This window comes from Roseococcus sp. YIM B11640, from assembly GCF_049727625.1.
Classification (GTDB): Bacteria; Pseudomonadota; Alphaproteobacteria; order Acetobacterales; family Acetobacteraceae; genus Roseococcus.
On sequence record NZ_JBBJOZ010000005.1, the window covers coordinates 222,388 to 276,537 of the forward strand.

55 protein-coding genes (2 of these 55 cut by a window edge) are annotated in these 54,150 nt (G+C 70.7%); 28 read left to right on the top strand and 27 right to left on the bottom strand.

Features of this window, described 5'->3' with window-relative positions; all coding sequences use genetic code 11:
* Positions 1-1,357: the 5' portion of an FAD-dependent oxidoreductase gene (locus WJM96_RS19670; protein WP_424814248.1), read on the bottom strand. 125 nt of this gene lie to the left of the window's left edge; only the first 1,357 of its 1,482 coding nucleotides appear in the window; its start codon is at positions 1,355-1,357; its stop codon lies off the left edge, out of view.
* 9 nt (positions 1,358-1,366) lie between these two features.
* Between WJM96_RS19670 and WJM96_RS19675 the strand changes: the two genes are divergently transcribed.
* The 6 genes from WJM96_RS19675 to WJM96_RS19700 all read left to right on the top strand — a co-directional run bounded on the left by WJM96_RS19675 (position 1,367) and on the right by WJM96_RS19700 (position 7,632).
* Entirely contained in the window at positions 1,367-2,188 is an 822-nt protein-coding gene (locus WJM96_RS19675) for a DUF2272 domain-containing protein (RefSeq protein WP_424814249.1), read from the top strand.
* Positions 2,185-3,303 carry an NADH:flavin oxidoreductase/NADH oxidase gene (locus tag WJM96_RS19680; RefSeq protein WP_424814250.1) on the top strand — a complete coding sequence of 373 codons (1,119 nt, stop codon included), beginning with the start codon at positions 2,185-2,187 and terminating at the stop codon, positions 3,301-3,303. The genes WJM96_RS19675 and WJM96_RS19680 overlap by 4 nt, the downstream gene beginning before the upstream one ends.
* A 131-nt stretch (positions 3,304-3,434) precedes the next feature.
* Positions 3,435-4,670 (top strand): argininosuccinate synthase, encoded by a 1,236-nt coding sequence (locus WJM96_RS19685; protein ID WP_424814251.1) that lies wholly within the window; start codon positions 3,435-3,437, stop codon positions 4,668-4,670.
* Positions 4,671-4,831: 161 nt separating this feature from the next.
* Positions 4,832-5,593: a short-chain dehydrogenase/reductase gene (locus WJM96_RS19690; RefSeq protein WP_424814252.1), complete on the top strand. Its 762-nt coding sequence runs from the start codon at positions 4,832-4,834 to the stop codon at positions 5,591-5,593.
* 95 nt (positions 5,594-5,688) lie between these two features.
* On the top strand, positions 5,689-7,086 hold the full coding sequence (ahcY, locus tag WJM96_RS19695; RefSeq protein WP_424814253.1) for an adenosylhomocysteinase: 1,398 nt from the start codon (positions 5,689-5,691) through the stop codon (positions 7,084-7,086).
* Positions 7,087-7,224: 138 nt separating this feature from the next.
* Positions 7,225-7,632: a DUF4149 domain-containing protein gene (locus tag WJM96_RS19700; protein WP_424814254.1), complete on the top strand. Its 408-nt coding sequence runs from the start codon at positions 7,225-7,227 to the stop codon at positions 7,630-7,632.
* Between the two features lie 139 nt (positions 7,633-7,771).
* On the opposite strand, the gene WJM96_RS19705 is transcribed toward WJM96_RS19700, so the two are convergent.
* On the bottom strand, positions 7,772-9,022 hold the full coding sequence (locus WJM96_RS19705) for an MFS transporter (RefSeq protein WP_424814255.1): 1,251 nt from the start codon (positions 9,020-9,022) through the stop codon (positions 7,772-7,774).
* Between the two features lie 163 nt (positions 9,023-9,185).
* Here WJM96_RS19705 and WJM96_RS19710 point away from each other — a divergent pair, with 163 nt between their 5' ends.
* Positions 9,186-10,079, top strand: coding sequence for a LysR substrate-binding domain-containing protein (locus tag WJM96_RS19710; protein ID WP_424814256.1), 894 nt, complete (start codon positions 9,186-9,188; stop codon positions 10,077-10,079).
* Positions 10,080-10,165: 86 nt separating this feature from the next.
* Positions 10,166-10,837: a YitT family protein gene (locus WJM96_RS19715; RefSeq protein ID WP_424814257.1), complete on the top strand. Its 672-nt coding sequence runs from the start codon at positions 10,166-10,168 to the stop codon at positions 10,835-10,837.
* Here the strand turns inward: WJM96_RS19715 and WJM96_RS19720 are convergent.
* A complete protein-coding gene (locus WJM96_RS19720) occupies positions 10,834-11,568 on the bottom strand; it encodes a glutathione S-transferase family protein (RefSeq protein ID WP_424814258.1) in 735 nt (244 codons plus the stop codon). The genes WJM96_RS19715 and WJM96_RS19720 overlap by 4 nt on opposite strands.
* Positions 11,569-11,650: 82 nt before the next feature.
* Between WJM96_RS19720 and WJM96_RS19725 the strand changes: the two genes are divergently transcribed.
* Complete coding sequence (locus WJM96_RS19725) at positions 11,651-12,343, top strand: helix-turn-helix transcriptional regulator (protein WP_424814259.1); 693 nt, start codon at positions 11,651-11,653, stop codon at positions 12,341-12,343.
* Positions 12,344-12,382: 39 nt separating this feature from the next.
* Here the strand turns inward: WJM96_RS19725 and fabG are convergent, their stop codons facing one another.
* The 3 genes from fabG to fabD are packed head-to-tail and all read right to left on the bottom strand — an operon-like array spanning position 12,383 to position 14,509.
* On the bottom strand, positions 12,383-13,120 hold the full coding sequence (gene fabG / locus WJM96_RS19730; protein ID WP_424814260.1) for a 3-oxoacyl-[acyl-carrier-protein] reductase: 738 nt from the start codon (positions 13,118-13,120) through the stop codon (positions 12,383-12,385).
* Positions 13,121-13,133: 13 nt separating this feature from the next.
* The gene (locus WJM96_RS19735; RefSeq protein WP_424814261.1) at positions 13,134-13,559 is read right to left on the bottom strand and encodes a GNAT family N-acetyltransferase; all 426 of its coding nucleotides are present in this window, start codon (positions 13,557-13,559) and stop codon (positions 13,134-13,136) included.
* Positions 13,556-14,509 carry an ACP S-malonyltransferase gene (gene fabD, locus WJM96_RS19740; protein WP_424814262.1) on the bottom strand — a complete coding sequence of 318 codons (954 nt, stop codon included), beginning with the start codon at positions 14,507-14,509 and terminating at the stop codon, positions 13,556-13,558. Before fabD ends, WJM96_RS19735 begins: the two co-directional genes overlap by 4 nt.
* Before the next feature lie 259 nt (positions 14,510-14,768).
* On the opposite strand from fabD, the gene WJM96_RS19745 reads away from it, so the two are divergent.
* Positions 14,769-15,380: a GNAT family N-acetyltransferase gene (locus WJM96_RS19745; protein WP_424814263.1), complete on the top strand. Its 612-nt coding sequence runs from the start codon at positions 14,769-14,771 to the stop codon at positions 15,378-15,380.
* 12 nt (positions 15,381-15,392) lie between these two features.
* On the opposite strand, the gene WJM96_RS19750 is transcribed toward WJM96_RS19745, so the two are convergent.
* Entirely contained in the window at positions 15,393-16,157 is a 765-nt protein-coding gene (locus tag WJM96_RS19750) for a YbaY family lipoprotein (RefSeq protein ID WP_424814264.1), read from the bottom strand.
* Positions 16,158-16,255: 98 nt separating this feature from the next.
* Between WJM96_RS19750 and WJM96_RS19755 the strand changes: the two genes are divergently transcribed.
* Complete coding sequence (locus WJM96_RS19755) at positions 16,256-17,755, top strand: ABC transporter substrate-binding protein (protein ID WP_424814265.1); 1,500 nt, start codon at positions 16,256-16,258, stop codon at positions 17,753-17,755.
* Between the two features lie 3 nt (positions 17,756-17,758).
* Here the strand turns inward: WJM96_RS19755 and WJM96_RS19760 are convergent, their stop codons facing one another.
* Both WJM96_RS19760 and hrcA read right to left on the bottom strand, forming a co-directional pair.
* Positions 17,759-18,298 carry a nucleotide exchange factor GrpE gene (locus tag WJM96_RS19760; RefSeq protein ID WP_424814266.1) on the bottom strand — a complete coding sequence of 180 codons (540 nt, stop codon included), beginning with the start codon at positions 18,296-18,298 and terminating at the stop codon, positions 17,759-17,761.
* A 32-nt stretch (positions 18,299-18,330) separates the two neighbouring features.
* Entirely contained in the window at positions 18,331-19,413 is a 1,083-nt protein-coding gene (gene hrcA / locus WJM96_RS19765) for a heat-inducible transcriptional repressor HrcA (RefSeq protein ID WP_424814267.1), read from the bottom strand.
* 132 nt (positions 19,414-19,545) lie between these two features.
* Here hrcA and rph point away from each other — a divergent pair, with 132 nt between their 5' ends.
* Together rph and WJM96_RS19775 are read left to right on the top strand one after the other, a co-directional pair.
* Positions 19,546-20,262, top strand: coding sequence for a ribonuclease PH (gene rph, locus WJM96_RS19770; RefSeq protein WP_424814268.1), 717 nt, complete (start codon positions 19,546-19,548; stop codon positions 20,260-20,262).
* Entirely contained in the window at positions 20,259-20,873 is a 615-nt protein-coding gene (locus WJM96_RS19775) for a non-canonical purine NTP pyrophosphatase (RefSeq protein WP_424814269.1), read from the top strand. Before rph ends, WJM96_RS19775 begins: the two co-directional genes overlap by 4 nt.
* 125 nt (positions 20,874-20,998) lie before the next feature.
* On the opposite strand, the gene WJM96_RS19780 is transcribed toward WJM96_RS19775, so the two are convergent.
* The gene (locus WJM96_RS19780) at positions 20,999-21,370 is read right to left on the bottom strand and encodes a MarR family transcriptional regulator (protein ID WP_424814270.1); all 372 of its coding nucleotides are present in this window, start codon (positions 21,368-21,370) and stop codon (positions 20,999-21,001) included.
* A 194-nt stretch (positions 21,371-21,564) separates the two neighbouring features.
* On the bottom strand, positions 21,565-22,902 hold the full coding sequence (locus WJM96_RS19785) for a leucyl aminopeptidase family protein (protein ID WP_424814271.1): 1,338 nt from the start codon (positions 22,900-22,902) through the stop codon (positions 21,565-21,567).
* Positions 22,903-22,993: 91 nt separating this feature from the next.
* Here WJM96_RS19785 and hslV point away from each other — a divergent pair, with 91 nt between their 5' ends.
* Together hslV and hslU are read left to right on the top strand one after the other, a co-directional pair.
* A complete protein-coding gene (gene hslV, locus WJM96_RS19790; protein WP_424814272.1) occupies positions 22,994-23,548 on the top strand; it encodes an ATP-dependent protease subunit HslV in 555 nt (184 codons plus the stop codon).
* 11 nt (positions 23,549-23,559) lie between these two features.
* Entirely contained in the window at positions 23,560-24,885 is a 1,326-nt protein-coding gene (hslU, locus tag WJM96_RS19795; protein WP_424814321.1) for an ATP-dependent protease ATPase subunit HslU, read from the top strand.
* Positions 24,886-24,958: 73 nt separating this feature from the next.
* Here hslU and WJM96_RS19800 read toward each other — a convergent pair whose 3' ends face one another.
* Positions 24,959-26,050 (bottom strand): transporter substrate-binding domain-containing protein, encoded by a 1,092-nt coding sequence (locus WJM96_RS19800; RefSeq protein ID WP_424814273.1) that lies wholly within the window; start codon positions 26,048-26,050, stop codon positions 24,959-24,961.
* Between the two features lie 46 nt (positions 26,051-26,096).
* On the bottom strand, positions 26,097-27,008 hold the full coding sequence (locus WJM96_RS19805) for a hypothetical protein (RefSeq protein WP_424814274.1): 912 nt from the start codon (positions 27,006-27,008) through the stop codon (positions 26,097-26,099).
* Between the two features lie 142 nt (positions 27,009-27,150).
* Between WJM96_RS19805 and WJM96_RS19810 the strand changes: the two genes are divergently transcribed.
* The 6 genes from WJM96_RS19810 to WJM96_RS19835 all read left to right on the top strand — a co-directional run bounded on the left by WJM96_RS19810 (position 27,151) and on the right by WJM96_RS19835 (position 33,138).
* Entirely contained in the window at positions 27,151-28,233 is a 1,083-nt protein-coding gene (locus WJM96_RS19810) for a TRAP transporter substrate-binding protein (protein WP_424814275.1), read from the top strand.
* A 60-nt stretch (positions 28,234-28,293) separates the two neighbouring features.
* On the top strand, positions 28,294-28,818 hold the full coding sequence (locus WJM96_RS19815) for an NUDIX domain-containing protein (RefSeq protein ID WP_424814276.1): 525 nt from the start codon (positions 28,294-28,296) through the stop codon (positions 28,816-28,818).
* Positions 28,819-28,841: 23 nt separating this feature from the next.
* Positions 28,842-29,282 (top strand): hypothetical protein, encoded by a 441-nt coding sequence (locus WJM96_RS19820; protein WP_424814277.1) that lies wholly within the window; start codon positions 28,842-28,844, stop codon positions 29,280-29,282.
* 72 nt (positions 29,283-29,354) lie between these two features.
* On the top strand, positions 29,355-29,966 hold the full coding sequence (locus WJM96_RS19825) for an ankyrin repeat domain-containing protein (protein ID WP_424814278.1): 612 nt from the start codon (positions 29,355-29,357) through the stop codon (positions 29,964-29,966).
* Between the two features lie 269 nt (positions 29,967-30,235).
* Complete coding sequence (locus WJM96_RS19830; RefSeq protein WP_424814279.1) at positions 30,236-31,855, top strand: type I secretion system permease/ATPase; 1,620 nt, start codon at positions 30,236-30,238, stop codon at positions 31,853-31,855.
* On the top strand, positions 31,852-33,138 hold the full coding sequence (locus WJM96_RS19835) for an HlyD family type I secretion periplasmic adaptor subunit (RefSeq protein WP_424814280.1): 1,287 nt from the start codon (positions 31,852-31,854) through the stop codon (positions 33,136-33,138). The genes WJM96_RS19830 and WJM96_RS19835 overlap by 4 nt, the downstream gene beginning before the upstream one ends.
* On the opposite strand, the gene WJM96_RS19840 is transcribed toward WJM96_RS19835, so the two are convergent.
* The 9 genes from WJM96_RS19840 to WJM96_RS19880 form a co-directional block, all read right to left on the bottom strand.
* Positions 33,113-34,264 carry a YbfB/YjiJ family MFS transporter gene (locus tag WJM96_RS19840; protein WP_424814282.1) on the bottom strand — a complete coding sequence of 384 codons (1,152 nt, stop codon included), beginning with the start codon at positions 34,262-34,264 and terminating at the stop codon, positions 33,113-33,115. The genes WJM96_RS19835 and WJM96_RS19840 overlap by 26 nt on opposite strands.
* A 39-nt stretch (positions 34,265-34,303) precedes the next feature.
* A complete protein-coding gene (locus tag WJM96_RS19845; RefSeq protein WP_424814284.1) occupies positions 34,304-34,564 on the bottom strand; it encodes a hypothetical protein in 261 nt (86 codons plus the stop codon).
* Positions 34,565-34,636: 72 nt separating this feature from the next.
* Positions 34,637-36,052, bottom strand: coding sequence for an ATP-binding protein (locus WJM96_RS19850; RefSeq protein ID WP_424814285.1), 1,416 nt, complete (start codon positions 36,050-36,052; stop codon positions 34,637-34,639).
* Positions 36,053-36,149: 97 nt separating this feature from the next.
* On the bottom strand, positions 36,150-36,830 hold the full coding sequence (locus tag WJM96_RS19855) for a winged helix-turn-helix domain-containing protein (protein WP_424814322.1): 681 nt from the start codon (positions 36,828-36,830) through the stop codon (positions 36,150-36,152).
* A 42-nt stretch (positions 36,831-36,872) separates the two neighbouring features.
* Positions 36,873-37,949: a trypsin-like peptidase domain-containing protein gene (locus tag WJM96_RS19860; RefSeq protein ID WP_424814286.1), complete on the bottom strand. Its 1,077-nt coding sequence runs from the start codon at positions 37,947-37,949 to the stop codon at positions 36,873-36,875.
* 94 nt (positions 37,950-38,043) lie between these two features.
* Positions 38,044-39,081 (bottom strand): hypothetical protein, encoded by a 1,038-nt coding sequence (locus WJM96_RS19865; protein ID WP_424814287.1) that lies wholly within the window; start codon positions 39,079-39,081, stop codon positions 38,044-38,046.
* Positions 39,071-40,153, bottom strand: coding sequence for an HlyD family secretion protein (locus WJM96_RS19870; protein WP_424814288.1), 1,083 nt, complete (start codon positions 40,151-40,153; stop codon positions 39,071-39,073). The genes WJM96_RS19865 and WJM96_RS19870 overlap by 11 nt, the downstream gene beginning before the upstream one ends.
* Positions 40,154-40,216: 63 nt before the next feature.
* Complete coding sequence (locus WJM96_RS19875) at positions 40,217-41,392, bottom strand: enolase C-terminal domain-like protein (protein ID WP_424814289.1); 1,176 nt, start codon at positions 41,390-41,392, stop codon at positions 40,217-40,219.
* 2 nt (positions 41,393-41,394) lie between these two features.
* The gene (locus WJM96_RS19880; RefSeq protein ID WP_424814290.1) at positions 41,395-42,567 is read right to left on the bottom strand and encodes a CaiB/BaiF CoA transferase family protein; all 1,173 of its coding nucleotides are present in this window, start codon (positions 42,565-42,567) and stop codon (positions 41,395-41,397) included.
* A gap of 85 nt (positions 42,568-42,652) precedes the next feature.
* Here WJM96_RS19880 and WJM96_RS19885 point away from each other — a divergent pair, with 85 nt between their 5' ends.
* Genes WJM96_RS19885 through WJM96_RS19895 form a run of 3 tightly spaced genes read left to right on the top strand, consistent with a single transcriptional unit; the run spans position 42,653 to position 45,476 of the window.
* Positions 42,653-43,432, top strand: a complete 780-nt coding sequence (locus WJM96_RS19885) for an enoyl-CoA hydratase (protein WP_424814291.1) — start codon at positions 42,653-42,655, stop codon at positions 43,430-43,432.
* A gap of 46 nt (positions 43,433-43,478) precedes the next feature.
* Positions 43,479-44,444, top strand: a complete 966-nt coding sequence (locus WJM96_RS19890; protein WP_424814292.1) for a Bug family tripartite tricarboxylate transporter substrate binding protein — start codon at positions 43,479-43,481, stop codon at positions 44,442-44,444.
* Between the two features lie 57 nt (positions 44,445-44,501).
* Positions 44,502-45,476 carry a tripartite tricarboxylate transporter substrate binding protein gene (locus WJM96_RS19895; RefSeq protein WP_424814293.1) on the top strand — a complete coding sequence of 325 codons (975 nt, stop codon included), beginning with the start codon at positions 44,502-44,504 and terminating at the stop codon, positions 45,474-45,476.
* On the opposite strand, the gene WJM96_RS19900 is transcribed toward WJM96_RS19895, so the two are convergent.
* Entirely contained in the window at positions 45,473-46,366 is an 894-nt protein-coding gene (locus tag WJM96_RS19900) for a LysR family transcriptional regulator (RefSeq protein ID WP_424814294.1), read from the bottom strand. The two genes, WJM96_RS19895 and WJM96_RS19900, sit on opposite strands and share 4 nt — an antisense overlap.
* A 94-nt stretch (positions 46,367-46,460) precedes the next feature.
* Between WJM96_RS19900 and WJM96_RS19905 the strand changes: the two genes are divergently transcribed.
* Positions 46,461-47,048 carry a pyridoxamine 5'-phosphate oxidase family protein gene (locus WJM96_RS19905; RefSeq protein WP_424814295.1) on the top strand — a complete coding sequence of 196 codons (588 nt, stop codon included), beginning with the start codon at positions 46,461-46,463 and terminating at the stop codon, positions 47,046-47,048.
* Between the two features lie 6 nt (positions 47,049-47,054).
* On the opposite strand, the gene WJM96_RS19910 is transcribed toward WJM96_RS19905, so the two are convergent.
* From WJM96_RS19910 to WJM96_RS19920, 3 genes are read right to left on the bottom strand one after another with little or no spacing between them, the layout of a single operon-like run.
* Positions 47,055-48,011, bottom strand: a complete 957-nt coding sequence (locus WJM96_RS19910; protein ID WP_424814296.1) for a tripartite tricarboxylate transporter substrate binding protein — start codon at positions 48,009-48,011, stop codon at positions 47,055-47,057.
* Positions 48,012-48,025: 14 nt separating this feature from the next.
* Entirely contained in the window at positions 48,026-48,301 is a 276-nt protein-coding gene (gene catC, locus WJM96_RS19915; protein ID WP_424814297.1) for a muconolactone Delta-isomerase, read from the bottom strand.
* A gap of 39 nt (positions 48,302-48,340) precedes the next feature.
* The gene (locus tag WJM96_RS19920) at positions 48,341-49,492 is read right to left on the bottom strand and encodes a muconate/chloromuconate family cycloisomerase (protein ID WP_424814298.1); all 1,152 of its coding nucleotides are present in this window, start codon (positions 49,490-49,492) and stop codon (positions 48,341-48,343) included.
* Between the two features lie 95 nt (positions 49,493-49,587).
* Here WJM96_RS19920 and WJM96_RS19925 point away from each other — a divergent pair, with 95 nt between their 5' ends.
* Positions 49,588-50,442 (top strand): LysR substrate-binding domain-containing protein, encoded by an 855-nt coding sequence (locus WJM96_RS19925; RefSeq protein WP_424814299.1) that lies wholly within the window; start codon positions 49,588-49,590, stop codon positions 50,440-50,442.
* Between the two features lie 59 nt (positions 50,443-50,501).
* Here the strand turns inward: WJM96_RS19925 and WJM96_RS19930 are convergent, their stop codons facing one another.
* Positions 50,502-52,118, bottom strand: a complete 1,617-nt coding sequence (locus WJM96_RS19930; protein WP_424814300.1) for an ABC transporter substrate-binding protein — start codon at positions 52,116-52,118, stop codon at positions 50,502-50,504.
* A 128-nt stretch (positions 52,119-52,246) separates the two neighbouring features.
* On the opposite strand from WJM96_RS19930, the gene WJM96_RS19935 reads away from it, so the two are divergent.
* Together WJM96_RS19935 and WJM96_RS19940 are read left to right on the top strand one after the other, a co-directional pair.
* A complete protein-coding gene (locus tag WJM96_RS19935; protein ID WP_424814301.1) occupies positions 52,247-53,371 on the top strand; it encodes an FAD-dependent oxidoreductase in 1,125 nt (374 codons plus the stop codon).
* Positions 53,368-54,150: the beginning of an acyl-CoA dehydrogenase family protein gene (locus WJM96_RS19940; RefSeq protein ID WP_424814302.1), read on the top strand. Its footprint extends 822 nt past the window's final position; the window shows 783 of its 1,605 coding nt (coding positions 1-783); its start codon is at positions 53,368-53,370; its stop codon lies beyond the right edge, outside the window. The genes WJM96_RS19935 and WJM96_RS19940 overlap by 4 nt, the downstream gene beginning before the upstream one ends.

The window sequence follows — 54,150 nt, forward strand, 5'->3', positions numbered from 1 at the left end:
CCGCGCCCGCGGCTTGGCCCGTCAGCCAGCACTGCGGGATCTCCCGCATGAACGAGTGGTTGTTGGTGTCGCAGCTCAGATGCCGGCCGGGCGCCAGCAACCCGTCCAGCCGCTCGGGAACCAGCGAGCCGTAGGGGACGGAGACGTTCGGGAATTTGGGTGAAAGAGCAGGCGAAACCCCGATCTCGTCCGCATGGACGCGCCCGTCCCATTCCGCGCGCCGCATCTGCGCCACGCCGCGCAACCGCCGCGCATGCCGCACGCCGAGCTGCGGCGCCGAGAGCATGAGGAAGGCGTTTTCGAAGCCCGGTGCCTCGGCCCGGTACTGCTCCAGATGCCGCGCCATCAGCCGGTGGCTCTGGATCTCCACGCTCGTGATGTCGTCCACATCCACGGCCGAATAGCCGGAGATGCGCGGCCCCATGAACAGCGCCACATCGTCCCGCCAGGAGGCAAACGCCTTTTCGAAGAGCCGGTGGCGCTCCCGCCCGCGCTGCAGGAAGGCGCTGAACTGCTCGGGCTGCTCGGCGCGCCAGCGCTGGTAGCGGGGCATGTTCACGCCTCCGAACATCCAGCTCGTGTTCATGCAGTGATGGATGTCGTTCTCGTCGATGTCGGCGTCATAGGGCGCGCCGGCGCGGGCGAAGAGGTCACCGTCGCCCGTCGCATCCACCACGCAGCCGGCCAGGATCGCACGGCGGCCCTGCTTGGATTCGAAGATGCAGCCGCGGACAACATTCTCCTCGACGATCGGCTCCGCGCCCCAGGCGTGGAACAGCAGTTCGGCACCCGCCTCCAGCACCATTTCCATGGCGGTGAGCTTCATCACCTCCGGGTCGCAGGTGGGGGAGTTGGTCACGATGCCGTGGAAGGCGGCGGTGCGGGCCTGCCACCAGGCGGCGGTCGCGGCGTCCTTGCTGCCCCAGGCGGAAGCGGGCGGGCCGGCCTTGGCGTCGGCCGGCAGGCGGCCCAGGAACTCCTCGGCGAAGCCACGGATGACGGGCTGGCCTGTCCAGTCCGACATGCGGTCGATCCAGATCACGAGCCCGCCGGTGGAGAGCCCGCCCAGATGATTGTGCCGCTCCAACAGGATGGTGCGCGCGCCGAGGCGCCCGGCCGCGACCGCCGCCGCCACGCCGGCCGGCCCGCCGCCCACCACCAGCACGTCGCAGCGCGCATGGACGGGGATGTCCCGCGCGGCCTCGCGCACCGTCTCGCCCGTGGGTGCGCGGCGGCGGCGCTTGGGGTCCGCGGCGAAGGTCTCGCTGCGGAAGAAGATGCGTCCGCCGTCGGAGTCGGTGTTCGTGCCCATGTCCCAAAGATAGACCGTCTTGCCCGCGAAGAAAGGCTCGGGCACCAATGCACCGTGCCGCGCCTCCTGATCCTGCTGCTCCTGCTGGCCGGTTGCGCGGCCCCGCAGGTCGCGGCCACCCTCCCCCAGCCGCTGAGCTATCCGCCCGCCGCGCGGGAGCGGATGCTGCGCCTGGCCCTGGGCGAGTGGCAGGACTGGGGCTGTCAGCTCCATGGCCTTCCCGGACCCAGCATCGCGCCTTGCGATCGCCCGGGAACTCCCCGCCCCGAGGGCGCTCCGGAAAACTTTCCCCGCGTGCTGGCCTATTGGCGGATCGTCCCCAACGCGGAGGGCGCCATCCCCAACAACCGCCCCCGCTACGAGGCCGCGCTGCGCGGAGAGGCGACGCGCCCCGCCCTCTGGGCGGAGCCCTATTGGTCGGCAGCCTTCATCTCCTGGGTCATGGCCTCGGCCGGGGTGGACGCGCCGGAATTCGCGCCCGACGCATCGCACGCCCGATACCTCGACCATCTGGACGCGCTGGCCGCCGCCTGGCCGGGCGTCGCCCCCTTCCTGCCGGCCTCGCCCGCGGTGGCGGCGCCCGCGCCGGGAGACCTCGTCTGCCGGGACCGCTCGCGTCGGCCGCTGGCCGACTGGTCGGGCCGGGCTCTTGAGCGCGGGCAGTTCCGCCCCATGCATTGCGACATCGTGGTCGCGACGGGGCCGGGCGTGGTGGAAGCGGTGGGCGGGAATGTCTCCGACGCCGTCACCCTCTCCCGCTGGCCGGCGGACGAGGCCGGGCGGCTGCTGCCCGCCGAAGGCCCGCCTGCCGTCGTGATCATGCAGAACCGCCTGGGGCGCACGCCCCCCTGGTCCATGAGGAGCCTAGCCGAATGACCGACCTCTTCAGCCCGCTCACCCTGCGCGGCGTGACCTTCCGCAACCGGATCGGCGTCTCGCCCATGTGCATGTACTCCTGCGCGGAGGACGGGCTGCCGACCGACTGGCACATGATGCATCTCGGCTCGCGCGCCGTGTCCGGCCCCGGCATGACGATGGTCGAGGCCTCCGCCGTGGTGCCCGAGGGCCGCATAACCCCGAGCGATGTCGGCATCTGGAGCGACGCGCATATCGCGCCGCACCAGCGCCTCGCGACGGCGCTGGCCGGTTTCGGCACGGTGCCGGCCATCCAGATCGCGCATGCCGGCCGCAAGGCCAGCCGCGACGTGCCGTGGGAAAAGCCGGCCCCCGCCGCCCATGGCTGGCAGACGCTTGGCCCTAGCGCGGCCGCCTTCGGCGATTTCCTGCCCCCCAAGGCGATGTCGGAGGAGGAGATCCTCTCCACCATCGCGGCCTTCGCGGCGGCGGCGCAGCGCTCGGTCACCGCGGGCTACAAGCTCATCGAGATCCATGGCGCGCATGGCTATCTGATCCATCAGTTCCTCTCGCCGATCTCCAATCAGCGCAATGATCGCTGGGGCGGCGATTTCGCGGGCCGCACGCGGCTGGCCGCCGAGGTGACGAAGGCCGTCCGCGCCGCCATCCCCGACGACATCGCGCTGTCCATCCGCATCTCCCACACCGATTGGGTCGAGGGCGGCTGGGACACGGCGCAGAGCGTGGAGCTCGCCAAGCTGCTCAAGGGGCTGGGCGTCGACATCGTGGACGTCAGCTCCGGCGGGCTGGATGCCGGGCAAAAGATCGCGCTCGGGCCGGGCTACCAGGTGCCGGGCTCGGACGCGGTGAAGAAGGGCGCGGCGATCCCGACCATGGCGGTCGGGCTCATCACCGAGCCGGCCCAGGCACAGGCGATCCTGAGCGAGGGCAAGGCAGACATGATCCTGCTGGCCCGCGCCCTGCTCCGCGACCCGTACTGGACCTTCAACGCCGCCGTGGCGCTGGGCCGGACGTCCGAGGTGAAGATCCCGCCGCAATACGACCGGAGCTGGAGCACGGGCCTCGGCCGCCTCGCCATCGACCGGGCCGTGGCGGAGCCGCTGCGGGCGCTCTGACGTCCCCCGGCGATCCGCCTTCCGCGCCGGCCGGGGCGACATGGCGGGAAGGCGGCGCCCGGGCTTGCGGGCGTGGCGTTCCGCTGGCATCCACCTCCCGTTCTTCGAGGGTTTGCGAAAGGCTCCCGCCCATGCGCGTGAAAGATGTGAAGAAGGTCGTCCTCGCCTATTCTGGCGGGCTGGACACCTCCGTGATCCTCAAATGGCTCCAGACGACCTACCAATGCGAGGTCGTCACCTTCACCGCCGATCTCGGCCAGGGTGAGGAGCTGGGCCCGGCGCGCGAGAAGGCGCTGCTGCTCGGCATCAAGCCGGAGAACATCTTCATCGACGACCTGCGCGAGGAATTCACGCGCGACTTCGTCTTCCCGATGTTCCGCGCCAATGCGCTCTACGAGGGGCTCTATCTGCTGGGCACCTCGATCGCACGGCCGCTGATCTCCAAGCGCCAGATCGAGATCGCCGAGATGGTCGGCGCCGATGCCGTGGCCCATGGCGCCACCGGCAAGGGCAACGACCAGGTGCGCTTCGAGCTCAGCTACTACGCGCTGAAGCCCGACGTGAAGATCATCGCGCCCTGGCGCGAATGGGACCTGACGAGCCGCACGAAGCTCATCGAGTTCGCCGAGCAGAACCAGATCCCCATCGCCAAGGACAAGCGCGGCGAGGCGCCGTTCTCGGTCGACGCGAACCTCCTGCACAGCTCCTCCGAGGGCAAGATCCTGGAAGAGCCCTGGGACGCGCCGGACGAGATGGTGTGGCAGCGCACGGTCAGCCCGATGGACGCGCCGGACAAGCCGACCGAGATCACCATCCAGTTCAAGAACGGCGATGCCGTCGGCATCAATGGCGAGGCGCTGAGCCCCGCCACGCTGCTGACCAAGCTGAACGCGCTCGGCAAGGAAAACGGCATCGGCCGCCTCGACCTCGTCGAGAACCGGTTCGTCGGTATGAAGAGCCGCGGCTGCTACGAGACGCCGGGTGGCACCATCCTGCACCTGGCGCACCGCGCCATGGAGAGCATCACGCTCGACCGCGAGGCCGCGCACCTCAAGGAATCGCTGATGCCTCGCTATGCGGAGGCGATCTACAACGGCTTCTGGTTCTCGCCGGAGCGCCGGATGCTGCAGGCGCTGATCGACACGTCGCAGGCGAGCGTCGAGGGCGACGTGCGGCTGAAGCTCTACAAGGGCAACGTGATCGTGACGGGCCGTCGCTCGCCCAAGAGCCTCTACTCGATGAAGCACGTGACCTTCGACGAGGACCAGGGCGCCTACGACCAGTTCGACGCGCAGGGCTTCATCAAGCTGAACGCGCTGCGCCTGCGGCTGGGCGCGATGGCCGGCCGCAAGGGCGGCGATCTCTAGGTTTAGTGCCCCCGGACGCCGGGCGCGCTGAACCGGCGGGCTATGGGCGGCGCCAGCCGCCGGGGGCCGAGAGTTCCGAACCCGTCGCCCGTTTGGGCGGCGGGTTTTTTGTTGGCTGGTTCTGGCGCAAGCTGCCCCCGAAACGAGGGGGAGCGTCTCGCATGGACATGGAACTGACGGGCAAGCGCGTGGTGATCACCGGCGCATCCAAGGGCATCGGCTACGCCTGCGCCGAGGCCTTCGCGGCCGAGGGCTGCGACGTCGTCATCGCCGCCCGCACCCCCGATGACGCGGCCGCCGCGCTGCGCGCCAAGTACCAGGTCCGCGTCGAGGCCGTGACGGCCGATCTCTCCAAGCCCGCCGACCGCGTCCGCCTGCACGAGGCCACGCGCGGAGCCGACATCCTGGTCAACAATGCCGGCGCCATCCCCTCGGGCAGCCTGGACGTCCTGAGCATGGAAACCTGGGAGCAGGCCTGGGCACTGAAGGTCTTCGGCTACATCCACCTCACCAAGCTCTTTCTCGCCGACATGCGGGCGCGGAAGGACGGCGTGATCGTGAACGTCATCGGCATGGCGGGGCGCGCCTGGAAGCACAACTACATCGCCGGCACGGCCGGCAACGCGGCGCTCATCGCCTTCACCTCGGCACTGGGGGGCGAGGCGCAGGCCGATGGCGTGCGGGTCTTCGGCATCAACCCCGCCGCTACCCGCACCGGCCGCATGGAGACCCAGGCCCGCCAGCGCGCCCAGGTGCAGCTCGGCGACGCCGAGCGCTGGATGGAGATGCTCACCGGCCTGCCGCTCGGCCGCGCCATCGAGCCGCGGGAGATCGCGGAATTGGCCGTTTTCGGCGCCTCACCGCGCGGCGGGTACATCAGCGGGACGGTCGTGGACGTGGATGGAGGCGGCTGGTTCAAATAGGTCCGGCTAACATATAAACCTATCTTTATGCCTAGCCATGCCCACCCGGCCGTGCTACGGCCGGGCCGCACAGACCTGAACAAGGACCAGCGCGCATGGCTCACGACTACATCGTCACCGATCTCTCCCTGGCGACCTGGGGCCGCAAGGAGATCGAGATGGCCGAGGACGAAATGCCCGGCCTGATGGCGACCCGCGCCGAATACGGCGCCAAGCAGCCGCTGAAAGGCGCCCGCGTCGCCGGCTGCCTGCACATGACCATCCAGACCGCCGTCCTGATTGAGACGCTGAAGGCGCTCGGCGCCGACGTCCGCTGGTCCTCCTGCAACATCTTCTCGACCCAGGACCACGCCGCGGCCGCCATCGCCGCCGCCGGCATCCCCGTCTTCGCCAAGAAGGGCGAGACGCTGGTCGAGTACTGGGACTACGTCCGCAAGACGCTCGAATGGGCCGATGGCGGCGAGCCGAACCTGCTGCTGGACGACGGCGGCGACATGACGCTGCTGGTCCATTACGGCCTGCGCGCCGAGCAGGGCGACGTGGCCTTCCTCGAGAAGGCGAGCAACGAGGAAGAGACGGTCTTCTTCGCGCTGATCAAGAAGTGCCTGGCCGAGAAGCCCGGCTGGTTCGCCAAGCTGGCCGCCTCCATCAAGGGCGTCTCCGAGGAGACGACGACGGGCGTGCACCGCCTCTACTCAATGGCGAAGGAGGGCAAGCTCCTCTTCCCCGCGATCAACGTGAACGACAGCGTCACCAAGTCGAAGTTCGACAACCTCTATGGCTGCCGCGAGTCGCTGGTGGACGCCATCCGCCGCGGCACGGACGTCATGATGGCCGGCAAGGTCGCCGTGGTCTGCGGCTATGGCGACGTGGGCAAGGGCTCGGCCGCCTCGCTGCGCAACGCCGGCTGCCGCGTCATGGTGACGGAGGTCGATCCGATCTGCGCGCTCCAGGCCGCGATGGAAGGCTACGAGGTCGTGACCATGGATGACGCGGCGGGCGCCGCCGACATCTTCGTGACGGCCACCGGCAACATCGACGTGATCACCGTGGACCACATGCGCGCGATGAAGAACCGTGCGATCGTGTGCAACATCGGCCACTTCGACAGCGAGATCCAGGTCGCCGGCCTGCGCAACTTCAAGTGGACCAACATCAAGCCGCAGGTGGACGAGATCGAGTTCCCCTCGGGCAACCGCATCATCCTGCTTTCCGAGGGCCGGCTGGTGAATCTCGGCAACGCCATGGGCCATCCGAGCTTCGTGATGTCCGCGTCCTTCACCAACCAGACGCTGGCGCAGATCGAGCTGTGGACCAACCCCGGCGCCTACGAGAAGAAGGTCTACGTGCTGCCGAAGCACCTCGACGAGAAGGTGGCCTTCCTGCACCTCGAGAAGGTCGGCGCCAAGCTGACCAAGCTGCGCGAGGACCAGGCGGCCTATATCGGCGTGACGACTTCCGGTCCGTTCAAGGCCGAAGCCTACCGCTACTGATTACGGCCGCGGCCTTGGCTTCGCCGCCCGACTGAAGCGCTGAGCCAAGAGGCTCATGGGCCGGCCGCTCTTCGCGGCCGGATGATCTGAGGCGCGCATCCCTGGCGGGGTGCGCGCCTTTTGCGTTTGAATGGGGCCATGCAAGCCGCCCTCGCCGTGATCGCCCTCTACGCCCTCGCCCTCATGCTCGGCGGGATGGTGTTCTTCGCCGCCGTGACGACACCCGTCGCCTTCCACCGGCTGGAGAAGGAGCAGGCGCGCCACTACATCCGCGGGCTTTTCCCGATCTACTACCTTTGGGTTCTCGGCGCTTCCGCCCTTTCCGGCGTGGCGCTGCTGCTGCTCGGACGGCCCGTGGGCGGGATCGCGATGCTCGCTTGCGCGCTGCTGACGCTCTGGCTGCGGCAATCGCTGCTCTTTCAGATCCGCGCGGCCGATGAGGCCGGCGACGAGCCGCGTTTCAAGCGGCTGCACCGCATCTCGGTGATCGCCAATCTCGCGCAGATGCTGGCGGCGGCGGCGGCCCTGGCCGTCTTCGCCGCCTAACCCTACTTCGGCCTGAGGCTTGCCCAGGGCAGGAGCGCAAAGCGCGACCGCGCCGAGACCACTAGTTGAATCCGCATACCCGTGCTGGCGCCAAGCCAAGCGCCCGGATGCGCGCCCGGCGTCCGAGGGTGAGGAAAAATCAGCCGACCGGCGGTGCCAGGGGCTTCAGCTTGGACAGCCACAGCGCGCCCACCAACGCCACCAGCATGCAGCAGGCCACCATCGCCACCACCGCCGGCCAGCCGCCATGGGTCAGCAGCCAGCCGCCGGCCGTGCCGATGACGCTGGAGCCGCCGTAGCAGGCGAAGAGATAGAGCGACGACGCCTGGGCCTTGGCCTGCAGCGCCCGCCGCCCGACCCAGGCGCTCGCGATGGCGTGCGCACCGAAGAAGCCGAGCGTGATGACCGCGAGACCCAGCACCGCGCCCGTCACCGAATGATGCAGCGTGATGGCGAGGCCGATCAGCACCACCACCATGTTGATCCAGAAGATCCGCGCCCGCCCCACCCTGTCCGCCAGCGAGCCGATGAAGGTCGAGGCCAGGATGCCCACCAGGTAGACCGTGAAGATCAGCCCCACGAAGCTCTGCGACAGGCCGAACTCCGGCGAGAGCAGGCGGTAGCCGATGAAGTTGTAGATGGTCACCAGACTGCCCATGAGCATGGCGCCCATCAGGAACAGCACGCGCAGCCCCGGCTCGCGAAGGTGCATGGCGAAGCCGCCGGCGAGGCCCGCGAGGTTCAGCGGCCGCGCCCGGAAGTGGCGCGAGGGCCGCAGGTTCAGCACGAAGACGATGGCCGTCAGCAGGCCGAGCGCGCCCATGGCGCCCATGGCGAAATGCCAGGAGGTGAGGTCGCTGAGGATGCCCGTGCCCACGCGCCCGGACATGCCGCCCAGCGCATTGCCGCTGATGTAGAGCCCCATGGCGAGGCCGATGGAGCGCGGGTGCATCTCCTCGGCCAGATAGGCCATGGCCGCCGCCGGCAGGCCCGCCAGCGCCAAGCCCTGCAGCGTGCGCAGCACCAGGAAGCTTTCCCAGTTCGGCGCGAAGGCGGAGAGGAAGGTCAGGCCCGCGGAGGCGAAGACGGAGCCCACCATCAGCGGCTTGCGGCCGAAAGTCTCGGAAAGCGAGCTGGCGATCAGCGTGCCGATGGCCAGCGCGATGGAAGGCAACGAGATGGCGAGGCTGGAGGAAGCGGCGTTGATCCCGAACTCGCGCGAGAAGACCGGCAGCAGCGGCTGGGTGCAGTAGAGCAGCGTGAAGGTGGCAAGCCCGGCGCAGAAGAGCGCGATGCTGGTGCGGAGAAAGTCCGCTGTACCGCGCTCGATGAAGGGCGTTTCGGCCCGGGAAGAGGCCGGCAGGGCGATGCCGACGACAGAACTGCTCATGATGCGTCCAGACTGATGCATGAAGGGGCGAAGTACCCCTCGCCTGACCAGCGAAGCGGCAATCGGAGCCCTCGCAGGCAAAATAGGTCACCTATGCTGACAAAGTCATTCATGCTGCATCGCAAAACAATTAGGCTGGGCCGAATTGTTGCAGGGGCCTCGCTTGGAACTTCGTCACCTCCGCGCGTTTCTGGCCGTCTCCGAAACGCTGCACTTCGCCCGGGCCGCCGAGGCACTCGGCATTTCGCCACCCTCGCTGACCGAGCAGGTGCAGGAGCTGGAGCGCCAGCTCGGCGCCCGGCTGTTCCTGCGCAGCAAGCGCTCGGTGGCGCTGAGCGACGCGGGCAAGCTCTTCCTCGAGGAGCTGCGACCGGCCATGGAGCGGCTGGAGGGCGCGCTGCAGACTGCGCGCCTGGCCGGCCGGGGCGAGCGCGGGATCATCGAGATCGGCTTCGCCGCCTCCGCCGCCTTCGCGGGCCTGCTGACCCAGACCATCTCCGCATGGCGCCGCGCGCATCCGGAGGTCGAGCTCAACCTGCACGAGATGGAATCCGCTCCCCAGATCGAGGCGCTGGACGACCGGCGGCTGGACATCGCCTTCATCCGCATGCCGGTGAGCCTGCCGCCGGGCATCGTCACCGCGCGGCTGCACCGCGAGCCGCTGCTCATCGCGCTCCCCACCACCCATCCCCTGGCGGCCGGGGAGAGCGTGGCCGCGGCAGACCTGGCTGAGGAGGCCTTCATCATCCCCGACCAGGCCGGGGGCACCAGCTTCCACCAGCTCACCCGAGCGGTGGCCGAGCGAGGCGGCTTCGCGCCCCGCCTCGCCCATCGCGGACGGGACCTCATCGCCGTGACGGCGCTCGTCGCGCTCGGCATGGGGGTGGCCGTGGTGCCGGAGAGCCTGCGCGGCACCGTCACCCTGCCCGGCGTGGCCTACCGCCCGTTGCGGGGCGCGCCCATCCTGGCCGAGCTCGCGGTCGCCTGGCGCCGCAACGAGGGCGCGCCGGCGACACGCGCGCTGATCCGCCAGATCCGTGAGGCTGCCGCAGAATAATAGTCAGTAATGCTGACCATTGTTGCGCCGCGCCCCGAGGCTGGTCTATGGCTGGGGCCAGCGCCGATCCGCCCAGGAGGCCAGGCTTGAGCCAGACGACCGATCATCGCGTCATCCTCCCCGCGCCCCGCAAGGGGCCGCAGGCGGGCGCCACGCTGGTCGGCTCGCCGCACAGCCTCTGGGACGATGCCGCGGCGCTGGTCATCGGCGTGTCGATGGTCTCGCTCGGCCTCAGCCTCTATGCCGAGGCGCGGCTGACCACGAGCGGCCTCGCCGGGCTCGCGCTGCTGCTGGGCTATGTCACGCCGCTGGATCCAGGCACCCTCTTCTTCCTGCTGAACATCCCCTTCCTCGTCTTCGGCGCCACCCGCATGGGTTGGAAGGTGCTGCTGCGGACGGTGGTCACCATCGCGGCCGTGGCCATCGCGACGCGGCTGGCCCCGTACTGGATCGCCATCGGCTGGGTCGCGCCGCCCTATGCGGCGCTGCTGGGCGGCGTGCTGATCGGGATGGGCGTGCTCGGGCTGGTGCGGCACCGCACGGGGCTGGGCGGCACCAACCTCGTGGCGATGTACCTGCAGGAGAAGCGGGGCTGGAGCGCGGGCTGGCTCCAACTCGGCTTCGACGCGCTGGTCATGCTGGCCGCGCTCTTCGTGCTGGACTGGCGGCAGGTGGCGCTGTCCATGTTCGGCGCGCTGGTGCTGAACCTCATCGTGGCGATGAATCACAAGCCCGGGCGGTATCTGGGCGTCAGCTAGGCGGCCTCGAGGATGCTGGCCCTGGACCACACGAAGTCCGGGAAGAAGCGCGCCATCATCCGGTCGGTATAAGCGCAGAGGTTGAGAAAGCCCTCTGCCTGCCGGCGCAGCGGCGAGTTGAAATACGGCGTCAGCAGCCCCGCCAGCTGCGCGAAGGCGATGGCGTCCACGCCGCTCGGCGCATGGCCCATCAGATAGGGCTTGTCGCCCAGCATGGCCGAGAGGCTCTGCATGGACCGGGTGCAGAGCCATTCGATCTCGTCCGGCTCATGCCGCGTGATGCCGACCGCGAGGAAGTTGTTCGCGACGCGTGAGCGCAGCGTCTCCAGCATCGCGGGGCGCTGCTCCTCGGGCAGGTGGTCGAAGAAATGCGCGGGGCCCAGCGCGAAGTTCTCCTCCATGAAGTAGCGCGGCCAGGCCGCCGTCCAGCCGAAATGGTTCTCCACCATGCGCTCGATGGCCCAGGCCTCGGCGCGCTGGCGTGCGTCCAGCCCAGCATCGAGGTCGAAGCCGTATTTCCATTCGAGATGCAGGCGGATGAAGGTCGAATCCGCCACCAGCTCGCCCTCGTCGTCGATGAAGGGCAGCTGGCCCTTGGGGGATTGCTGCGGCATGGCCTGGCGCGTCTCGAACTCCAGACCCGCCATGCGGAGTTGCACTGCCGTCTTCATCGTATAGGGGCTGCGCTCGGGAAGGCCGAAGCCCGGGCCGGCGCCGTAGAGAATGATCATCGCGTCCTCCACTTGGGATGACACCGTGATAGACGAGGGCTGCTGCCACCCTGCTGTCAGCATCGGCATGCGAGAAGGCGCCATGCGAAAGGCCGACCGTCTCTTCCAGATCATCCAGATCCTCCGCCGCCGGCCCATGCCCGTGACGGCGGATGCCATCGCCGAGGAGCTCGAGACCTCGAAGCGTTCGGTCTATCGCGACATCGCGGTGCTCATCGGCCAGCGCGTGCCCATCCGGGGCGAGGCGGGCATCGGTTACGTGCTGGATGGCGGCTTCGACCTGCCGCCTCTCATGCTCACGGCCGACGAGGTGGAGGCGGCGGTGCTGGGCGCCAGCTGGGTGGCCCTGCGCGGCGACCCAGCCCTGGCCCGTGCGGCACGCGACCTCATGGCCAAGATCGCGGCCACCGTGCCCGAGCGCCTGCGGCCTCTGGTGCTGGAGCCAAGCACGCTGGCCACGCCGAGCTGGCGTAATGCGGAGGATCGGATCGACATGGCCGCGCTGCGCGGCGCCATCCGGGGCGGCCGCAAGCTCGGCCTGCGCTATGCCGACGAGCAGGGACGCGTCAGCCAGCGCACGGTCTGGCCCATCGCCATCGGCTACCTGGACGCGGCGCGCATCCTCGCGGCCTGGTGCGAGCTGCGGAAGGATTTTCGCCACTTCCGTACGGACCGGATCGAGGCCGCGGAATTCCTCGAGGACCGCTACCCCGAGCGTCACGCCACGTTGAAGGCGCGGTGGAAAAAGACGCTTGGTGGACCCGGCCGCGAATAGCGGCCGGAGCCGCCGCCCGGCGCTTGCGGGCGTAGAAAACTACACCATCAGCATGCCGCCGTTGACGTGGATCGTGGTGCCCGTGACCCAGGCAGCCTCGTCGGAAACCAGGTAGGCCACGGCGCCCGCGATATCCGCCGCCGAACCCATGCGGTTCAGCGGGATGCGGCCCATCAGCGCGGTCTTCTGCGCCTCGTTGAGCTTGTCAGTCATCGGCGTCGCGACGAAGCCGGGCGCGACCACGTTGATGGTCACGCCGCGCGGCGCGACTTCCTGCGCCAGCGCCTTGCTCATGCCGATGAGGCCGGCCTTGGCGGCGGCGTAGTTCGCCTGCCCCGCATTGCCCGTCACGCCCACGATGGAGGCGATGGAGACGATGCGGCCCGTGCGGCGCTTCATCATCCCGCGCAGCGCGGCGCGCGCCAGGCGGAAAGGCGCGTTCAGGTCGACCTCGAGCACCGCGTTCCAATCCTCGTCGCCCATGCGCAGCGCCAGCATGTCGCGCGTGAAGCCGGCATTGTTCACGAGGATGTCGAGCTTGCCGTGATCGGCCTCGATCTTCTCCACCAGCGCGGCGGGCGCGGCCGGGTCGTTCAGGTCGGCCACGATGACGGAGGCGCGCTCGCCCAGCTTCGCGGCGACCTCGTTGAGCTCGGCCTCGCGACGCCCGGTCAGGACGACCGTGGCGCCCTGGGCGTGCAGCGCCTCCGCGATGCCGATGCCGATGCCGGAGGAGGCGCCGGTGACGAGGGCGATCTTGCCGTCGAGCTTGAACATGTTCTGCGTGTCCTCAATCGATGCGCTTGGCGAGCCAGTAGCGCGTATGGCCCGGCGGGTGATCCGGCAAGGTCCCGAAGAGCGTGAAGCCCAGCTTTTCGTAGAAGCCCCGGGCCTGGAACGAATAGGTGTCGAGCCGCACGCCGATGCAGCCGCGCGCCCGGGCCTCTTCCTCCACCGCCGCCATCACGCGGCGGCCGAGGCCCTCGCGCCGCAGCGCCGCCGGCAGCCAGAGCAGGTCGATGACCGCCCAGCCGTAGTAGGAGCTGCCGATGGCGCCGCCAACGGTGCGCCCCTCGTCGCGGACCAGCACCGCGAGGTCGGCCTTCGCGCGGCCGGGGCGCTGGATCGCCGCCTCGTTGAAGGCGACGAGCCCGTCGAGAATGACGTCCACATCCTCGCGCGCAGGCCGGTCGGTGATGTGGAGCGCGAGGGTCATGCGCCCTTCAGGAAGGCCTCGATATCGGCCGGCGTGTTGAGCGCCAGGGCCGTGGCCTCCGGCGCGTTGCGCTTCATCAGGCCGGTCAGCACCTTGCCCGCGCCCACCTCGGCGAAGGTGGTGCAGCCGGCGGCGACCATGGCCGCCACGCATTCGCGCCAGCGCACCGTGCCCGTCACCTGGTTCACCAGCAGGTCGCGGATCGCATCGGGATCGGACACGGGGGCGGCGGTCACGTTGGCCACCACCGGCACGGCCGGATGCGCCATCGCGGCCTTGGCCAGCGCCTCGGCCATCGCATCGGCGGCGGGCGCCATCATCGCGCAGTGGAAGGGCGCGGAGACGGGCAGCAGCATGGCGCGCTTCACGCCCGCGGCCTTGGCAGCCTCCACGGCGCGCTCCACGGCGGCCTTGGCGCCGGAGATCACGACCTGTCCGCCGCCATTGTCGTTCGCGACCTGCACGACCTCGCGGCCCGCCTCGCCCTGCTCGGAGGCAGCGCAGATGGCGGCGGCCTGCTCGGCCTCGGCGCCCAGCAGCGCGGCCATGGCGCCCTGGCCGGCCGGCACGGCCTTCTGCATCGCGGTCCCGCGCAGGCGCAGCAGGCGGGCGGCAGTGGCGAGATCGAAGGTCCCGGCGGCCGTCAGCGCGCTGTATTCGCCGAGGGAATGCCCCGCCACCAGCGCAACGCGGCGCGCGAGGTCGAAGCCGCCCTCCTTGGCCAGCACGCGGCACACGGCGACGGAGACCGCCATCAGCGCCGGCTGGGCATTGGCCGTCAGCGTCAATTCCTCGGCCGGCCCCTCGAACATGAGCTTGGCAAGGTTCTGGCCCAGCGCGTCATCGACCTCCTGGAAGGTCTCCCGGGCGATCGGGAAGGCATCGGCGAGGTCGCGTCCCATCCCCGGGGCCTGGCTGCCCTGGCCGGGAAACACAAAAGCGAGAGACATGGCGGTTCCGTGATGGATTCTTGAATGCGAGCCCCTTCGCCTCGCCGCGGCAAAGAGTCAACGGCAGGAGGACCACGCCCCCTGAATCTGTCCCGAAACGGACACACTCTGGCCGCAACCGGGGTGCTAGTTGAATGCCATGGAAAAGGTTCTTCGTCCGGGTAGCTCCCGGGCACGTGCCTGACGATCTGGCGGCTCCCTCGGGGAGCCCGACGCCCCGCCACGGGGCCCTCCTTCGCCAGAACATCGACAGGGTATCATGTCTTCGCTCAGGGGCGGCCTGCCCCTTCATCACCGCCGGATCGGCCGCGCCGATCTCGCGGCCGTCCAGTTGCTCGACCTCGACCCGGACCAGGTCGAGCGCTTCCTCGGCCCCTTGCCCGAGATCCTGGAAACCGTCCGCCGGGGACCGCTGCACAGCCTCATCGGCGTGGAGGCGGCGGGACGCCCGATCGGCTTCTACGTGCTCCACCCCGACCGCCGCGACGCGGCCTGCTGGTGGCTGGGCTGGCTGGCCATCTCGCGCAGCCAGCAGGGCATGGGCCATGGGCGTCGCATCATGGAGGCGGTCATCGCCCGGCTACGCCTTGTGCCCGGCTGCCGGCGCATCCGCCTTCTGGTGGCGCCCGACAACCCCGGCGCGCTACGCCTCTATCAGCGCGCGGGCTTCCGCCTGCAGGCCACCTGGCCCGCCACGGGCGAACTCCTGCTGGAATGCGCGCTCGATGGCGGCCAGCCCTATGAGCTGCTGGCACCCCAGTCGCTCGGGCGCCGCTTCTCGGGCCGGGATGAGGGCCATCTGCGGCTACGCCCCCCTTGCGGGCCGCACGCGGCCCGCGTCATCGGCGTGGAGCGCGGGCCACCGGGCTGACGCCGCGCCACATCACATCCGGCTGAAGACGAGGATCTCGCGCCCCCCGGCGTCGAGCAGGATCAGCTTTGCGCGCGCCTCATCCAGCCGGAAAGACCGCGCATCGCCGAGCGCCCCGAGGAACCGTGTCTCCTGCTGCCCCGCCGCCGGCGAGAGGCAGGCCATGCGCGTCACGGCCAGTTGGCCGAGCTCGATGCGCTCACCCGTGATCCGGGCCTGTCCCGCGATGCGGTTGCAGCCGCCGCTGCCCGAGACGGCGCCCGTGGGCGAGATCTCCAGCACCGACTGGAGGCCGTCGATCACGCCGCCGCCGCGGATGTCCTCGGCCAGCCAGCGCCCGGCCGGACCGCCATCGCTGCGCGAGGGCTGGCGCGCGCCGACGCGGTGCACCAGCAGGTTCTGCTCCGGCAGCGTGGCAGTGGGATCGACGCGGTGGTGGGCGGTGGTGGTGAACCAGAGCTGGCTCTGCACCAGGATCCGGGCCCGAAGCGCATAGGTGTGGCCGGCCTCGATCTGCGCCGGGTCGTAGGTGAGGATGAAGCGCGCCGGCACCTGGCCCGGCTGCGGGATCGTGACTTCCGCCAGGGTCTGCGCGGGCGCGCCCACGCGCGACACGTCGAGAAGCTGGACCTCGACGACGGCATCCCCCGGCAGGGCCATGCGCTCGCGATAGGTGACGGTGCCGGTGAGCACCCGCGTCTCCGCTTGCGCCTGCGCCCCCTCAGCCGCCATCGCCATGGCCGCCGCCAGCACGCCGCGCCTCCCAATGCCCTTCATGGCATCCTCCAACGTTCCAACGATCGCATTCCAGCCTTTCCCCATGGCGCGAAGATGGCGAAGGGCTAGGCTGGCCGCCATGTGACGAAGGATACCCGATGCGCCTGCTGCCCGCCTTCCTGGCTTTCGCGCTCGCCGCCCTGCCGGCCGCGGCGCAGACCATCCGCATCGGCATCGCCTCCGACCCCGACGTGCTGGACCCGACGCTCTCGCGCTCCGTCGCGGCGCGGCAGGTCTTCATGGCCATGTGCGACAAGCTGATCGAGGTGGATGAGCGCGGACAGCTCGTTCCGCAACTCGCCACCGCCTGGGAATGGCAGGAGGGGGGCCATGCCCTGCTGCTGACGCTGCGCCCCGGCGTGCGCTTCCACGACGGCGCGGCGCTCGATGCGGAGGCTGCGGCGGCCGGCCTCAACCGGCACCTCTCGGCCCAGGGCTCGACCCGGCGGGGCGAGATGGGGCCCGTGACCGCGATCGAGGCCGCCGGGCCCATGCAGGTGCGGATCCGGCTCTCCCAGCCCTTCGCGCCGCTGCTGGCCGCTTTGTCGGACCGCGCGGGCATGCTGGTCTCGCCTCGGCAGGCGAATGTGCTGGGCGCCGACTTCCAGGCGAACCCAGCTTGCGCCGGGCCTTTCCGCCTGACCCGCCGCGTTGCGCAAGACCGCATCGAGCTGGAGCGCTTCGACGACTACTGGGACCGTCCGGCCATCCATGCCGAGCGGGTGATCTACCGCCCCCTGCCCGACACCACCGTCCGCGCCGCCAACCTTCGGGCCGGGTCGCTGGACGTGATCGAGCGCGTGAACCCCTCGGACGTGGACACCCTACGGCGCGATCGGCGGGTGAGGCTGCTGGAGGGGCCGTCGCTGGCCTCGGTCTACATCGCGATCAACGTCGCGAATGGCGAGCGCGCCGACACGCCGCTCGGCCGCGATGCCCGGGTACGGGAGGCGCTGGAGGCCAGCATCGACCGCGAGGCGCTGAACCGCGTCGCCTTCGAGGGGCTGTACCAACCGGGCAACCAATCCACGCCGCCGGGCCATCCGCACCATATCGCGGGCCTGCCGGTCCCCGGCCGCGACGTGGCGCGCGCCCGCGCTCTGCTGCGCGAGGCCGGGATGGAGCGCGTGCGCGTGAAGCTCTCCGTGCCCAACACCACGGAATACGTGCAGGCCTCGGAGGTCATCCAGGCCATGGCGGCGGAGGCCGGTATCCAGCTGGAACTTCAGGTGACGGAAACGGCCACGCTGCTGCGGCAATGGACGGCCGGCGATTTCGAGGCGCTGATCATCGCCTGGTCCGGCCGCACCGATATCGACGGCAATCTCTGGGGCTTCAACGCCTGCCGGGAAGCGCTGAACGGCGGGCGCTATTGCAGCGAGGCGGCGGATGCCGCTCTGCGCGAGGGCCGGACCAGAGTGGACCCCGCCGCGCGCCTAGCGGCCTATGGCCGCGCCATGGAGGTGTTGCTGCGGGACCGGCCCTACATCTACCTCTGGCACGCGAAGAACTACATCGGCACGGGGGCCGCGGTGCAGAGCGTCAGGATGGTGCCGGATGGGCTCATCCGGCTCCAGGGCCTGAGGTTGCGAGGCTGAGGCCTATTTGCCCGCGACAACGACCATCGCGGGCTTCAGCAGGCGGCCGTTCAGCGTCCAGGCGCTCGACCACGCCTGGAGCACCGTGCCGGGCTGGACGCCCGGCGGGGCCGGAACCTCGCTCATCGCTTGGTGCAGCTCGGGGTCGAAGGGCTGGCCTTCGGCCTCGACGCGGCGCACGCCATTGGCCTCCAGGCGTTGAAGCAGGAAGCGCTCCACGCTCTCGAAGCCGTCGCGCATCTTGCCGATGATCTCGGGCTCGCCTTCCGCGGCGGGCGGCAGCTGGGCGAGGCCGCGGCGCAGGTTCTCGGCGGCCTCCACGATGTCGGTGGCGAATTTCTGCACGGCGTAGGCGCGCGCCTTCTCGACCTCGTCCTTCGCTCGGTTGCGGACGTTCTGGGTCTCGGCCTCGGCGCGCAGCCAGCGGTCCTTCATCTCCGCCAGCTCGGCTTCGAGGGCCGCTATACGCTCTTCGGCCGTGGGCGGGGCAACCGGCGCGTCGGTTTCGGCCTCCGCCGGGGGGATGGTCTCAGGATTGGTCATGATGCCTCAGGTAATCGCGGGCTTGCGCGGGATCAACCCAGGAGGCGGCCGATCACGCGCGCCGTGTAGTCCACTACCGGGATGACGCGGCCATAATTGATCCGCGAAGGCCCGATAACGCCGATCGCGCCCACGATGCGCTCGTTCGGACCGCCCTGTCCGCTGCGGAAAGGCGCCACTACCACGGAGAGCCCGGCGCTGGAGAACAGCCCGCTCTCGGCGCCGATGAAGATCTGCACGCCCTCGCCGCGCTGGGCGAGTTCCAGCAGCTGCAGCGTGGTCTCCTGCGCCTCCAGCCGCTCGAACAGCGCCTGGATCTCCTGCACGCGGGAGAGGTTTTCGACATTCTCCAGGAGCCGCGACTGGCCGCGCAGGATGAGCGAGCCGCTGCCCCCGCCCGCCCAGGTGGCGAGGCCGGCAGAGACGACCTCCTGCGTCAGCGCGTCGAGGGCGGTGCGGTTGGCCGCGATCTCCTCGGTAACGTTGCTGCGCGTCTCCTCCAGCGTGCGCCCGGCGAGGCGCGCGTTGAGGTAGTTCCCGGCCTGGACCAGCGCCGAAGGCGGCAGGTCGGCCGGGACCTCGATCACCCGGTTCTCCACGCGGCCATCGCCCTGCACCAGCACGACCAGCGCGCGGCCCGGCCCCAGGGGCACGAACTCGATATGGCGCAGGGGCGCCTCGCCCTTAGGGGCGACGACCAGCCCCGCCGCGCCGGCAAGGCCGGAAAGCATCTGTCCCGCCTCTCCCAGCGTCTCCTGGAGGGAGCGGCCATGGGCGGCGCAGCGGGCGGCAATCTCCACGCGCTCTTCTTCCGGCAGGTCGCCGAATTCCAGGAGCCCGTCCACGAAGAGGCGCAGCCCCTGCTGCGTCGGCAGGCGGCCGGCGCTGGTGTGCGGGGCGTAGAGCAGCCCCGCCTCTTCCAGGTCGGCCATCACGTTGCGAATGGAGGCGGGCGAGAGGTTCAGCGGCAGGCGGCGCGAGAGGGTGCGGCTGCCCACGGGCTCGCCCGTGGCGACATAGACCTCGACCAGCTCTCGCAGGACGGCGGTGGAACGGACATCCAGTCCACGGGCGCCCGGCATCGCGAAGCTGGGCGACTTCAGGAGATTGCTCATCGCTCAGCACAGCTTGGTGATCGGGGGGGGCCGGGTCAACCCGTTCCTGCGCATGGCGGGCAGCGCGGCATCTGGTCACGGAGGCCCATCCGAGGCTATTGCGCCAGCCAGACACCCGAGGAACCCAGCGACATGCGCCCATCCGGCCGCGCGCCCGACGCCCTGCGCCCCATTTCCATCGAGACCGGCATCGCCAAGCACGCCGAGGGCTCCTGCCTCATCCGCATGGGCCAGACCGAGGTGCTCTGCGCGGCGAGCGTGGAGGGCCGCGTGCCGCCGTTCATGCGCAACCAGGGCATGGGCTGGGTGACGGCCGAGTACGGCATGCTGCCCCGCGCGACGCACACGCGAGGCGACCGCGAGGCCGCGCGCGGCAAGCAATCCGGCCGCACGCAGGAGATCCAGCGCCTGATCGGCCGCAGCCTGCGCGCCGTGGTGAATCGCAAGCTGATGGGCGAGATGACGATCACGCTCGACTGCGACGTGATCAACGCCGATGCGGGGACGCGCTGCGCCTCCATCACCGGCGCCTGGGTGGCGCTGCACCTCGCCTTCCAGCATTGCCTGAGGAACAACATCATCAGCTCGATCCCGTTGACGGATCACGTGGCCGCCATCTCCTGCGGCATCGCCAATGGCGAGGCGATCCTGGACCTCGACTATGCCGAGGACAGCGGGGCCGAGGCGGACGCCAATTTCGTGCTGACCGGCCAGGGCAACCTGGTCGAGGTGCAGGCCACCGCCGAGGGCGCGCCCTTCAGCGAGGCGCAGTTCCTGGCGATGCTGGACATGGCGCGCGACGGCGTGGCCGCGCTGGTGGCCAAGCAGCGCGAGGCGATCGGCCAGTGAGCACCCGCCGCGGCCTCGCCCCGGGGAAGCTGGTGCTGGCCAGCCACAACAAGGGCAAGCTGCGGGAATTCGGGGGGCTGCTGGCCCCCCATGGGATGGAGCTGGTCTCCGCCGGCGACCTCGGCCTGCCCGAGCCGGAGGAGACGGGCGAGACCTTCGTCGCCAATGCCTCGATCAAGGCCCTCGCCGCCGCGAAGGCGACCGGCCTGCCGGCCTTGTCCGACGATAGCGGGCTGGAGGTCGCCGGGCTCGGCGGGCGCCCCGGCGTGCGCACGGCGGATTGGGCCATACGCCCCGACGGCACGCGCGACTACCCGGCCGCCATGGCGCGCATCGCCGCCGAGGACTCGTCGCCGGACCGGCGCTGTGCCTTCGTCTCCGTGCTGGTGCTGGCCTGGCCGGACGGCCATGTCGAAGCGTTCGACGGGCGCGTGGAGGGCCATTGGATCGCCCCGCCGCGCGGCACGAACGGCTTCGGCTACGATCCGCTCTTCGTGCCGGAAGGCGAGACGCTGAGCTTTGGCGAGATGACGCCGGAACAGAAGGCCCAGCACAGCCACCGCGCCCGCGCCTTCGCGGCGCTGGCGGCGGGCTGCCTCGAAACCCGCTGAAGCTTCGGCCTGAGGCCTGCCTAGGGCCGCGAGCGCAGAGTGCCCAGACCTTCAGCGCCTATGGCACGTCAGCGCCGGGCGCGAGGCCGAGGCGCCGGAGCGGCGCCCGGCGTTCGAGGGCGGAACTACGCGTATTCCTCTTCGGCCGCCGGGACGATGATCCCCTCCGCCTCGGCCATCGTCTGCCGCAGGTCGCGCAGGAAGATGGCGCCGTTCAGCGTGCGCTGCACCAGCACGCTCCGGCGGTCCATCGGATCGACCTTGCGGCGCGCGAGGTCGAGCTCGGTCAGCCGGTCCAGCGCGCGCGTGATGGCGGGCTTCGAGACGTTGAGATCCTGGGCCAGGCCCCGCACCGTGTGCGGCCCGGGGCTCAGATAGACCGTCAGCAGCACCGCGAGCTGCCGGGCCGACAGGTCGGGTCCGTCACGGCGCACCAGGGCGACCGTGGTGTCCCGCAGGATGCCGACAAGCTGTTCAGGGTTGGTTTGGATGGTCATGGCACTTCCCCTATGCCGCCGCGAGGCTGAAATTCGGCTGAACCGGCCAGGAATGGCGGCAAGTCCGTTCCGGCCCCGCAGAGGGGCTCGGCAGGGGGCTTATAGCAGAAACTCGCCGGTGAATTGCAAGAAATTCATCTTCCGGACGGGCGGGGGTTACACATCCAGGACCGTAACCCCTTGTATCGTATGACTTAGAACGCAATTCCGAGATACGAACGGATTGCGGAAACGGCGGCCCGCATGCCCGTCGCCTCCCCTCCTTCGGGTCTGCCAGGCCGGGAAGAATCGTTCCACGCGTAGAGATCGAGGTGGGCCCAGGGCACGTTGTCGGGCACGAAGCGGCGGAGGAACAGGGCCGCGACGATCGCCCCCGCCATGGGCTTGGTGGCCACGTTGTTGAGGTCCGCGATGCGGCTGTCGAGCCAGCTCGCGTAGCCCTCGTGCAGCGGCAGGCGCCACATCGGTTCTCCGACCGCGAGGCCGCCTTCGATCAGCGCCGCGGCCCACTCGTCGTCATTGCTGAACAGCGCCGGCAGCTCCGGCCCCAGCGCCACGCGCGCCGCGCCCGTGAGGGTGGAGCCATCCAGCATGAGACGCGGCGCGTGCTCGCCCGCATGGGTCAGCAGGTCGGAGAGGACGAGCCGGCCCTCGGCATCCGTGTTGCCTACCTCCACCGTCAGGCCCTTGCGCGTGCGGATCACGTCGAGCGGACGGAAGGCCTCGCCGGAGACGCTATTCTCCACGGCACCGACCAGCAGCAGGATCCGCAACGGCGCACGCAGCGCCATGAGCGCTTCCGCCACCGCGAGCATCGCCGCCGCCCCGCCCATATCCTTCTTCATCCGCAGCATGGAGGAAGGCGGCTTGAGGTCGAGCCCGCCCGTGTCGAAGCACACGCCCTTGCCGCAGAGCGCGACCAGCGGCGCATCCGCCTCGCCCCATTCCAGCACGGCCACGCGCGGCGCGCGCGGGCTGCCATGGCCCACCGCATGCACCGCCGGAAAGCCCTGCGCGAGCTCCGCGCCCTCGATCACGCGGAAGCGCGCACCGTGCAGCGATGCGACCTCTCCCACCGCCGCCGCCAGCTCCGCGGGGCCGAGGTGATTGGCGGGCGCGTTGATGAGGTCTCGCGCACGCCAGATCGCCGCGGCCTCGGCCAGCGCGGCCTCGGTGCCCGCGGGCGCGGCCAGGCGCGCCGGCGCGCGCCGCCCCGGCTTGAAGCGCGTGTAGCGATAGGCACCGAGGCACCAGCCCAGCACCGCCTCCGCCGCGTCGCCGCTCTCGAGCTTCCAGTTCGTCCCCTCGGGCAGGCCGAAGGGGAGCGCGCCGTAGCCTTCCGCCGCCTTGGGCTTGCCGAACAGCGCGCCGGAAATGCCGCCCCCGCCCGGCAGCAGCGCGATCTCCCCTGGCTTGGCCGCGAAGCCCGACGCCTTGGCGAAGCCCGCGCCCGGCAGGCTTTCCCAACCGCCCGGCGAGACGACGTGAATCGGCAGCGCGTCGGCGCCGGCGGGCAACAGGCAAGGCAGCATGCGGGTTCCTCCAATGCGCAAGGTTGGGCCCAGTCATGCCCGGCGGGCAACCCGGTTGCCGAATGCTCCCGCGCACTCCACATGGCTTCCCATGCAGACATCCTCTCACGATCCGATCGGGTGGCACGGCACCACGATCCTCTGCGTCCGCCGCGACGGCCAAGTCGCGATGGCGGGCGACGGGCAGGTATCCCTGGGCAATACCGTCATCAAGAACAACGCCCGCAAGGTGCGGCGTATCGCGGGCGGCCGCGTGCTGGCGGGCTTCGCCGGCGCGACCGCCGATGCATTCACCCTGCTCGAGCGGCTCGAAGCCAAGCTCGAGCGCTTCCCCGACCAGCTGGAGCGCGCCTGCGTCGAGCTCGCGAAGGACTGGCGGACCGACCGCTACCTGCGCCGGCTGGAGGCGCTTCTCGCCGTGGCCGACAAGGACCGCTCGCTGCTGCTGACCGGCAATGGCGACGTGCTGGAGCCCGAGGATTCCATCATCGGCATCGGCTCGGGCGGTAACTACGCGCTCGCGGCCGCGCGCGGCCTGATGACCGTGGAGGGCATCACCGCCGAGGAGATCGCGAAGCGCTCCATGAAGATCGCGGCCGACATCTGCGTCTTCACCAACGGCAATTTCGTGCTGGAGACGCTGTGATGAGCGAGGTCATGACCGCACCGGAACCGGTGAACCTCTCCCCGCGCGAGATCGTCAGCGAGCTCGACCGCTTCATCATCGGCCAGCATGACGCCAAGCGCGCCGTGGCCATCGCGCTGCGCAACCGCTGGCGGCGCCAGCAGCTTCCGGAGAGCTTCCAGGAAGAGGTGGTGCCGAAGAACATCCTCATGATCGGGCCCACGGGCTGCGGCAAGACGGAGATCGCGCGGCGCCTGGCCAAGCTCGCCAACGCGCCCTTCCTCAAGGTCGAGGCCACGAAGTTCACCGAGGTCGGCTATGTCGGCCGCGACGTGGAATCCATCGTGCGCGACCTGGTGGAAGCCTCGATCATCCAGACGCGCGAGGCCGCCCGCAAGGGCGTGCGCGCCAAGGCCGAGCTGCATGCCGAGGAGCGGCTGGTGAGCGCCCTCACCGGCGAAGGCGCCTCGGGCGAGACCAAGATGAAGTTCCGCCGGATGCTCCGCGAGGGGCAGCTGGAGACGCGCGAGATCGAGGTCGAGGTCGCGGAGCCGCAGGGCCAGCCCATCGGCATGATGGACATGCCCGGCATGCCGCCCGGCCAGATGCAGAACATGCAGGAGATGTTCGGCAAGATGTTCGGCGGCCGCGGCCGGCCGCGGAAGATGACCGTGGCGGCGGCGCGCGAGGCGCTGACGCGCGAGGAGGCGGACAAGCTGCTCGACCAGGACGCGGTGACGCGCACGGCCGTGCAGAACGCCGAGAACAACGGCATCGTCTTCCTCGACGAGATCGACAAGATTGCGCGGTCGAGCGAGGGCGGCGTGCGGGGCGGCGACGTCTCCCGCGAGGGCGTGCAGCGCGACCTGCTGCCGCTGATCGAGGGCACGACCGTCAACACCCGCTACGGACCCGTGCGGACGGACTACATCCTGTTCATCGCGAGCGGCGCGTTCCACCTCTCCAAGCCGTCGGACCTGCTGCCCGAGCTTCAGGGCCGCCTGCCGATCCGCGTGGAGCTGAAGGCGCTGACCCGCGACGACTTCCGCCGCATCCTGACGGAGCCGGAGCACTCCCTGCTGAAGCAGGCGAGCGCGCTCATGTCGACCGAGGGCGTGGAGCTGAACTTCACTTCCGACGCCGTGGACTCGCTGGCGAACCTCGCCGCCGAGATCAACGCGACGGTGGAGAATATCGGCGCGCGCCGTCTCTCGACGGTGCTGGAGCGCCTGCTGGAGGAGGTGAGCTTCACCGCTTCCGACCGGCGCGGCGAGACAGTGACGGTGGGCCCGGATCTGGTGAAGGAGCGCGTGGCCAGCCTCGCGGCGAACGCCGACCTGTCGAAGTTTATTCTGTAGGCGCCCTGCCGGCCGCCATTGCGGCCGGATCATCCTGGAAGCCCGTCGCCGGTTCCGGCGGCGGGCTTTTTTTTCAGCGCATCGGGATGCCGTAGATGAGCCCGCCGCGCGACCACTGCTCGTTCAAACCGCGGTCCATGCCGATCGCCGAGCCGTGCCCCAGGTTGCGCTCGAAGATCTCGCCGTAGTTCCCCACGGCCTGGATCATGCGTGCCGCCCAGGTGTTGGGCAGGTTGAAGGGGCGGCCCAGGTCGGATTCCACGCCGAGGATACGCCGCACGCGCCAGTCGGAATGGCCGAGGCTCTGCGGCAGGTTCTGCGAGGTGACGCCGAAGGCCTCCGCCTGGATCAGCGCCTGCACAGACCAGAAGACCATGTCGCGCCAGGCCTCGTCACCCGCGCGGGTCCAGGGCACCAGCGGCTCGCCGGAGATGATCTCGGGCAGCACCACCCAACGGTCGGGGTCGGGGAAGTCGGTGACGCGGCGGGCCGAAAGCGCGCCCGCATCGGCGGCGAAGGCGTGGCACGTCCCGGCCTTCAGCGCCTCGACGGCCTGGGCCTGGGTGTCGAAGCGGCGCGTCGTCCAGTTGACGGAATGGCGCTGCGCGAAGCCGGACAGGTTGTCCGCCGCACCGCCCTGGGCATTCTCCTCCGCCGCGAAGCAGACGGTCTTGCCGCCCAGCGCCCGGGGGCTCGAGAGTCCGAGCGAGCGCGGCACGAGGAAGCCCATACCGTCGTAGAAGATGATCGGACCGGCGGTGACGACACGGCCGGAATCGCGGCTCATCGTCGCTGTCGTGTTGCGGACCAGCAGGTCGATCTGGCGGCTCGCCACGGCGGTCAGCCCGGCCTCGGGCGTGGCCTGGTTCACGAAGCGGACGCGGTTCGCATCGCCCAGCACGGCGGCGGCGATGGCCCGGCAGATATCGGCGTCGAAGCCCCGCATCACGCCCTGCGGATCGGGCGCCGAGAAGCCAGGCAGCTGACCGTTCACGCCGCAGACCAGCTGGTTGCGGGCCTTCACCTGGTCGAGCGTGGAAGCTCCCTGCGCCGGACGCTGAGCCTGCGCATTGGCCTGTTGCCGGGCCTGCTGCGCCATGGCCGGCCCGGACAAGGGCAGGGCCAGCGCCGCGGCCAGGCCGAGGGCTGCGATGGAGCGTCGCATGGAAGGCTTCCTTGTCTGGATCTGGATTTGATCGCCGTTCGGCATGTCAGCAGCCCGAGGCCACGATGCGGCACTGCACGCCCGGCCCCTCGGCGCGGCGGCAGGCTTCCATCGCCGCATCCTGCGCCTCGCGCTGGTTCGCGCCCGTCCCCGACACGCCAAGGTTGAGAATCTGCGTCGAGAGATCGGCCGTCATGACCATGGCGCGCGGGTGGCGGCTGATGGCCAGCGCGATGGCGCCGCAGCGGTTCACCAGCTCGCCCTGGAACTTGCAGGGCACGCGGCCCGCCATGTCCTGGCAGGCGCGGACGGCGCGCATGTTGATGTCCAGGCGATCCGTGCCGCCATTGGCGAAGCCGTAGGCGGCGACGGGAGCGTCGGTCATATAAATCGCGCCGAAGCGCGAATTCGGCGGGAACTGCTCGGAAACCTGCGTGCCGACCTGGATGCCCTGGCCCGAGACGCAACGCGCGACGCAGCTGTTCTGCGCGGCGGCCGGCTGGGTGCCGCAGGCCGCGCGGCATTGCGCCTCGCTACCGCCGGAGGCCGCCACCTGCGTGGCGGCGTTCGTCACGGGCTGGAAGCATGGCCCGCCGCGGGGCGGCGGCGCGGCCGCGCCGCAGGTGAGGAAGGTCGTCGCGGCAAAGCGCTCGGCCGGCAGGCGGGCGCGATAGGTCGCGCCGTCGGCGCAGCGGGTGTCCCAATACGAGCTGCGCTCGCGGTCGAAACCCGCGTGGAAGGAGAGGATGACCGCGTTGCAGCCGTAACCCTGGCTGCGGACGGCCTGCAGGAAGAGCTGCCGCCGTTCGAGATCGGTCTTGGACTGGATGGCATCATGCGTGGGGTTGCCGGTCTGGGCCCCCGCCTGTCCCGAGAACAGGGCCAGACCGATACAAGCAAGGGCAAGCCAGAGACGGACGGGCGGGAAAGCCCATGTCCCATGAACCCTTGAGCGCATCCCGCCGTTCTCCGAACAACTAATACGCGACATTAACCGTCTGTCCGGGTTGCATGGCAAGCGCAGGTTTGCCCTTTTCCCCAAAACATCTTCGCGTTATGGGCGAGGACATTCTGCTGAAATGAACCGGAGGCAAACGCCCATGAATCGTCGTCTCGTCCTCGGCGCGGCCGCTGCGGCTGCGCCCGCCGCGCTTGCCTCGCCCGCCCTCGCCCAGTCCCTGCCCGAGCTGCGCTGGCGCTTCCAGTCCAGCTTCCCCCGCAACCTCGATGTCCTCTACGGAACGCTGGAGAAGGTGGCCGCCCGCGTCGCCGCGCTGACCGAGAACAAGTTCCGCATCCAGACCTTCCAGGCCGGCGAGATCGTCCCGGGCCTTCAGGTCCTCGATGCCGTGCAGGCCGGCACCCTGGAGGGCGGCCACACCGCCACCTACTGGTACATCGGCAAGGAGCCCTCCTTCGCCTTCTTCACCGCGATGCCCTTCGGCCTCAACACGCGCCAGACGACCGCCTGGCTGCGCCACGGCGGCGGCAACCAGTTCGCGGACCAGCTCCTGGCCGACTACAACTGCGTGGGCCTTCCCTGCGGCGACACCGGCGCGCAGATGGGCGGCTGGTTCCGGCAGGAGATCCGCACCGCGCAGGACGTGCAGGGGCTCAAGTTCCGGATCTCCGGCCTCGCCGGCGAGGTGTTCAAGCGCATGGGCGCGAACCCGACCCTGGTCGCCCCCGCCGACATCTATCCTTCGCTCGAGCGCGGGACGATCGACGCGACCGAGTTCACGGGCCCGCATGACGACGAGCGCCTCGGCTTCTTCCGCGTCGCCCGCTTCTACTATGCCCCGGGCTTCTTCGAGCCGGCGGCGCGCCTGCACCTGCTGATCAACAAGCGCTCCTTCGACGCGCTGCCCGCCCTCTACAAGGAAGCGCTGACCATCGCCTGCGCCGAGGCGGACAGCGAGATGGTCAGCCGCTACGACCACCTGAACCCGATCGCGCTGCGCCGCCTGGTGGCCGCTGGCGCGCAGCTGCGGTTCTACTCGCGGGAGATCCTCCAGCTCGCCTGGCGGTCGAACGAGGCCCTGATGGCGGACCTCGCAAGCCAGAACCCGCGCTTCAAGACGATCTGGGACAACTACCGCCCTTATCGTGGCGAGCTGTTCCAGTGGTTCCGCGTGGCCGAGAACAGCTACGACAACTTCGCCTTCCAGGCCGCCGCGAACTGATGCGCGGGGGGCGCGGCGATACCGCTTGCCGCGCCCCCTCCGCCGGCCCAGCCTGAGGCCATGTACCCGGCCAACTTCTCCCCCCAGATCCCCGACGGCGAAGACCGCACCCGGCAAGTCTGCGGTCAATGCGGCTTCATCGCCTATGAAAACCCCAAAATCGTCGTCGGCAGCGTGATCGCCCAAGATGGGAAGGTTCTTCTCTGCCGCCGCGCGATCGAACCGCGCCGCGGCTACTGGACTCTTCCTGCCGGATATTTGGAGCTGGGCGAGACGGTCGAGGAAGGGGCACTCCGGGAAGCTTGGGAGGAGGCGCGGGCCAAGCTTGAATTGGACGGAATTCTTGCCATTTATTCTATTGCAAGAATCGGCCAGGTTCAGATCATCTACCGGGCGCGGTTGGCGGAACCAGGCTTCGCCGCCGGGCCCGAGAGCCTTGAGGTCCGGTTCTTCGCTTGGGGAGATATCCCTTGGGACGAGATCGCTTTCCCTTCCGCACGCTGGGCCTTGAAGGCCTGGTCAGAAGGAAGCCCGCTCATCGCGGGAAACCCTCCGCAGGATGCGAGAGGGACAGCCGGACTCTAGCCTTCGCGATTGCGCTGGGAGCCATGCTGGCCTCCCCGGCTCTCGCGACCGGGCAGGAAGCCGCTCCGCCCTCGCGCACCCGCCTCGACACCCAGATCCGCGTCTCGCCGCCCGCCCAGCCGGCGGCGCCCGCCGCGCCGCAGCGCGCCCGCCCGCGTGACCCTCGGGACCGGGCCTTCATGGATGGCGGCGTGGTCGGCCGGCCCGGGACCTCGGGCTTCCAGGGTTTCGGCGCGCCGGCGCCGGCAACGCCCCTGGCCGAGCTCGCGCCGCGGCCGGACATCAACATGGAATACCGGGCCCCGGCCCGCGACCCGGAGGTCGCGACCATCACGCCCACGCTGATCAACCCCCAGCTTCCCGGCCGCAGCGCGGCCTCGGACGGGTCGGTGACGCGGAGCGAACAGCGCTTCCTGCAGCAGCCCGCGGCGGGCGCGCGTTTCAGCGTGCCGATGAGCTGGTAACCAATGGCTTGGCCCGGTCGTTTAGGCTGGGCTATGCCCCGAACCCGGATTTGAGCTAGGAGGGTCGCCAACATGACGCGCATTACGACATCCTTGGCGGTCGCCTTGGCGCTTGGCCTCGGCGCCGCCCCGATCGGGGCCTCCGCCCAGGGCATGCTCGGCAGCGGCCGGACGACGGCCCGACCCGCGCCGGACCAGCGCCCGCGCGAAGCCCCGCCCGCCCTTCCCGGCGTGCAGGCGCAGCGTGGCCAGCAGGCCATTCCGGCCGAAACGCCACCCTCGGCCATGAACCCCAATGACGCGCTGTTCGACGGTATCGCCCGCGGCGACATCGCGACGGTGCGCGATGCGGTCGCGCGCGGCGCCGATGTGGGCGCGCGCAACGCGCTGGGCCTGACGGCGCTGGATTCCGCGGTGGATCGTGGCCGCAGCGAGATCATGTTCTACCTGCTCTCGGTCCGCGGCACCGCGTCCTACGCCGCGCCGCCGCCCCAGGCCCGTCCCGCCGGGCGCGCCAATGCCGCCCCACAGCGGCGCGCGCCGCTCCCCGCCGAGCCGGCGGAAGCGCGCAACACGCGCACCGCCCCGGCCGCCCCTTCGCGCCAGCAGACCTGGCAGGACGGCGGCGGCACGCCGCAGCCCGGCTCCGGCTTCCTGGGCTTCGATGCCGGCCGCGGCGGCTGATCATTCCGGCACGCTAAGCTTCTATTAACCTTTCGCGCGCATACCGGCCGTGACGGCGTGGCAGCAGCCATGCCGGTCCGATCCACAAAAGGTGCGAGAGGAATTCGGCCCATGCGCGATCCCCTGCGGGGCGCCGCTTCCGTTGGCGTGCAGGCACACCAGTCCGCATGAACGCGCGGTGGCAAGAGGCAATCGCCGGAACTCCCCTGTCACAGGCTCTCCGGCGCTGCCGCGGGCCCCTTCTGTGGGTCGCCGCCTTCTCGGGGGCGGTGAATCTCCTTCAGCTTACCATCTCCCTCTACATGATGCAGGTCTTCGACCGCGTCATGACCACGCGCAGCCTCGATACGCTCGCCTACCTCACCCTCATCGCGGCCTTTGCCCTGCTGATCCTCGCGGTGCTCGAGGCTTGCCGCGCGATGGTGATGCAGCGCCTCTCCGCCTGGATCGAGGCGCGCTCCGCGCCGGAAGCCTTCACGCGGGCCATCGAGGCCCAGCTGGCGGGCGGCCCCTACCGCATGGAGGCACTGCGGGACCTCGCCGCCTGCCGCGGCTTCTTCGGATCTCCCGGCATGCTGGCGCTGTTCGACGTGCCCTGGGTGCCCGTCTACCTGGCCATGATCTTCCTCCTGCATCCGGCGCTGGGCTGGATGGCCACGGCCGGCGCCACCCTCCTCCTCGCGCTCGCCCTCCTCAATGAGGGGCTGACGCGGCGCGCCCTCGCGCAGGCCAGCCTGGCCGCCCTACAGGCGCAGCGCCGGATGGATTCGATCGCCCGCAACGCCGAAGCGATCGAAGGCATGGGCATGACCCGCGCGGTACTGGCGCGCTGGGAGGAGGCGAGCCAGCGCCTGGCGCGCCCGCAGCGCCAGGCTGCCGACCGCGGGGCCATCCTGCTCTCCGTCATCAAGTTCTCCCGGCTCGCATTGCAGCTCGCGATCATGGGCGGCGGCGCCTGGCTGGTGCTGGACCACCAGCTCAGCGCCGGCGCCTCGGTCGCTGCCTCCATCGTGATGGGACGCGCGCTCGCGCCGGTGGAGCAGGTGGTGGCGGGCTGGAAGCCGCTGGTCCAGGCACGGCAGGCCCTGCGGCGCCTCCAGGCCTTCCTCGCCCTGCCCCGCCTGCGGCCGGAAGGGCTTGCGCTCCCGGCGCCCGCCGGCGCCCTGGTGCTGGAGCGCGTCTCCTGGACGCCGCCCGGCAGGGCGGCGCCCTTCGTGAAGGCGGTGACCCTCTCCCTCCCGCCCGGCGAAAGCCTGGGCATCATCGGCCCCTCGGCCGCCGGCAAGACCACGCTGCTCCGGCTGATCATCGGCACGCTCCAGCCCAGCGCCGGCGATGTGCGGCTGGATGGGGCCGAGCTTTCCCAATGGCGGCGGGAGGAGCTGGGCCGCCATCTCGGCTACCTGCCGCAGGATGTGGAGCTGTTCGACGGTACGGTGCTGGAGAATATCGCGCGCCTGGAGGAAGGCCCGCCGGAAGCCGCCTTCGCGGCCGCGCGGCTCGCCGGCTGCCACGAGATGATCCTCCGCCTTCCCCAGGGCTACGAGACCCTGCTGGGCGAGGGCGGGACGCGGCTCTCCGGCGGCCAGCGCCAGATGATCGGCCTCGCCCGGGCGTTCCATGGCCAGCCCCGCGTCGTGGTGTTGGACGAGCCCAACGCGCATCTGGACGGCGACGCCGAGAAATCGCTGCTGGCCGCGCTGGAGCAGCTCCGGCGCCGCCGCGTGACGGTCGTGCTCGTGACCCACAATCCGGCCCTCGTGCAGGGGCTGGACCATGTGCTCGTGATGCGGGACGGCGCGGCCGAGCTTTTCGGCCCGCGCGAGGCCGTGCTGCGCCGCCTCTCCGGTGCGCCGCGGCCGGCCCTCGTGCAGGGCGAACGGCCATGACCGGCATGGACACGCGCGCGCCTCTGCTGGTGGGCGTCGCGACGCTGGTGCTCGGCTTCGGCGGGTTCATGGCCTGGTCGGCCTTCGCGCCCCTGTCCGAAGCGGCGCTGGCGCCGGGCACCATCCGGGTCGAGGGCACCCGGCGCACGCTGCAGCATCTCGAAGGCGGCATGGTGCGGGAGATCCTGGTCCGCGACGGCGACCGGGTGCGCGCCGGCCAGGTGGTGATGCGGCTCGACGACCAGCAGTCCGGCGCCGCGATGCAGGCCGCCCTGGCGCAGCGCCTGGCCCTGGCCGCGCAGGCCGCGCGCCTCGCCGCCGAGCTTTCGGGCGGCGAGGCGCCGGATTTCCCCGCCGAGCTGGCCGCCTCGGCCGATCCGCGCGACCAGGAAGCCATGGCGGGCCAGCGCGCTGTCTTCCAGGCCCGCCGCGCCAGCCTGGACAGCCAGCTCGCCGTCTTCCGCACGCGGGAGGAGCAGGCGCGCGGCACCGTGGCGGCCGCCGAAGGCCAGCGCGCGGCGACCATGCGCCAGCTCCAGCTCATCCGGCAGGAGGAAGCGATGCGGCGGGACCTGCTGCGCCAGGGCCTTTCCCGCCTGCCGGAGCTTCTGTCCCTGCAGCGCTCGGTCGCCGCGGCCGAGGGCGGCATCGCGGATCTCGACGGCCAGATTCACCGCGCCCAATCCGCCGCCGAGGAGGCCCGGACCCAGGCCCGCGCCACCATCGACCAGCGCCTGCAGGAAACCAGCACCGAGGCGCGTGACGTCGGGGCCCGGCTGGCGGAGGCGGACCAACGCTGGCGCGCCGCGACCGACGTCTCCACCCGGCGCGAGATCGTGGCGCCTGAGGACGGCACCATCGTCAACCTCCGCGTCTTCAATCTCGGCGCGGTGCTGAAGCCGGGCGACCCGGCCATGGATCTCGTCCCCGAGCGCGACCGGCTGGTGGCCGAGGTGCGGATCCAGCCGGGCGACATCGACGTGGTGCATCCGGGGCTGCGCGCCGACCTGCGCCTGCCTGCCTTCCGGCAGAGGCTGGTGCCGCTGCTCGACGGCGAGGTCACCTTCGTTGCCGCCGACGCGACCACGGACCCGCAGACCCAGGCCAGCCACTACCGCGCGCAGATCCGGCTCGACCCCGCGCAGGTCGCGCGCCTGCCGGTGCCGGGGCTGGTGCCCGGCATGCCGGTGGAAGCGCATGTGAAGCTCGGCGAGCGCAGCTTCTGGACCTACATCACCCAGCCGCTGCGCGACAGCTTCAGCCGGGCGTTCCGCGAGCCGTGAGCGTGCGGGGCTGCGGCGCCAGCGTGGCGCCGAGCCCTGCAAGGGAAAACAGGAGCCCGCCCAGGAACACGGCCGCATGGCTTTCGCCCGTTGCGGCGAAGAGCGCGGCGAAGCCGAAGCCGAAGCTCGCCTGCGCCACCGCGAAGCCCACCGTCGCGCGCACCCAGAGCGTGCCGGTCGCGGTGCCCGCCACCTCCCGCGCCCAGGCCAGCGTCACGGCCGAGATACCCACCGCCGCGAAACCGCCCGCGAGCGCGGAGAGCAGCAGCGCGGGCCACCAGGGCAGCATGGCGAGCCCCAGCGCCAGCACCTGCGCCCCCATCCAGAGGCGCGCCGCCACCGGCCCGCCCAGCCGGTCCGCCGCGCGCCCCGCCAGGAGGGTGCCGATCAGCCCGCCCAGGCCGAAGAGCAGCCAGATCAGGCTGCCCGCCGTGACGCCAAGCCCGAAGCCGCGCGCCGCGAAATCCGCCAGGTAGATCATGTGCGGAACCAGTCCGGCGCCCGAGAGGGCGTAGGCCAGCAGCAGGAAGGGCATCAGCGGCGGCCGCCCCCCCGGCACATGCCCGCCCTCATCAGCCGGGAAGCGAGGCTGCGCGTAGAGCCAGAGCAGCGCCGTCAGGCCCGCGAGGCCGATCCAGCCCAGGCTCGGCCCGCCCAGCAGGAAGACCGGCACCGCGACGGCACCGAGCGCGATCCCCGCGCCCACGCCGCCGATGACGATGCCCGAGCTCAGCCCCCGCAACCCGGGCGGCGCCGCGCGCTGCGCCGCCGGTCCTGCCAGCGACATGAGGATTCCCGCCGCCACCCCCGCGAGCAGGCGCCAGGGCAGCAGCCAGGCCAGCCCGCCCGGCACCGCGCACAGCAGCAGCGAGACGACAAGCCCGCCCATGCCCAGCCCCAGCGAGGCCCGCGTGCCAAGCCGGCGGCCAATGGCCTGCGCGCCGACCGCTCCCATCAGGTATCCGGCGAGATTGGCCGCGCCCAGCGTCCCGGCTTCGGGGCCCGTCACCCAGCCTGCGGTCACGAGGGCGGGAAAGAGCGGCACGAAGGCGAAGCGCGCGAGGCCATTGCCGGCGCAGGTCGCCGCCGCGCCGGCGAAGGCGGCGGTCAGGGAGGTTTCGGCCATCAAGCCCAGCCTGGGGCAGCGGCGCCCGGCTGGGAAGGGTCAGCGGACGGCCGACTGCGCGGCCCGCAGCGCGCGGCGAAGCTTCGCGATGCCGGTGCGGTAATGGCCGAGGGAGCAGAGGCGGCGCCCCTCCTCGCCCAGGCCACGCGGCTCGTCCTCGGCGGCACGTGGCGACGCGGCGAGCCTCGCAGAGAGGACCTGGCAGTATTCGGCACCCTCAGTCGTCATCCGCAAGGGGCGGTCGGACTGGACCGGAAGCACTCCAAGGGAAACCACGGGCAAGGCCAGCATCCAACGCATTCTCCCATCCTTCGCACCCCGCGCGTCAACGGGGCGTGAGCCAGCCGTGAAGCCTTCGTCACGGAGGGATTTTCAGGAGGTCGGCAGCCACAGCGAAACGCGGAGGCCCGGTGGATCCGCACCCGGGATCGCGTCGGTGAGGATGACCTCGCCCGAATGGAGCTGCGCCACCGCGCGCACCAGCGAAAGCCCAAGACCGGAGCCGGGCTTCTGACGCGAGGCATCGGCGCGGAAGAAGCGCTCCAGAGCCCGCGCCCGGTCCTCGGCGGAAAGGCCGGGGCCGGAATCCATGATGGAAAGCTCCACGCCATCCTCGAGCTGGCGCGCCGTCATGCGGATCGCGCCGCCGACCGGCGTGAACTTGATGGCGTTGTCGAGCAGGTTCGCCACGGCCTGGAGCAGCAGGTCGCGGTCGCCCACCATGGGCAGGGTCTCAGGCAGGTCGGTCTCCAGCCGCTGTTCCCGGCCCTCGGCCATCACCTCGTAGAACTCGGCCGCGTCGCGCAGCACCTCGGCCAGGTCGATGGGGGCGAAGGCGGCACGGCGGGCTCCGGCCTCGGCCTCTGCGATGCGCAGCAGGGCCTGGAAGACGCGGGTGATGTTGTCGAGGTCCGCGATCCCTTCCTCGACCGCCGCGCGCAGCCCTTCCTCGCCGGACGCCAGCGCCAGGCTCTCCTCCAGCTTGGCGCGGGCGCGCGCGATGGGTGTCCGCAGGTCGTGCGCGATGGCGTCCGAGACGCCGCGCATGCCCACCATCAGATTCTCGATCCGGTCGAGCATGGCGTTCATGGTGGCGCCGAGACGGTCGAACTCGTCGCCCTGCCCCGACAGCGGCACGCGGTGGGAGAGATCGCCCGCCGCGATGCCCAGCGCGGTCATCACCGCCGGGCGCATGCGCTGCTGCAGCGCGCGGCGGATCAGCGCGGCGCCGACACCCGCGAAGACGAGCACGGCGCCGAGCGACCATGCCACGCCCTCGGTCAGCAGCAGGCGCAGCTGCACGCGCTCGCTCTCGTCGCGTCCCACCAGCAGGCGCAGGCCCGGCAGGTCGCGGCGGTGGACGCGCGCCTCAGCCACCGCGCCGTCATGCTGGATGCGCGTGCGGGACCAGGCGCCGTCGTCACCCACATCGTTCGGCCAGTCGCGCAGGTTGCCCGCCAGCCGCCGGCCCGCGTCGTCCACCAGCAGGTAGATGGTCTCGTTCTGCGCATCGAGGGCCAGCCGCTCCTCGATCGCCTCCACGAGGCCGGGCGTGCCCTGGTCGCGGAAACGCTCGACCAGCGTGGTCGCGTCGGAGCGGATGGAGGCGATGGTCTGCCGGTCCAGCGCGCCCGCCGTGGCCCACCAGAGCACGGCGACCAGGAAGCCCGCCGCGACGGAGAAGATCGCCACGAAGAGCAGCGCGAAGCGGAAGCCTGCCGATTGGAGAAGCCGCGGCGGCTGCACCCGCGGCGGCGCTGCGCGCGCTTCGCGCTTCGCGGCTAGCATATTGCCGCCCTGAGGCGCGAGACCATCGGTGCCGCTCGCGCGCCAGCGCCTGGCGCGAAGCCAAGCATGCGAAGCGTGCGGCCGGCGCCTGAGGGCACTAAACCTCGGCTCTGATCATGTAGCCCGCGTTGCGGACCGTATGGATCAGCGGCTTGTCGAAGCCCTTGTCCAGCTTCTGGCGCAACCGGCTCACATGCACGTCGATCACGTTCGTCTGCGGGTCGAAGTGATAATCCCACACCTTCTCCAGCAGCATGGTGCGCGTTACCACCTGGCCGGCGTGGCGCATCAGATGCTCCAGCAGCCGGAACTCGCGCGGCTGCACGTCGATCTTGCGGCCGCCGCGCGTCACCGTGCGGGACAGCAGGTCGAGCTCCAGGTCCGAGACCTTCAGCTTCGTCACCGGCGCTTCGGAGGAAGGCCGCCGCCCCAGCGCCTCGACGCGGGCCAGAAGCTCGGCGAAGGCGAAGGGCTTCACGAGGTAGTCGTCGCCGCCCGCCTTCAGCCCCTTCACCCGCTCATCCACCGCCGAAAGCGCGGAGAGGAACAGCACGGGCGTGCGGTTGTCCTGCTGGCGCAGCGTCTCGACGAGGCGCACGCCGTCCACGCCGCCGGGCAGCATGCGGTCCAGCACCAGCATGTCGAAGCTTTCCGAGGCGGCGAGGAAGAGCCCGTCGCGCCCATTGGACGCGTGCTCGACCGTATGCCCCGCCTCCTGGAGCCCTTTCTTCACGAAGCGGGCGACCTCGACGTCGTCCTCCACCAGAAGGATACGCATCATGTCCCGTGGTCCTTCACCATTCGAGCCGATCGCAGGGCGTCACCCGGGTCCGGGGGGCCGGCGTCCCACCTGCAAGCTGATATCCTGCGTGCGTCCATCGCGCAGAACCGTCAAGCGCACCGTCTGCCCAGGTGTCACGGCCGCAATGCTGCGGACGAGGCTGCGCGAGGTCTCCGTGCGCTCCCCATTGATGGCCAGCACGACGTCGCCGGCCCGCAATCCGCCCCGCCCCGCGGGGCCCGTGCGCTCCACCCCGGCGATGAGCACGGCACGGCGATTGGCGCGCGGATCCTCGGCCACGAGGTCCTGAACCTGAACGCCCAGCCATCCGCGCTCCACCTTGCCGTCGCGCTTCAGCGTCTCGATCACCGGGCGCGCGAGGTCGGACGGCGTCGCGAAACCAATGCCCGCATTGGCGCCGGAGGGTGAATAGATCGCCGTGTTGATGCCGATGACCTCGCCCGCCAGATTAAACAGCGGCCCGCCCGAGTTGCCCGGGTTGATGGCCGCGTCCGTCTGCAGGAAGTCGTCGAAGGGGCCCGCGCCGATGTCGCGGCCGCGCGCCGAGAGGATGCCGGAGGTGACGCTGCCGCCGAGGCCGAAGGGGTTGCCGGCGGCCATCACCCATTGTCCCACGCGCATGGCAGAACTGCTGCCCCATGGGACCGCGACGAGGGGTGTCCGGCTCTCCACGCGCAGCAGCGCGAGGTCCGTCAGCTCGTCGCCGCCCACGACGCGGGCCGGAACCTCCTGCCCGCCCTGGATCGAGAGCGTCACGCGCTGCGCCTGGCCGACGACGTGGTTGTTCGTGACCACGAAACCGGCCGAATCGATCACGAACCCGGAGCCCGCGCCCTGCACGCGCTCCCGCCGGCCACGGAAGTAGCGCTCCAGCGGGGTGCCGCGGAACTCGGCCGGGGGCTGGACGGTCTGCTCGCCCGAGACCGCGATGTTGACCACGGCGGGCAGCACGCGCTCGGCCACATCGGCGAAATCGAAGGCCGCACCGCGCTGGGCGATGGCGGAGGTCCCGCAGCCTGCCAGCACCGGTGGTAGAAGAAGCCCGCCAGCCAGGGCACGGCGGCGGGAGATAGAGGGGGCGGAAAGCGGCGCCATCTGGCTAAGCGTATCCCTAGGAATGCGGCCCGGACCGGGCCAGTTGCCGCATGATCTTCTCACTCCCCCACGCGATGCAAGCACCGTGGGCCGATCAGGATGCCGTGCGCGACGGTTCGTCGCCCCGCGTGGCCGGCCAGCACAGCGCGGCGGCCCAGAGCGCGCCGAAGGCTCCGGCCGTGACATAGCCCAGGCGGGTCGCGAAGGATTCGGCCGTGCTGCCCGGCAGGGGCGAGATGCCGAGTCCCAGCAGGACCAGGAAGATGGTCAGCGCCCCGGCATCGAGCTTGCCGCGTACCGGATCCGACGCCGCCCCCGAGCCGAGCCAGAGCCCGACGGCCAGCACCACGGCGAAGAGGACCGGCAGCTCCGGCCGAAGCTCCACAACGGCAAAGGCCAAGCAGGCCAGGACGCCCCCGAAGATGTTGCCCGCCACCAGCCCCAGGGCCGCGCGCCCGCTGCGCGCGAGGTCGAGCTGGCCCAGCAGCGTCGCTACGGTCACCGGCAGCACGATAGCCGAGCTCAGCCGCGCATCGATGAGGCAGAGCGCGACTGCCGCCGCCAGGATCGCTGCGCTGGCTGCCGGGCGGCGCAGCCCCTCGTCGGCCGGTGCCGGGGGCGGAGCCGGGCCGGCCTCGCCAGGATCGGGAAAGGCCGCATGCGCGGCCCAGGAGATGACGACGCCGCCCAGCACGCCCCCGGCCAACATCACGATCATGGTCTGGTCCAGGTCGTCGTGCAGCATCTCGGTCAGCGGGACCAGCACGCCGATGGCCAGCAGCAGGAAGGGCAAGGGGCCGCCCTTGCCCCGCGCCTGCGCCACGAAGCAGGCGAAGTAGAAGATCCAGAGCAGGAACAGGAACAGGCCCGGATAGCCGCCGGCGGCCACGGACAGCATCGACAGTCCCTGCCCGAAGACGAGGATGGCCCCCGCGATCACCACCGCCGGCGCCGGGCCGAGCGGCCGGCGGCTCGAGGCCAGGAACTGCGCCGCGAAGACCGGCGCCAGGAAGGGCAGTGGCGAGCCGAGCAGGACGGCCAGCGTCATGCTCGATGCGACGGCGAAACCGATCCGCAGCGCCTGCCGCCGTGCGGCCTCCTGGCCGATCGGCGGGGCGAGGCTAGCCGACATAGGTGAGCCAGGAGACGAGGCGGATCCAGAAGGCGCCGAGAGCGTTCATCACGGGATTATGGCCCGTGTAGATCACCACATGCGCCTGCGAGCCGTAGCGCAATCCGCGCGGCCGCTCCTCGCCGAAGACCAGGCGCACCGGGAAGCGCTGCGCCTCGCGCACCCAGCCGGTCTCGTTGCGCACCGTGGGCAGGCCGCCGACCGGCTCGCTGCCCGAGGCCACGCCCCAGCCGACGCTGCCGACCGTCATCCGGAAGACCCGGCCGGGAAGCGAGTCGAAGACCACTTCCGCGCTGTTGCCCGCGCGGATGTGCTCCAGGCTGTTCTCCTTGAAATCCGCCATCAGCCAGACGGTGCCCACATCGATGAAGGTGAGAGCGGCCTGCCCGGCCGAGACGAATTGCCCCGCCGCCAGCTGCAGATTCGTGACGACCCCCTCCGAAGGCGCCCGCACCTCGGTATGCGAGAGGTCGAGCCGCGCGCGTTCCAGCGCGGCGATGGCCTCGCGCATCTGCGCGTTCTCCTGCCCCGCGGAGCCGAGCTCGCGCCGGGCGCGCTCCAGTTCCGCCTCGGCCGCGGCGACGGCGGCGTCGCTGCGCTCGAGCCCCGCCTGCGCCTCGTCGTAGCGCGCCTGCGGATACACGCCGCTGCGGACCAGCTGGATGATGCGCCCGGCCTGGAGGCGGACGTTGTCGCGCTGCGCCCGGGCATCCACGACGCGGGCCTGCGCGGCGTCGATCCCCGCGACGCTCGCGCCAACCCCCTGCCCCACGCCGAGCAGCCGGGCCTCCGCCTGCTCCACGGCGATGCGATAGGGGCGCTGGTCGATGCGGAAGAGGAGCGCGCCGCTACGGACCGCCGCATTGTCCGCGGCGCCGACTTCCGCCACGCGGCCCGGCACATCGGCGGCCATGGCGACGATATAGGCCTGCACCCGGCCCTGGGAGGTGGTGGGCGTGCTGCGCTCCATGGCGATGGAGACCCCGAAGAACAGCGCCAGCGCGCCCAGGATCACCAGCGCGAGCCGGCGCGGCGACATTCGCTTCGGCTTCTTCCCTGGCTCGTCCGACATGCGCCCTCCCGCGGAACCCGGGGCAAGTATCGACGACCCTGCCCAGGCAAGGAAGGATTCGCGTCAGAGGTCCTTCAGCACCGCCCAGAGCTCATTCTTCGCCTCGAAGCCCACGCCCGGCACATCGGGCATCTTTACGCGGCTGTCCACGACGGGCACGCCGGAGGCGAAGCCGCCGAAAGGCGCGAAGACCTCGGGATAGGATTCGTTGCCGCCGAGGCCGAGGCCCACCGCGATGTTCAGCGCGAACTGATGCCCGCCATGCGGCACGCAGCGCCGCGCGCTCCAGCCGTGCTCGCGCAGCATCTGGAGCGTGCGGAGGTATTCCACCAGGCCGTAGGAGAGCGCGGGGTCCATCTGCAGGATGTCGCGGTCCGGCCGCAGCCCGCCATGGCGGATCAGGTTGCGGGCATCCTGCATGGAGAACAGGTTCTCGCCGGTCGCGATGGGCGGGATGTACTGCTCGGCCAGCGTGGCGTGGGTGCTGTAGTCCAGCGGGTCCAGCGGCTCCTCGTACCAGCGCAGGCCGAAACCCTGGATGGAGGCGGCGTAGCTCAGCGCCGCATGCAGGCCGAAGCGCCCGTTCACATCCACGCAGAGGCGCGAGCCGTCGCCGTCCAGCAGCTTCAGCACCGCCTCGATGCGGCCGAGGTCGAGCAGCAGCGCCTCACGGAGCGGCATGCCGGGCGAACCGCCGATCTTCATCTTCACCGTCGAGTAGCCCATGCCGAGGTAGCGCTTCATCTCCTCGACCAGCCCGTCGATATCCTTGCCGGGGTGGTAGTAGCCGCCAGCCGCATAGACCCAGGCCGACTCGTCCGCGCGCCCGCCATTGTAGCGGTTGGCGAGCAGCTTCCAGAGCGGCACGCCCGCGAGCTTGGCCGCCGCGTCCCACAGCGCCATGTCGAGCACGCCGACGGCCACGCTGCGCTCGCCATGCCCGCCCGGCTTCTCGTTCCTCATCATCGCCGTCCAGGCGGGGATGGGATCGAAGCCGCCATCGGCATGGGCCGGCAGCTCGCCGGCCTCCTCCAGCCGCGGCACGAAGCGCTCGGCCAGCAGGCCGGGCTGCGCGTAGCGGCCATTGCTGTTGAAGCCATAGCCGGTGGCCTTGCGGCCATCGCCGGACTCCACCGTCACGGCGACAACGCTCGCCGTCATCTTCGAGAAGTCGATATAGGCGTTGGCGATCTGGCTGCTGATCGGCACCACGCCCTGGCGGATGGAGGTGATCTTCATGGTCAGATGGCCTTCGCCTCGCGCAGCTTCGCGATCTCCTCCGCCGAGAAGCCGAACTCCGCCAGGACCTCATCCGTGTGCTGGCCGCGGTCGGGCGTGGGGTTCTTCGCGCATTCCACGCCCGCGATCTGCATGGGGGCACGCACCACGTTCAGCTCGCCCAGGCGGGGATGCTGCAAGGCCATCTCGATGCCGAGATGCTTCACCTGCTCGTCCGCGAAGACCTGGTCCATGGAATAGACCGGGCCGCAAGGCACGCCTTCCTTGTTGAACTTCGCCACCCAGTTCGCGGACGTGTCGGTCTGCGTCACGCTTTCCAGCAGCGCGTTCACCTTCTTGCGGTTCTGGCTGCGGAGCTTGTCGGTGGCGATGTCCGGGTCCTTCGCCTCCTCCTCGATGCCCAGCACCTTCACGATGCGCTCCCACATCACCTGGCCGCCGCCGGCGATGTTCATCACGCCGTCCGAGGTCTTGAAGAGGCCCGTCGGGATGGTGGTGGGATGGTCGTTGCCGGCCTGCTTCGGCACCTCGTGCTTCATGGTCCAGCGCGTGGCCTGGAAGTCCATCATGGCAATCATCGCCTCCAGCAGGCTGACATGGACCCAGCGGCCCTTGCCCGTCTGCTCGCGCTCCAGCAGCGCCACCATGATGCCCAGCGCGCAGTACAGGCCGGCCGTGAGGTCCGCGACCGGAATGCCCGCGCGAACGGGGCCCTGGCCGGGCAGGCCCGTCACGCTCATGAGGCCACCCATGCCCTGGGCAATCTGGTCGAAGCCGGGGCGGCGGGCATAGGGCCCGTCCTGCCCGAAGCCGGAGATCGAGCCAAGGATGATGCGCGGGTTGATGGCCGCCAGGCTCTCGTAATCCACGCCGAGCCGGTCCTTCACGTCGGGGCGGTAGTTCTCGACCACCACATCGGCCTTCGCGACCATGCGCTTGAAGGTCGCCAGGCCCTCGGGCGACTTGAGGTTCAGGGTCATGCCGCGCTTGTTGCGGTGCACATGCTGGAAGTCCGGCCCGTCGCGCTCGCCGCCCAGGCCCTTGCCGGTATCCACCTCGTCCGTCGCCTCGATCTTGATGACGTTGGCGCCCCAGTCGGCGAGCTGACGCACGCAGGTCGGCCCCGAGCGGACGCGGGTGAGGTCGAGGACGGTGAAGCGGGCAAGCGGCATCATGGGCGTGTTCTCCGGAAGTTGGGCGCATCTTCCACCCGGCGCGGATCGCTGCAACCCTGCCTCCGAACACTTTGGGGAAATGGACATGTCCGACGAACTGCTGATCGAGAACCGCGACGGGATCGTCTTCGTCACGCTCAACCGGCCCCAGGCGCGCAACGCCATGACCTTCCCGATGTATGAGGGTCTCTACAAGCTCGCGACCGAGGCCAATACGAATGACGGCATCAAGGTCATCGTGATCACGGGTGCGGGCGAGAAGGCCTTCGCAGCGGGCACCGACATCAGCCAGTTCACGAATTTCAAGACCGCGGCCGACGCCCTCGCCTATGAGGAGAAGATCGACCGCATCATGACGGCGCTGGAGAACTGCCAGAAGCCCACCATCGCGGCCATCGCGGGCGCCGCCACGGGCGGGGGCGCCGCCATCGCCAGCGTCTGCGACCTGCGCATCGGCGCGGCCAATGCGCGCTTCGGCTTTCCCATCGCCAAGACGCTGGGGAACTGCCTGTCCATGGCGAACTACGCGCGGCTCGCGGTGATGATGGGGCCGGCGCGCGTCATGGACCTCGTCTACACCGCGCGCCTGCTCGATGCGCAGGAGATGAAGGCCGTCGGCCTGCTGAGCGAGATCCTGCCGGACCACGCGGCGCTCCAGGCGCGTGCGGAGGAACTGGCGCGCACCATCATGGGCCATGCGCCGCTGACCATGCGCGCGACCAAGGAGGCGATGCGCCGGCTGCGCGCGCCGCTGCGCGAGATCCACGGCGACGACCTGGTGGAGATGTGCTTCACCAGCAAGGATTTCGCCGAGGGCGTGGAGAGCTTCCTCGCGCGGCGGCCGGCGAAGTGGACGGGAAGCTGAGGGCGGGGCTAGCCTTCACCCAACAAACACCGAGGAAACAACGTCCATGCCCTCCCGCCGCAGCCTGGTGCTGGGCGCGCTTGCCGCGCCGTCCCTAGCCCACGCGCAGTCCTATCCGACGCGCCCCATCGCCTTCCTCATTCCCTTCGCGCCCGGGGGTGGGACGGACATCATCGCCCGCGCGTTGCAGCCCACGCTGCAGGAGGAGTTCGGCGGCCAGGCCATCGCCATGGAGAACCGGCCTGGCGCTTCCGGCACGCTCGCCGTCGCGCAGCTCTCCCGCGCGCGGCCGGACGGCTACACGATGCTGATGACGACGGTCAGCGCCTCGGCCGTCGTGCCGCCGCTGATGACTCCCCCGCCCTACGACATCTATCGCGACCAGACGGCGGTGGTGCTCGCCGGCACCGTGCCGCTGGTGGGCGTGGTGCCGCTCAGCTCCCCCGCGCAGGATTTCGAGGGTTTCCTGAACTACGCACGCTCGCGCCCCGGGGAGCTGAACTACTCATCCTCCGGCGTCGCGACGCAGCAGCACCTGACGGCCGAGCTGCTCTCCGCCCAGGCGGGGCTGCGCATGACGCACGTGCCCTTCCGCGGCACGGGCCAGGCGGTGACGGAGATCCTCGCCGGGCGCATCGACATCGCCTTCGACACGCTGCCCACCTACCTGCCGCATATCCGCGCGGGCCGCGTGCGCGCCATCGCAGTGACCATGCCGGAGCGCGTGGAATGGCTGCCCGACGTGCCGACCGTCGCGGAAAAGGGCTTCCCCGGATTCGATGCCAATGTCTGGTACATGATCATGGGCCCGGGCGGCCTGCCGCGCGAGATCTCCTCGCGCTGGGTGGCGGGCGTGAACAAGGCGCTCTCGGACCCCACGGTGCGCGCCAAGGTGCGCGACGCGGGCTTCATTCCCGGCGGCGGCAGCCAGGAGGACGCGGCCAACCTGCTGCGCCGCGACGCCGAGCGCTACGCCCAGGTGATGCGCAGTGCAGGTATCCGCCTGGACTAGCTTCTCCCACCGGGGTTTTCATGCGAGGCCCTCCGCATACACTCGGAGGAAAGCGCCATGACGGCCCATCTGATCACCCCGCGCCGCGCGCTGCTGCTCGGCGGCGCCGCGCTCGCGGCCCCTGCCCTGGCGCGCGCCCAGGGCCTGCCCGCGCGCCCCATCCGCCTCCTCGTTCCCTTCTCGCCAGGCGGCTCCACCGACATCCACATGCGTGGGCTGGCCGATGCCGCAACGCGCCGCTTCGGCCAGACCGTGATGGTGGAGAACCGGCCCGGCGCCAGCGGCTCGCTCGGCATCCTCGCCATGCGGACCTCGGCGCCCGATGGGCTGACGCTGACCACGCTGCCCATCACTGCCGTGCGCAACATGCTCATGACCGGCGACATCAACGCGGATCCCACGGCCGATTGCGCGCCCGTGCTGCATCTGACCGGCTATCTCATCGGCGTGGTCGTGCGGAAGGAAGCGCCGTGGCAGACCTGGGCGGAATTCCTCGCCTACGCCAAGGCCAATCCCGACAAAATCAACTACGGCACGGCGGGCGCCGCCAGCACGGCCTATGTCGGCATGGAGCGCATCGCGCGCGCCCAGGGCATCAAGTGGACGCATGTCCCCTATCGCGGCGTCGGCGAGAACGTGCAGGCGCTGATGAGCGGGCAGGTGGATGCGGCGGTGGATTCCAGCGGCTGGGCGCCGATGGTGGAGGATGGCAGCTTCCGCTTGCTCGTGACCTGGGGTGCCGAGCGGCCGCGCCGCTTCTCGCAGGCGCCGACGCTGCGCGAGAGCGGCATCGACATGGTGTTCGCCTCGCCCTACGGCCTCGTGGGCCCCAAGGGCATGTCGCCCGCGACGGTGGCCGCGCTGCATGACGGCTTCAAGGACGCTCTTCACGATCCGCAGCACCTCGCGGCACTGGAGCGGCTGGACATGCCGCTGATGTACAAGAACACGGCCGACTACACCTCCTTCCTCGCCGAGCAGGTGGCCGAGGAACGGGACGCCGTGCGGACGCTGGGCCTCCGGGCGCGCTAGCGGAAGTCCCAGCTGACGGTCTCGGCGGCCAGGTCGATGAAGGCCCTGAGCTTCGCCGAGACCAGGCGCGCCGCGGGCCGCACAATCTGGATGGCCCGGGCGGGCGGCTCGTATTCCGGGAGCACGATGCGCAGCCTTCCCGCGCGCAGCCCCTCCGCCGCCTGGTAGCTGAGCACGCGCGTCACCCCTTCGCCGCGCTCCGCCACCGCGATGGCGGCGTCGGCGCTGTTCGTCGAGAGCACGGGCGCGACGGGCACGCGGATCTCGCCCCCGTCGCGCTCGAAGCGCCAGGTTTCCGGCGCCTCGAAGGCCGCGAAGCGGATGACGCGATGCGCCGTAAGGTCACCCGGCGCCGCCGGCGTTCCGTTCCGCGCGAGATATTCCGGCGAGGCGACGACGACGCGCCGCGTATGGCCCAGCACGCGCGCGACCAGCCCCGAATCCGGCAGGTTGCCGATGCGGATGGCGAGGTCCACGCCCTCCTCCACCAGATTGATCCAGCGGTCCGAGAGCAGCAGCTGCGCCTGCACCTCCGGATAGCGCCGCAGGTACTCGGCCATCAGCGGCGCCGCGTGCAGATGCCCGAAGGTGGCCGGCGCCGTCACGGAGAGCCGGCCCATGGGCCGCAGCCGGTCGGATTGCGCGAAATCCTCGGCCTCCTGCATCTCGGCCAGGATGCGTCGCGCGCGGTCGAGATAGCGGGCGCCCGCATCCGTCAGCGTGACGGAGCGCGTGGTGCGCTGGAGCAGCCGAAGGCCGAGATGTTCCTCCAGCGCCGCCACCTGCCGCGTCACGGCCGAGGGCGCCACGCCCAGATGCCGCGCGGCCGGGGTGAAGCCGCCCGCATCGGCGACGGCGACGAAGGCGGTCATGGCGGCGAGGCGGTCCATGGTATTATTGCACGGTCAGCAAAGATGATGTGTCAACGGGCATCATTCTCCGCCGGCGCCACAAGTATCATCTTGGCGTGGACAGGAGGTTCCCATGTCCGACGTCATGTTCTCCCCCAGCGTGAAGGCGATCCAGCAGCAGCGGGGCTCACGCGCCAAGTTCGCGGCGCGGGGCGAATGGCCCGACCGCGTCACGCCCGAGCTCGCGGAATTCATCGCGGCCCAGACCAGCTTCTTCCTCGCGACGGCGAGCGCGGATGGCCAGCCCTATATCCAGCATCGCGGGGGGCCGGCCGGCTTCCTGCGCGTGCTGGACGACCGGACGCTGGCCTTTGCCGATTTCCGCGGCAACCGGCAGTTCATCACCCTCGGCAACCTCGCCGAGAATCCGAAGGCCTACATCTTCCTGATGGACTACGCGCATCGCCGCCGCATCAAGCTCTGGGGCCGTGCGCGCGTGGTGGATGACGACCCCGCGCTGCTGCAATCGCTGACCGAGGAGGGCTACAAGGCCATCCCCGAGCAGGCGATCCTCTTCACCATCGAGGCCTGGGACGCGAACTGCCCGCAGCACATTCCCCAGCGCTTCGAGGCGAAGGATGTCGCGGCGGCGATCGCCGTGCGCGACCGCCGCATCGCGGCGCTGGAGGAGGAGGTCGCGCGCCTGACCCTGGCGCGCTGACGGGTTTCAATCCGCGCGGATGCCTGCCTCCCGCACGACCGAGCCCCATTTCCGGGTCTCGGTCTCGATGAGGCGCTGCAGCGTCGCGGCATCGCCATCCATCGGCTCGGCGCCGATGCCGGCCAGCTTCTCGCGGATACCGCTGTCGCGGATCGCGGCCAGCACCACCGCCTCCACGCGCTTGCGGGCGGGCTCCGGAAGGTCCTTGGGCGCCATCATGGCGAACCAGGGATCGACCGCGTAGCCGGGCAGCCCCGCCTCCGCCACGGTGGGCAGGTCCGGAAAGGCCTGGGCGCGCTTCGAGGTCGTGGCGCCGAGCGCGCGCAGCCGCCCGCTCGCGATATGCGGCGCGGCGGAGGTGACGCTGTCGAACATGCAGTCCACGCGGCTGCTCAGCAGGTCCGCGATGGCGGGGCCTGAGCCGCGATAGGGGATGTGCGTCATCTCCACCCGCGCCATGGCGCCGAACAGCGCGCCCGCGAGGTGGATCGAGGTGCCGTTGCCGGCGGAGGCGTAGGTGACCTGCCCCGGCGCCGATCGCGCGGCGGCGATCAGCCCCGCCACGTCCCGGTGCGGCGAGCCCGCCGGCACCACCAGGATGTTCGGCACCACCGCGACCGGCGCCACGGCGACGACATCGGCATTGTCGTAGGGCAGGCGCGGATAGAGCGCCGGGTTCACCGCATGCGCCATGGAGACCATGAGCAGCGTCGCTTGGTCGCCCGAGCGGGACGCCGCCTCGGTGCCGATGGTGCCGCCCGCGCCGGCGCGGTTCTCCACCACCACGGGCTGGCCCAGCGCGTCGCCCAGCACGGGCGAGAGCAGCCGCGTCATCGCGTCGATGGCGCCGCCGGGCGGGAAGGGAACGATGACGCGCAGCGGCCGGCTCGGCCAGTTCTGGGCCAGCGCCGGGGTGGCAAGCGGCGCGGCGGCGAGGCCGAGCAGGAGATGACGGCGATGCATGATGCGGCCCTCCCTCAGATCGCGGACGGATGCCGCGCGAGCGGCGTCACGCGGATGTCCATGTAGGGAAAGAGCGGCAGGCCGGAGAGCAGCGCGTGCAACTCGTCATTGTCGGCCGCGTCGAAGATGGAGACATTGGCGTAGCGCCCGGCCACGCGCCAGATATGCGGCCACTTGCCCTCGCGCATCAGCTTCTGCGCATAGGCCTTCTCGCGCGCCTTGATGTCGTCCGCCTCGGCCTTGGGCATGTCGGGCGGAAGGTTCACTTCCATGGTGACGTGGAACAGCATGTCTTTTCTCGTTTCCTCGGGGGTTGCTGCGCGGAACGGTCAGGCGGGCACGAGCGTGCGGCTGCGGTCCGTGCGGAAATGCTCCAGCTTGTCCTCGTCGAGCTCCGTGCCGATGCCGGGACCGTCGGGCAGATGGATGGCGAAGTCGCGGAACTCGATCGCACTGGTGGCCAGCGTCTCGCGCAGCAGCAGCGGCCCGAAGAGCTCGGTGCCCCAGGCATAGTCGCCGAGCGTGCTGTAGAGGTGCAGCGAGGCCAGCGTGCCGATCGTCCCCTCCAGCATGGTGCCGCCATAGAGGCCTAGTCCGGCCGCCCGCGCGATGGCGGCGACGGCCCGCGTTCCCGTCACGCCGCCATGCTTGGCAGGCTTCAGCGCCATGGCATGGCAGGCGGCTTCCGTGACGTGGCGCAGCGCATCCTGCGGCGTGGCCACGCCCTCGTCGCCCATGATGGCCAGGGTCGGGTTGGCGCGCTGCAGGCGGGCCATGGCGGGCACGTTCCAGGCCGCGACCGGCTGCTCGGCCATCGCCACCCCGGCCGCGGCCAAAGCGGGAAGGAAGCGCGCCGCGGTGGGCTCGTCCCAGGCCTGGTTCACGTCCACGCGCACCGAGGCCCGGCCCGCGAACGCGCGGGCGATGGCGCCGACGTGCCGCACGTCGTCCTCCGGCGCATGGGCGCCGATCTTCAGCTTGAAGTCGCGATGGCGGCGGAGGTCCAGCATCCGCTCGCCCTCCGCGATGTCGCGTGCCGTGTCGCCGCTGGCGAGCGTCCAGGCCAGGGGAAGCTGCGTGGCGCGGGGGCCGCCCAGGAGGTCGGCCAGGCGGATGCCCATGGAGCGCGCCACGGCATCGTGGATCGCCATGGAGAGCGCCGCCTTGGCGAAGAAATTGCCGCGCACCGCACGCCCGATCCGGTCCTCCGCCGCATTCAGCGCCGCGGCGTCCTGGCCCAGCAGGGCCTCGGCCAGATAGGTGCCGGCGATGGCCGCGATCCCCTCGGGGCTTTCCTCGCCCCAGCGCGGGCCGCCGATGGTGCTGGCCTCGCCATAGCCCACGACCCCGCCGGCGGTGACGCGGACGATGACCACGTCCATGGCGTCCACGGTGGCGAAGGCGAGGTGATGCGGGCGGATGGTGGGAACGCGGGCGGGAATGGCCTCGATGCGCTCGATCGGAAGCCGCTGATGCGGCATGGCGGACCCCTCCTGGATTGGTTGGGGCAGAGACTGGTGAAGCGGGTCCATTCGATCAATACTCGCATCTCGAATGGAATGTTCGAAGAATTCGAATGGACCTCAACCAGCTCCGCCTTTTCCTCGTCCTCGCCGAGACCGAGAATCTCGGCCGCGCCGCCACGGCCTCGGGCCTCGCCCCTGCCACGCTGTCCCATCACCTGGCGGCGCTGGAGCGCAGTCTGGGCACTACGCTCTTCGACCGCGTCAGCCGCGGCCTGCGGCTCACCGAGACCGGGCGGCTGCTGCGCGGCTTCGCCATCCGCATCACCAACGAGGCCGAATCCGCCCGCGCCGCCATCGCCGAGCAGGAGCGCGCGGAGAACGGCATGCTGCGGCTCGGGGTGATCCACTCCTTCCACGCCAACCTCATGCCGGGGCTGGTGGCCGAGTTCCTCTCCGCGCATCCGGGCCTGCGCGTCGAGGCGCGGGAGATGATCGCGCGCGACATCGAGGCGGGGCTGCTGGAAGGGGAGCTGGATCTCGGCCTCGCCTTCGCGCCGGCGGGGTCGCCGGGCCTCGGCTGCGCGCGGCTCTTCGACGAGGCGCTGGTGCTGGTCACGGCGCAGGGCAGCCCTTGGGCGGGCGCGCCGCCCGAGAGCATTCCGCTCGCCCTGCTGCCGCAGCGCTTCGCGACGCGGCGCATGATCGACACCGCGCTGGAGGGCCGCTGGACGCCCAGGGTGGTGGCGGAGGTGGATGCCATCGGCTCGATCCTCGCCCTGGTGCGCAGCGGCGCGGTGGGGACCGTGCTTTCCTCGCGCTCCGTCGTGGGCGACGGCCTGGACCAGCGGCCCATCGCCGATCCCCAGCCGATCCGCAGCGCCGCGCTGCTCTGGTGCCCCACGCGCTACCAGAGCGCGGCGGCCCGCGCCTTCTCGGCGCTGGTGCGCGCACGGCTGGCGGAGTGACCCGGGCCCGCCGCGCACCGGAAACCATGGAGATCCCCGCGGGACCTCCCGCGATCCCCCTAGTTCCGCAGCGTGATCGGCGTCAGGTCCTGCATCCAGCTCTGCGCCTGGGTGAAGTTCTGCACCCGCCGCGCGAGGCCGCGCGGATTGGTGTCATGCACCACCCAGAGCCACATCGCATCGTTCACGATATGGCTGTGCAGCCGCGCCAGCACGCGGTTCTGCGCCTCGGGCTCGAAGGTCTGGCGCGCCTCGATGCAGAGCCGGTCGGCCTCGGCATTCTGGTAGTTTCCCCAGTTGAAGCCGCCATTGATGCGCCCCTGGCCGAAAGCCGGGCCGAGCAGGCCGATATCGGGATCCCAGAACGCCCAGGAATTGTTGATCCCGTGCATGCCCCGGTTCTCCGGCGCCTCGGCGCCCGAGCGGCGGCGGGTGCGCAGCGCGTCCCAGTCCATCACCTCGAACTCGAGCTCGATGCCGACATCCTTGAAGTTCTGCTGGATGAGCTCGTTCATCGGCATGGGCTGCATCTGGCCGGAGCCGGATGGCGCGACGATGAACTTCGTCTTCACCGGATTGGCGCGGCTGAAGCCGGCCTGGGCCAGCAGGTGCTTCGCGCGGTCGGGGTCGTAGCTGATCTTGAAGGACGGATCGCCGAACCAGGGATGGCCCTCGGTGATCATCCCCTTCGCCGGCAGCGCGAGCCCGCCCAGCATCTGCACCATCCCCGGCCGGTCCACGGCGAGGTTCGCCGCCTGGCGCACGCGCAGGTCGCGGAAGGGCGAGCCCTCCACGAAGGAGAGGTGGTGGCACCAGATATGCGGATAGGCATTCGTCACCACCTGATGCCCTGCGGCACGGATGCGCGGTACCGCATCGGGTGGCGGCGCCTCCACGAAATCCACCTGGCCGGAGAGCAGCGCAGCCACGCGCGTCAGCGCGTCCGGCATGGGGATCAGCGTCATGCGCTCATGCTTCGGAATGCGCGCGCTGTCCCAGTAGTTGGCGTTGCGCACGCATTCCAGCCGCTCGCGCGGGACGAAGCGCTCGACCATATAGGGGCCGGTGCCCGAGGGGCGGGCGGCGAAGCGGTCCCAGTTGCGGCCCACCTCCTCCCACCGCGCGGGCGAGGAGTAGAAGACGTTCGCCATCTGGTAGGGGAAGATGGCGTCGATCGCCTTCGTTTCGATCTCGATCGTCATCGGGTCGCGCACGCGCCAGGAGGCGATGTTGCCGACATAGAGGCTGCCCTGCGCGGCCTGCGGCGCGTGGAACTGCGGCGCGTCGCGGTCCAGCAGCTTGCCGAGGTTCCACGCGACGGCATTGGCGTCGAAGACCGAGCCGTCATGGAAGCGCACGCCCGGGCGCAGGCGGAAGGTCCAGACCTTGCGGTTCGTTTCGTCCACAGACCAGGATTCCGCGAGGCTCGGCCGCAGCACCGCCGCACGGTCGGAGCGCGAGAGGTCCCAGGCGATCAGCGGGTCGTAGATGGTGATGCCGGTGAAGCGGTTGCCCTCGGCGCCCTGGTTGGGCTGGCCCATGGTGAAGGGCACGTCCGCGGCCGTCATGCCGACGCGCAGCGTGTTGGGCGGCACGGCCTGGGCGGCCGCAGGTGACGAAAGGGCGGGCGCGGCTGCCAGGGCAGCTCCGCCCGCGAGAAGATCGCGACGATGCATGTCGACTCCATGGGCTCGGCCTGGGGCCGGCGGTCTTCCCTGTGCCCGCAGGCTGGCACGCCGCGGCGCCGGCATGCAATGCGCGGCCGCGCTTCCCTGACGCGGGCGCCTCGGGCAGGATGCGCGGCATGGAAACGGGTCGGACCGCGCTCATCCTCGGCGCCGGGATCATGGGGCTCAGCACGGCCTGGGCCCTGCTGCGCGAGGGCTTCTCCGTGCGCGTGGTGGACCAGGCGCCGCCGCCCAATCCGCTCGGCTCCTCGGTGGACCACCACCGGCTGATCCGCCACGCCTACGGCGCCCAGGCCGGCTACATGCGGATGGTCGACGACGCCTACGCCGCCTGGGACGAGCTCTGGGCCGAGCTGGGCGAGGTGCTGCACGTCCCCACCGGCGTCCTGGCGCTGGACGAGACGCGCGGCGCGTGGATCGGCGAGAGCCGCGCCGCCCTGCTGGGCGACCGCCATCCGCTGGAGGATCTCGGCGCGGGCGACATCGCCACGCGCTTCCCCTACCTCTCCGGCGAGGGCGTGACCTCCGCCTTCTTCTGCCCCGAGGGCGGGGTGCTGCTGGCGGACCGGATCGTCGCCGCGCTCGCGCGCCACATCCAGGCGAAGGGCGCCCTGATCGAGACCGCGCGCGCCGCGAAGGTCGATCCCGAACGCGCCACGCTGGTTCTGGAGGATGGCGGGACGCGCTCGGCCGACGTGCTGGTCGTCGCCGCCGGTCCCTGGATTCCGCGCCTGCTGCCCGCCGTCGCGCGGCGGGTGACGCCCTCGCGGCAGGTGCTGGTGCGCCTCGCCCCGCCGGCCGGCGCCGCCGGGGCCTGGGCGCGCGCGCCCATGATTCTCGACCTCGCGGCCGAGGGCGGCTTCTACCTGGTGCCGCCGGTCCAGGGCACGCCGCTCAAGATCGGCGACCACAGCTTCTCCCTGCAGGGCGACCCGGACGACGACCGCACGCCCGACCCGCGCGAGGCCGGGCGCATCCTCGATCTCGCGCGGCGGCGCATCCCGGGGCTGGACCGCTTCGCTTCCCTCGGCGCCGCGACCTGCTTCTACGATGTCGAGCCCGACGAGCGCTTCGTGGTGGAGAAGCTCGCGCCCCGGTCCTGGGTGATGTCGGGCTTCTCCGGCCACGGCTTCAAGTTCGGCGCGCTGCTGGGGCGCCGCCTGGCCGCCGCCATCGCGGATCCCGCCCGCGAGACCGCCATTCCCGCCTGGGCCGCGGGTCAGGAGCCCGTTGCCGCATGACCACCCCCGCCGAGGACATCCTCTTCGCGCTGACCAAGCTCCACCCCATGCCGGGGAGCGGGCTGGGCGCGGAGGACATCGCCGCCCTGCTGGAGGAGATGCGGAAATTCGCCGCCGAGGTGATCGAGCCCGGCCGCCTCGAAGCCGACCGCGAGGGCGCGCGTTTCACCAATGACGGCGTCACCTGCCCGCCCGGTTACCGCGCCGCCTATGCGGCCTGGGTCGAGGGCGGCTGGCAGGGGCTCGCGGCCAGCGAGACGCATGGCGGCCAGGGCCTGCCCTTCGCGCTCTGGTGCGCGCTGAAGGAGCTGATGACGACGGCCGACATGGCCTTCACCCTCTGCCCCACGCTCACCGCCGGCGCCATCGAGCTGCTGGAGAAGCACGCGACGGAGGAGCAGGCGGCGAAATGGCTGCCGGAGCTCGTCAGCGGCCGTTGGAACGGCACCATGTGCCTGACCGAATCCCAGGCTGGCAGCGACCTCGCGGCCGTGCGCACGCGGGCCGAGCCGCTGGGCGACGGGCGCTACGCGCTGCACGGCCAGAAGATCTTCATCACCTATGGCGCGCATGACCTGTCGGCGAACACGCTGCACCTGGTGCTGGCGCGGCTGCCGGATGCGCCGGCGGGCTCGCGCGGCATCAGCCTCTTCGCCACGACGACGCTGCGGGCGGACGGGTCGCGCAATGCGCTCCGCTGCGGCGGCATCGAGCGCAAGCTCGGCATCCACGCCTCGCCCACCTGCATCATGCTCTTCGAGGGCGCGGAGGCGGAGCTG

What these genes read in the sequence shown, in the direction of transcription:
- WJM96_RS19800 (WP_424814273.1), bottom strand. Translation starts at nt 26,050, where the DNA reads ATGCGACGCTCCATCGCAGCCCTCGGCCTGGCCGCGGCGCTGGCCCTG.
- WJM96_RS19735 (WP_424814261.1), bottom strand. Translation starts at nt 13,559, where the DNA reads ATGACCCTCGCGCTCCACATCACCGACCGGCCTGCGCGCGAGGATGTG.
- WJM96_RS19780 (WP_424814270.1), bottom strand. Translation starts at nt 21,370, where the DNA reads ATGACCATCCAAACCAACCCTGAACAGCTTGTCGGCATCCTGCGGGAC.
- WJM96_RS19690 (WP_424814252.1), top strand. Translation starts at nt 4,832, where the DNA reads ATGGACATGGAACTGACGGGCAAGCGCGTGGTGATCACCGGCGCATCC.
- WJM96_RS19895 (WP_424814293.1), top strand. Translation starts at nt 44,502, where the DNA reads ATGACGGCCCATCTGATCACCCCGCGCCGCGCGCTGCTGCTCGGCGGC.
- catC (WP_424814297.1), bottom strand. Translation starts at nt 48,301, where the DNA reads ATGCTGTTCCACGTCACCATGGAAGTGAACCTTCCGCCCGACATGCCC.
- WJM96_RS19815 (WP_424814276.1), top strand. Translation starts at nt 28,294, where the DNA reads ATGTACCCGGCCAACTTCTCCCCCCAGATCCCCGACGGCGAAGACCGC.
- WJM96_RS19885 (WP_424814291.1), top strand. Translation starts at nt 42,653, where the DNA reads ATGTCCGACGAACTGCTGATCGAGAACCGCGACGGGATCGTCTTCGTC.
- WJM96_RS19820 (WP_424814277.1), top strand. Translation starts at nt 28,842, where the DNA reads ATGCTGGCCTCCCCGGCTCTCGCGACCGGGCAGGAAGCCGCTCCGCCC.
- WJM96_RS19875 (WP_424814289.1), bottom strand. Translation starts at nt 41,392, where the DNA reads ATGAAGATCACCTCCATCCGCCAGGGCGTGGTGCCGATCAGCAGCCAG.
- WJM96_RS19705 (WP_424814255.1), bottom strand. Translation starts at nt 9,022, where the DNA reads ATGAGCAGTTCTGTCGTCGGCATCGCCCTGCCGGCCTCTTCCCGGGCC.
- WJM96_RS19810 (WP_424814275.1), top strand. Translation starts at nt 27,151, where the DNA reads ATGAATCGTCGTCTCGTCCTCGGCGCGGCCGCTGCGGCTGCGCCCGCC.
- WJM96_RS19890 (WP_424814292.1), top strand. Translation starts at nt 43,479, where the DNA reads ATGCCCTCCCGCCGCAGCCTGGTGCTGGGCGCGCTTGCCGCGCCGTCC.
- WJM96_RS19755 (WP_424814265.1), top strand. Translation starts at nt 16,256, where the DNA reads ATGCGCCTGCTGCCCGCCTTCCTGGCTTTCGCGCTCGCCGCCCTGCCG.
- WJM96_RS19835 (WP_424814280.1), top strand. Translation starts at nt 31,852, where the DNA reads ATGACCGGCATGGACACGCGCGCGCCTCTGCTGGTGGGCGTCGCGACG.
- ahcY (WP_424814253.1), top strand. Translation starts at nt 5,689, where the DNA reads ATGGCTCACGACTACATCGTCACCGATCTCTCCCTGGCGACCTGGGGC.
- hslV (WP_424814272.1), top strand. Translation starts at nt 22,994, where the DNA reads ATGCAGACATCCTCTCACGATCCGATCGGGTGGCACGGCACCACGATC.
- WJM96_RS19845 (WP_424814284.1), bottom strand. Translation starts at nt 34,564, where the DNA reads ATGCGTTGGATGCTGGCCTTGCCCGTGGTTTCCCTTGGAGTGCTTCCG.
- WJM96_RS19930 (WP_424814300.1), bottom strand. Translation starts at nt 52,118, where the DNA reads ATGCATCGTCGCGATCTTCTCGCGGGCGGAGCTGCCCTGGCAGCCGCG.
- hrcA (WP_424814267.1), bottom strand. Translation starts at nt 19,413, where the DNA reads ATGAGCAATCTCCTGAAGTCGCCCAGCTTCGCGATGCCGGGCGCCCGT.
- fabD (WP_424814262.1), bottom strand. Translation starts at nt 14,509, where the DNA reads ATGTCTCTCGCTTTTGTGTTTCCCGGCCAGGGCAGCCAGGCCCCGGGG.
- WJM96_RS19745 (WP_424814263.1), top strand. Translation starts at nt 14,769, where the DNA reads ATGTCTTCGCTCAGGGGCGGCCTGCCCCTTCATCACCGCCGGATCGGC.
- WJM96_RS19905 (WP_424814295.1), top strand. Translation starts at nt 46,461, where the DNA reads ATGTCCGACGTCATGTTCTCCCCCAGCGTGAAGGCGATCCAGCAGCAG.
- WJM96_RS19880 (WP_424814290.1), bottom strand. Translation starts at nt 42,567, where the DNA reads ATGATGCCGCTTGCCCGCTTCACCGTCCTCGACCTCACCCGCGTCCGC.
- WJM96_RS19920 (WP_424814298.1), bottom strand. Translation starts at nt 49,492, where the DNA reads ATGCCGCATCAGCGGCTTCCGATCGAGCGCATCGAGGCCATTCCCGCC.
- WJM96_RS19855 (WP_424814322.1), bottom strand. Translation starts at nt 36,830, where the DNA reads ATGCGTATCCTTCTGGTGGAGGACGACGTCGAGGTCGCCCGCTTCGTG.
- WJM96_RS19750 (WP_424814264.1), bottom strand. Translation starts at nt 16,157, where the DNA reads ATGAAGGGCATTGGGAGGCGCGGCGTGCTGGCGGCGGCCATGGCGATG.
- WJM96_RS19685 (WP_424814251.1), top strand. Translation starts at nt 3,435, where the DNA reads ATGCGCGTGAAAGATGTGAAGAAGGTCGTCCTCGCCTATTCTGGCGGG.
- WJM96_RS19720 (WP_424814258.1), bottom strand. Translation starts at nt 11,568, where the DNA reads ATGATCATTCTCTACGGCGCCGGCCCGGGCTTCGGCCTTCCCGAGCGC.
- WJM96_RS19935 (WP_424814301.1), top strand. Translation starts at nt 52,247, where the DNA reads ATGGAAACGGGTCGGACCGCGCTCATCCTCGGCGCCGGGATCATGGGG.
- WJM96_RS19760 (WP_424814266.1), bottom strand. Translation starts at nt 18,298, where the DNA reads ATGACCAATCCTGAGACCATCCCCCCGGCGGAGGCCGAAACCGACGCG.
- WJM96_RS19860 (WP_424814286.1), bottom strand. Translation starts at nt 37,949, where the DNA reads ATGGCGCCGCTTTCCGCCCCCTCTATCTCCCGCCGCCGTGCCCTGGCT.
- WJM96_RS19840 (WP_424814282.1), bottom strand. Translation starts at nt 34,264, where the DNA reads ATGGCCGAAACCTCCCTGACCGCCGCCTTCGCCGGCGCGGCGGCGACC.
- WJM96_RS19700 (WP_424814254.1), top strand. Translation starts at nt 7,225, where the DNA reads ATGCAAGCCGCCCTCGCCGTGATCGCCCTCTACGCCCTCGCCCTCATG.
- fabG (WP_424814260.1), bottom strand. Translation starts at nt 13,120, where the DNA reads ATGTTCAAGCTCGACGGCAAGATCGCCCTCGTCACCGGCGCCTCCTCC.
- hslU (WP_424814321.1), top strand. Translation starts at nt 23,560, where the DNA reads ATGACCGCACCGGAACCGGTGAACCTCTCCCCGCGCGAGATCGTCAGC.
- WJM96_RS19850 (WP_424814285.1), bottom strand. Translation starts at nt 36,052, where the DNA reads ATGCTAGCCGCGAAGCGCGAAGCGCGCGCAGCGCCGCCGCGGGTGCAG.
- WJM96_RS19910 (WP_424814296.1), bottom strand. Translation starts at nt 48,011, where the DNA reads ATGCATCGCCGTCATCTCCTGCTCGGCCTCGCCGCCGCGCCGCTTGCC.
- WJM96_RS19900 (WP_424814294.1), bottom strand. Translation starts at nt 46,366, where the DNA reads ATGGACCGCCTCGCCGCCATGACCGCCTTCGTCGCCGTCGCCGATGCG.
- rph (WP_424814268.1), top strand. Translation starts at nt 19,546, where the DNA reads ATGCGCCCATCCGGCCGCGCGCCCGACGCCCTGCGCCCCATTTCCATC.
- WJM96_RS19925 (WP_424814299.1), top strand. Translation starts at nt 49,588, where the DNA reads ATGGACCTCAACCAGCTCCGCCTTTTCCTCGTCCTCGCCGAGACCGAG.
- WJM96_RS19865 (WP_424814287.1), bottom strand. Translation starts at nt 39,081, where the DNA reads ATGTCGGCTAGCCTCGCCCCGCCGATCGGCCAGGAGGCCGCACGGCGG.
- WJM96_RS19825 (WP_424814278.1), top strand. Translation starts at nt 29,355, where the DNA reads ATGACGCGCATTACGACATCCTTGGCGGTCGCCTTGGCGCTTGGCCTC.
- WJM96_RS19805 (WP_424814274.1), bottom strand. Translation starts at nt 27,008, where the DNA reads ATGCGCTCAAGGGTTCATGGGACATGGGCTTTCCCGCCCGTCCGTCTC.
- WJM96_RS19680 (WP_424814250.1), top strand. Translation starts at nt 2,185, where the DNA reads ATGACCGACCTCTTCAGCCCGCTCACCCTGCGCGGCGTGACCTTCCGC.
- WJM96_RS19870 (WP_424814288.1), bottom strand. Translation starts at nt 40,153, where the DNA reads ATGTCGGACGAGCCAGGGAAGAAGCCGAAGCGAATGTCGCCGCGCCGG.
- WJM96_RS19725 (WP_424814259.1), top strand. Translation starts at nt 11,651, where the DNA reads ATGCGAAAGGCCGACCGTCTCTTCCAGATCATCCAGATCCTCCGCCGC.
- WJM96_RS19785 (WP_424814271.1), bottom strand. Translation starts at nt 22,902, where the DNA reads ATGCTGCCTTGCCTGTTGCCCGCCGGCGCCGACGCGCTGCCGATTCAC.